The sequence below is a fragment of the uncultured Nostoc sp. genome (assembly GCF_964247315.1).
Classification (GTDB): Bacteria; Cyanobacteriota; Cyanobacteriia; order Cyanobacteriales; family Nostocaceae; genus Nostoc.
Genome location: NZ_CAXTTT010000019.1, coordinates 1 through 57,671, shown reverse-complemented (window position 1 = coordinate 57,671; position 57,671 = coordinate 1). Strand labels below are relative to the sequence as shown.

Annotated in this window: 51 protein-coding genes and 2 pseudogenes (1 of these 53 running past the window's edge); 21 read left to right on the top strand and 32 right to left on the bottom strand. The window is 40.8% G+C overall.

Annotated elements, in window-relative coordinates:
- Window positions 1-189, bottom strand: partial view of a nitrogenase iron protein gene (gene nifH / locus ACFE93_RS08310; protein WP_375472860.1) — the 5' end (the start) only. The gene continues 789 nt to the left of window position 1, outside the view; 189 of the gene's 978 nt are visible here — the first part of the coding sequence; its start codon is at window positions 187-189; the stop codon falls past the left edge of the window.
- Window positions 190-693: 504 nt separating this feature from the next.
- Window positions 694-1,827, bottom strand: a complete 1,134-nt coding sequence (locus tag ACFE93_RS08305; RefSeq protein WP_375472859.1) for a substrate-binding domain-containing protein — start codon at window positions 1,825-1,827, stop codon at window positions 694-696.
- Window positions 1,828-2,371: 544 nt separating this feature from the next.
- Here ACFE93_RS08305 and ACFE93_RS08300 point away from each other — a divergent pair.
- Together ACFE93_RS08300 and ACFE93_RS08295 are read left to right on the top strand one after the other, a co-directional pair.
- Window positions 2,372-2,737 (top strand): hypothetical protein, encoded by a 366-nt coding sequence (locus ACFE93_RS08300; protein ID WP_375472858.1) that lies wholly within the window; start codon window positions 2,372-2,374, stop codon window positions 2,735-2,737.
- A gap of 355 nt (window positions 2,738-3,092) precedes the next feature.
- Window positions 3,093-3,239, top strand: a complete 147-nt coding sequence (locus ACFE93_RS08295) for a hypothetical protein (RefSeq protein WP_375472857.1) — start codon at window positions 3,093-3,095, stop codon at window positions 3,237-3,239.
- A 172-nt stretch (window positions 3,240-3,411) separates the two neighbouring features.
- Here the strand turns inward: ACFE93_RS08295 and ACFE93_RS08290 are convergent, their stop codons facing one another.
- A complete protein-coding gene (locus ACFE93_RS08290; RefSeq protein ID WP_375472856.1) occupies window positions 3,412-3,624 on the bottom strand; it encodes a hypothetical protein in 213 nt (70 codons plus the stop codon).
- Window positions 3,625-3,746: 122 nt separating this feature from the next.
- On the opposite strand from ACFE93_RS08290, the gene ACFE93_RS08285 reads away from it, so the two are divergent.
- The 4 genes from ACFE93_RS08285 to ACFE93_RS08270 all read left to right on the top strand — a co-directional run bounded on the left by ACFE93_RS08285 (window position 3,747) and on the right by ACFE93_RS08270 (window position 8,771).
- Window positions 3,747-4,388 carry a hypothetical protein gene (locus ACFE93_RS08285; RefSeq protein WP_292856419.1) on the top strand — a complete coding sequence of 214 codons (642 nt, stop codon included), beginning with the start codon at window positions 3,747-3,749 and terminating at the stop codon, window positions 4,386-4,388.
- Window positions 4,389-4,398: 10 nt separating this feature from the next.
- Window positions 4,399-5,190, top strand: coding sequence for a pentapeptide repeat-containing protein (locus ACFE93_RS08280; RefSeq protein WP_375472855.1), 792 nt, complete (start codon window positions 4,399-4,401; stop codon window positions 5,188-5,190).
- 689 nt (window positions 5,191-5,879) lie between these two features.
- Window positions 5,880-7,223, top strand: coding sequence for a DVUA0089 family protein (locus tag ACFE93_RS08275; RefSeq protein WP_375472854.1), 1,344 nt, complete (start codon window positions 5,880-5,882; stop codon window positions 7,221-7,223).
- A 102-nt stretch (window positions 7,224-7,325) separates the two neighbouring features.
- On the top strand, window positions 7,326-8,771 hold the full coding sequence (locus ACFE93_RS08270; protein WP_375472853.1) for a PQQ-dependent sugar dehydrogenase: 1,446 nt from the start codon (window positions 7,326-7,328) through the stop codon (window positions 8,769-8,771).
- A gap of 369 nt (window positions 8,772-9,140) precedes the next feature.
- On the opposite strand, the gene ACFE93_RS08265 is transcribed toward ACFE93_RS08270, so the two are convergent.
- Window positions 9,141-10,496: a (Fe-S)-binding protein gene (locus tag ACFE93_RS08265; RefSeq protein WP_375472852.1), complete on the bottom strand. Its 1,356-nt coding sequence runs from the start codon at window positions 10,494-10,496 to the stop codon at window positions 9,141-9,143.
- A 56-nt stretch (window positions 10,497-10,552) separates the two neighbouring features.
- Entirely contained in the window at window positions 10,553-11,902 is a 1,350-nt protein-coding gene (locus tag ACFE93_RS08260) for an FAD-binding oxidoreductase (protein ID WP_375472851.1), read from the bottom strand.
- Window positions 11,903-12,130: 228 nt separating this feature from the next.
- Between ACFE93_RS08260 and ACFE93_RS08255 the strand changes: the two genes are divergently transcribed.
- Together ACFE93_RS08255 and ACFE93_RS08250 are read left to right on the top strand one after the other, a co-directional pair.
- On the top strand, window positions 12,131-13,453 hold the full coding sequence (locus ACFE93_RS08255; protein WP_375472850.1) for an FAD-dependent oxidoreductase: 1,323 nt from the start codon (window positions 12,131-12,133) through the stop codon (window positions 13,451-13,453).
- Between the two features lie 152 nt (window positions 13,454-13,605).
- The gene (locus ACFE93_RS08250) at window positions 13,606-14,364 is read left to right on the top strand and encodes a red chlorophyll catabolite reductase (RefSeq protein ID WP_375472849.1); all 759 of its coding nucleotides are present in this window, start codon (window positions 13,606-13,608) and stop codon (window positions 14,362-14,364) included.
- A gap of 149 nt (window positions 14,365-14,513) precedes the next feature.
- Here ACFE93_RS08250 and ACFE93_RS08245 read toward each other — a convergent pair whose 3' ends face one another.
- The 4 genes from ACFE93_RS08245 to ssuD all read right to left on the bottom strand — a co-directional run bounded on the left by ACFE93_RS08245 (window position 14,514) and on the right by ssuD (window position 17,466).
- Window positions 14,514-14,717 (bottom strand): hypothetical protein, encoded by a 204-nt coding sequence (locus ACFE93_RS08245; protein ID WP_375472848.1) that lies wholly within the window; start codon window positions 14,715-14,717, stop codon window positions 14,514-14,516.
- A 359-nt stretch (window positions 14,718-15,076) separates the two neighbouring features.
- Window positions 15,077-15,643: an NADPH-dependent FMN reductase gene (gene ssuE / locus ACFE93_RS08240; protein WP_334935068.1), complete on the bottom strand. Its 567-nt coding sequence runs from the start codon at window positions 15,641-15,643 to the stop codon at window positions 15,077-15,079.
- A gap of 20 nt (window positions 15,644-15,663) precedes the next feature.
- Window positions 15,664-16,278: a beta-class carbonic anhydrase gene (locus ACFE93_RS08235; protein WP_375472847.1), complete on the bottom strand. Its 615-nt coding sequence runs from the start codon at window positions 16,276-16,278 to the stop codon at window positions 15,664-15,666.
- A gap of 27 nt (window positions 16,279-16,305) precedes the next feature.
- Window positions 16,306-17,466: an FMNH2-dependent alkanesulfonate monooxygenase gene (gene ssuD / locus ACFE93_RS08230; protein ID WP_375472846.1), complete on the bottom strand. Its 1,161-nt coding sequence runs from the start codon at window positions 17,464-17,466 to the stop codon at window positions 16,306-16,308.
- A 434-nt stretch (window positions 17,467-17,900) separates the two neighbouring features.
- On the opposite strand from ssuD, the gene ACFE93_RS08225 reads away from it, so the two are divergent.
- Window positions 17,901-18,431: an MgtC/SapB family protein gene (locus ACFE93_RS08225; RefSeq protein WP_375472845.1), complete on the top strand. Its 531-nt coding sequence runs from the start codon at window positions 17,901-17,903 to the stop codon at window positions 18,429-18,431.
- Window positions 18,432-18,664: 233 nt separating this feature from the next.
- On the top strand, window positions 18,665-19,159 hold the full coding sequence (msrB, locus tag ACFE93_RS08220; protein ID WP_375472844.1) for a peptide-methionine (R)-S-oxide reductase MsrB: 495 nt from the start codon (window positions 18,665-18,667) through the stop codon (window positions 19,157-19,159).
- Between the two features lie 395 nt (window positions 19,160-19,554).
- Here the strand turns inward: msrB and ACFE93_RS08215 are convergent, their stop codons facing one another.
- From ACFE93_RS08215 to ACFE93_RS08200, 4 genes are all read right to left on the bottom strand, one after another.
- Entirely contained in the window at window positions 19,555-20,151 is a 597-nt protein-coding gene (locus ACFE93_RS08215; RefSeq protein WP_375472843.1) for a DoxX family protein, read from the bottom strand.
- A gap of 80 nt (window positions 20,152-20,231) precedes the next feature.
- A complete protein-coding gene (locus ACFE93_RS08210) occupies window positions 20,232-21,494 on the bottom strand; it encodes an NAD(P)/FAD-dependent oxidoreductase (RefSeq protein ID WP_375472842.1) in 1,263 nt (420 codons plus the stop codon).
- 201 nt (window positions 21,495-21,695) lie between these two features.
- The gene (locus tag ACFE93_RS08205; RefSeq protein WP_375472841.1) at window positions 21,696-22,529 is read right to left on the bottom strand and encodes an ATP-binding protein; all 834 of its coding nucleotides are present in this window, start codon (window positions 22,527-22,529) and stop codon (window positions 21,696-21,698) included.
- Window positions 22,530-22,739: 210 nt separating this feature from the next.
- Window positions 22,740-23,339 carry an MBL fold metallo-hydrolase gene (locus tag ACFE93_RS08200; RefSeq protein WP_375472840.1) on the bottom strand — a complete coding sequence of 200 codons (600 nt, stop codon included), beginning with the start codon at window positions 23,337-23,339 and terminating at the stop codon, window positions 22,740-22,742.
- 188 nt (window positions 23,340-23,527) lie between these two features.
- Here ACFE93_RS08200 and ACFE93_RS08195 point away from each other — a divergent pair, with 188 nt between their 5' ends.
- Together ACFE93_RS08195 and ACFE93_RS08190 are read left to right on the top strand one after the other, a co-directional pair.
- Window positions 23,528-24,706 (top strand): pyridoxal phosphate-dependent aminotransferase, encoded by a 1,179-nt coding sequence (locus tag ACFE93_RS08195; RefSeq protein WP_375472839.1) that lies wholly within the window; start codon window positions 23,528-23,530, stop codon window positions 24,704-24,706.
- A 490-nt stretch (window positions 24,707-25,196) separates the two neighbouring features.
- On the top strand, window positions 25,197-25,568 hold the full coding sequence (locus tag ACFE93_RS08190) for a four-helix bundle copper-binding protein (RefSeq protein ID WP_375472838.1): 372 nt from the start codon (window positions 25,197-25,199) through the stop codon (window positions 25,566-25,568).
- Between the two features lie 93 nt (window positions 25,569-25,661).
- Here ACFE93_RS08190 and ACFE93_RS08185 read toward each other — a convergent pair whose 3' ends face one another.
- From ACFE93_RS08185 to modB, 3 genes are all read right to left on the bottom strand, one after another.
- A complete protein-coding gene (locus ACFE93_RS08185; protein WP_375472837.1) occupies window positions 25,662-28,388 on the bottom strand; it encodes a type I restriction endonuclease subunit R in 2,727 nt (908 codons plus the stop codon).
- The gene (locus ACFE93_RS08180; protein ID WP_375472836.1) at window positions 28,351-29,751 is read right to left on the bottom strand and encodes an N-6 DNA methylase; all 1,401 of its coding nucleotides are present in this window, start codon (window positions 29,749-29,751) and stop codon (window positions 28,351-28,353) included. The genes ACFE93_RS08185 and ACFE93_RS08180 overlap by 38 nt, the downstream gene beginning before the upstream one ends.
- A 225-nt stretch (window positions 29,752-29,976) precedes the next feature.
- Complete coding sequence (modB, locus tag ACFE93_RS08175; RefSeq protein WP_375472835.1) at window positions 29,977-31,800, bottom strand: molybdate ABC transporter permease subunit; 1,824 nt, start codon at window positions 31,798-31,800, stop codon at window positions 29,977-29,979.
- Between the two features lie 238 nt (window positions 31,801-32,038).
- Here modB and ACFE93_RS08170 point away from each other — a divergent pair, with 238 nt between their 5' ends.
- Window positions 32,039-32,137 (top strand): GNAT family N-acyltransferase, encoded by a 99-nt coding sequence (locus tag ACFE93_RS08170; protein WP_375472867.1) that lies wholly within the window; start codon window positions 32,039-32,041, stop codon window positions 32,135-32,137.
- 253 nt (window positions 32,138-32,390) lie between these two features.
- On the opposite strand, the gene ACFE93_RS08165 is transcribed toward ACFE93_RS08170, so the two are convergent.
- Window positions 32,391-33,293, bottom strand: a complete 903-nt coding sequence (locus tag ACFE93_RS08165; RefSeq protein WP_375472834.1) for a class I SAM-dependent methyltransferase — start codon at window positions 33,291-33,293, stop codon at window positions 32,391-32,393.
- A 271-nt stretch (window positions 33,294-33,564) separates the two neighbouring features.
- On the opposite strand from ACFE93_RS08165, the gene ACFE93_RS08160 reads away from it, so the two are divergent.
- Complete coding sequence (locus ACFE93_RS08160; protein ID WP_375472833.1) at window positions 33,565-35,073, top strand: FAD-dependent oxidoreductase; 1,509 nt, start codon at window positions 33,565-33,567, stop codon at window positions 35,071-35,073.
- A 145-nt stretch (window positions 35,074-35,218) separates the two neighbouring features.
- The gene (locus tag ACFE93_RS08155) at window positions 35,219-35,572 is read left to right on the top strand and encodes a DUF6464 family protein (RefSeq protein WP_104908774.1); all 354 of its coding nucleotides are present in this window, start codon (window positions 35,219-35,221) and stop codon (window positions 35,570-35,572) included.
- 74 nt (window positions 35,573-35,646) lie between these two features.
- On the opposite strand, the gene fmt is transcribed toward ACFE93_RS08155, so the two are convergent.
- Window positions 35,647-36,648, bottom strand: a complete 1,002-nt coding sequence (gene fmt, locus ACFE93_RS08150; RefSeq protein WP_375472832.1) for a methionyl-tRNA formyltransferase — start codon at window positions 36,646-36,648, stop codon at window positions 35,647-35,649.
- 1,113 nt (window positions 36,649-37,761) lie between these two features.
- On the opposite strand from fmt, the gene ACFE93_RS08145 reads away from it, so the two are divergent.
- Window positions 37,762-39,096: a hypothetical protein gene (locus ACFE93_RS08145; RefSeq protein ID WP_375472831.1), complete on the top strand. Its 1,335-nt coding sequence runs from the start codon at window positions 37,762-37,764 to the stop codon at window positions 39,094-39,096.
- A gap of 273 nt (window positions 39,097-39,369) precedes the next feature.
- Here the strand turns inward: ACFE93_RS08145 and minE are convergent, their stop codons facing one another.
- The 5 genes from minE to ACFE93_RS08120 form a co-directional block, all read right to left on the bottom strand.
- The gene (gene minE, locus ACFE93_RS08140) at window positions 39,370-39,666 is read right to left on the bottom strand and encodes a cell division topological specificity factor MinE (RefSeq protein WP_322674880.1); all 297 of its coding nucleotides are present in this window, start codon (window positions 39,664-39,666) and stop codon (window positions 39,370-39,372) included.
- 36 nt (window positions 39,667-39,702) lie between these two features.
- The gene (gene minD, locus ACFE93_RS08135; protein ID WP_104908781.1) at window positions 39,703-40,509 is read right to left on the bottom strand and encodes a septum site-determining protein MinD; all 807 of its coding nucleotides are present in this window, start codon (window positions 40,507-40,509) and stop codon (window positions 39,703-39,705) included.
- A gap of 172 nt (window positions 40,510-40,681) precedes the next feature.
- Complete coding sequence (gene minC, locus ACFE93_RS08130; RefSeq protein WP_375472830.1) at window positions 40,682-41,722, bottom strand: septum site-determining protein MinC; 1,041 nt, start codon at window positions 41,720-41,722, stop codon at window positions 40,682-40,684.
- 165 nt (window positions 41,723-41,887) lie between these two features.
- Window positions 41,888-43,210 carry a four-carbon acid sugar kinase family protein gene (locus ACFE93_RS08125; RefSeq protein ID WP_375472829.1) on the bottom strand — a complete coding sequence of 441 codons (1,323 nt, stop codon included), beginning with the start codon at window positions 43,208-43,210 and terminating at the stop codon, window positions 41,888-41,890.
- A 56-nt stretch (window positions 43,211-43,266) separates the two neighbouring features.
- The gene (locus ACFE93_RS08120; RefSeq protein WP_375472828.1) at window positions 43,267-43,929 is read right to left on the bottom strand and encodes a hypothetical protein; all 663 of its coding nucleotides are present in this window, start codon (window positions 43,927-43,929) and stop codon (window positions 43,267-43,269) included.
- A gap of 411 nt (window positions 43,930-44,340) precedes the next feature.
- Between ACFE93_RS08120 and ACFE93_RS08115 the strand changes: the two genes are divergently transcribed.
- Entirely contained in the window at window positions 44,341-45,495 is a 1,155-nt protein-coding gene (locus ACFE93_RS08115) for a Fic family protein (RefSeq protein ID WP_375472827.1), read from the top strand.
- A 174-nt stretch (window positions 45,496-45,669) separates the two neighbouring features.
- Here the strand turns inward: ACFE93_RS08115 and ACFE93_RS08110 are convergent.
- The 3 genes and pseudogenes from ACFE93_RS08110 to ACFE93_RS08100 form a co-directional block, all read right to left on the bottom strand.
- Window positions 45,670-46,105, bottom strand: a pseudogene (locus ACFE93_RS08110) (DUF29 domain-containing protein).
- 108 nt (window positions 46,106-46,213) lie between these two features.
- A complete protein-coding gene (locus ACFE93_RS08105; RefSeq protein WP_375472826.1) occupies window positions 46,214-48,160 on the bottom strand; it encodes a CHASE2 domain-containing protein in 1,947 nt (648 codons plus the stop codon).
- 4 nt (window positions 48,161-48,164) lie between these two features.
- The gene (locus tag ACFE93_RS08100) at window positions 48,165-48,527 is read right to left on the bottom strand and encodes a hypothetical protein (protein WP_375472825.1); all 363 of its coding nucleotides are present in this window, start codon (window positions 48,525-48,527) and stop codon (window positions 48,165-48,167) included.
- Window positions 48,528-48,787: 260 nt separating this feature from the next.
- Here ACFE93_RS08100 and ACFE93_RS08095 point away from each other — a divergent pair, with 260 nt between their 5' ends.
- Complete coding sequence (locus ACFE93_RS08095; protein WP_334704707.1) at window positions 48,788-49,171, top strand: hypothetical protein; 384 nt, start codon at window positions 48,788-48,790, stop codon at window positions 49,169-49,171.
- A 179-nt stretch (window positions 49,172-49,350) separates the two neighbouring features.
- Here ACFE93_RS08095 and ACFE93_RS08090 read toward each other — a convergent pair whose 3' ends face one another.
- A complete protein-coding gene (locus tag ACFE93_RS08090) occupies window positions 49,351-49,527 on the bottom strand; it encodes a hypothetical protein (RefSeq protein ID WP_375472824.1) in 177 nt (58 codons plus the stop codon).
- Between the two features lie 60 nt (window positions 49,528-49,587).
- Here ACFE93_RS08090 and ACFE93_RS08085 point away from each other — a divergent pair, with 60 nt between their 5' ends.
- The 3 genes from ACFE93_RS08085 (at window position 49,588) to ACFE93_RS08075 (ending at window position 51,525) form a co-directional block, all read left to right on the top strand.
- Window positions 49,588-49,833, top strand: coding sequence for a hypothetical protein (locus ACFE93_RS08085; protein WP_375472823.1), 246 nt, complete (start codon window positions 49,588-49,590; stop codon window positions 49,831-49,833).
- A 192-nt stretch (window positions 49,834-50,025) separates the two neighbouring features.
- Window positions 50,026-50,796: a hypothetical protein gene (locus tag ACFE93_RS08080; RefSeq protein ID WP_375472822.1), complete on the top strand. Its 771-nt coding sequence runs from the start codon at window positions 50,026-50,028 to the stop codon at window positions 50,794-50,796.
- A gap of 66 nt (window positions 50,797-50,862) precedes the next feature.
- Complete coding sequence (locus ACFE93_RS08075; RefSeq protein WP_375472821.1) at window positions 50,863-51,525, top strand: response regulator transcription factor; 663 nt, start codon at window positions 50,863-50,865, stop codon at window positions 51,523-51,525.
- A gap of 47 nt (window positions 51,526-51,572) precedes the next feature.
- Here the strand turns inward: ACFE93_RS08075 and ACFE93_RS08070 are convergent.
- The 5 genes and pseudogenes from ACFE93_RS08070 to ACFE93_RS08050 form a co-directional block, all read right to left on the bottom strand.
- Window positions 51,573-51,695 (bottom strand): annotated as a pseudogene (locus ACFE93_RS08070) (DUF29 domain-containing protein); the annotation flags it as partial.
- Between the two features lie 88 nt (window positions 51,696-51,783).
- Window positions 51,784-53,073: a Glu/Leu/Phe/Val dehydrogenase gene (locus ACFE93_RS08065; RefSeq protein WP_375472820.1), complete on the bottom strand. Its 1,290-nt coding sequence runs from the start codon at window positions 53,071-53,073 to the stop codon at window positions 51,784-51,786.
- 866 nt (window positions 53,074-53,939) lie between these two features.
- Window positions 53,940-55,109, bottom strand: a complete 1,170-nt coding sequence (locus ACFE93_RS08060; protein WP_375472819.1) for a beta-ketoacyl-ACP synthase — start codon at window positions 55,107-55,109, stop codon at window positions 53,940-53,942.
- 86 nt (window positions 55,110-55,195) lie between these two features.
- Complete coding sequence (locus tag ACFE93_RS08055) at window positions 55,196-55,981, bottom strand: peptidylprolyl isomerase (RefSeq protein WP_375472818.1); 786 nt, start codon at window positions 55,979-55,981, stop codon at window positions 55,196-55,198.
- 148 nt (window positions 55,982-56,129) lie between these two features.
- A complete protein-coding gene (locus ACFE93_RS08050) occupies window positions 56,130-56,699 on the bottom strand; it encodes a photosystem I assembly protein Ycf4 (RefSeq protein ID WP_375472866.1) in 570 nt (189 codons plus the stop codon).
- Between the last annotated feature and the right edge of the window lie 972 nt (window positions 56,700-57,671).

Below are 57,671 nucleotides of genomic sequence, written 5' to 3'. Positions count from 1 at the left end.
GTGCAACACGGTGGTTTGAGCTTTACAGTGCAGAATCAAACGAGTAGAGTCAGCTTTGGGGTCACATCCGACAATCAAGATGCGTTTACCCACTTCTGCCATCGCAGCAAGGGTGTTTTGGGAAGTGGTAGATTTACCAATACCACCTTTACCGTAAAAAGCAATCTGTCTAATTTTTTCGTCGGACATGATAATTTATCCCGCAATTGTTTGTTTGATGGGTCTGTGGATTTATAAGGCATTGGCACAAAGTGCCTACCGGAGGTACTTGCTGTCAAGTTACAGCATTGACCTTATATAGAACGTTGTTGGAGGTGCTCGTTCTACAGCAAAAAGAGTCCGAATCCAGAACATATTCAAGTTTTGGTCAGTTTTCGTTGGTCATTAGTCATTGTTTTTTCTGACTAATGGCTAGAGCGATAAAACATCACTCAAGAAATATTGCAAGTATTACCAATCCGCTCACTCAAATGATTTCTCTAGCGGTAGTAATACCAATTGGACAAAAGAAAGCTACAGATTCCAAGTTGGAAACTCAAATTCAATCCGAATTACGAATTACGAATTACGAATTCAGCATCATCAGTTGTTGTAATCTCCTGAAGGTTGCTCATACCTAAAGAGTGGTTGTAGCAGGATTTAAATTTACGCCAAGTTTTCCTTTAACCACACAACCAACCATTGCAATCTACTCTAAACAGTCGCTACAACTTCCCCGATTTTGCTGATATCGTAACCGCCTAGAATTTCAAATTGGGAGTGAACCATCCGATGTCCCAAAGTACTGAGCAACTGCTGTACAGGTGCTTCTTCCAGATATTCTTTGAGAATCACCAAATCATATCGTGACTGGTTTAAAGGGATAAATTCCAGCCCAAAAGCGGTAGCTACAGATCCCGTGCTCATACCAGCATCGGCAATTCCTTCTACTACAGCTTGAGCAACATCTTGGTGACTTTTGAGTATATTGTTAAAGCCCTGAACAGCATCGAACGGTACCTGCTCTTTTTGGAGTGTTTGTTCCAAAAGCATCCGACTGCCAGAACCTATTTCGCGGTTAACAATAGTCGCTCCACCAGCCACTAAGTCATTAACTGTTCTAATTCCCATTGGGTTCCCTGACTTCAATAAAAGTCCCTCCTCCCAGACACCAAGGGTAATCAGAACTGCTTCCCTGCCAGCCAGAACATCTCGAACAAAGGGAGTATTATACTCACCAGTCTTAGGATCGTAAAGATGCATCCCAGCAATGTGCGCCTCACCTCTGCATAGACTGTGCAATGCAGCCATGCTATTGGCGAAGTTATATTGGACTCGCAGTTGGGGATGCCATCGTTCAGTGGCTCTTGCCCATAGTGAAATTACAGGGGCACAACCAGCAATCACAACGGTGTTGTGAAGTGTGTCGAGATTATCGTCTAGTAGCCTGACTCGAACTTTATTTGTACCTGTTTGGTTAGTGCCTTCTCCATCAGCCGGAATCATATCTTGGCGAAAAGCATCCTTGCCAATCAAGGGATAAGCTATCCATTGTCCTCCCACACGAGCCATGCTAACTCGTAGTTGCTGACCATTAGGAACTGGCTTGGCAAGAACTGCTTCAACTTCAGGTAAATCCCGCTCTAACCAGAAAAGATCCTCAACTTGACAGCCAAGCGCTTTGGCCAAGCGAAGTGTTATGGCCACTGAGGGAGCATATTGTCCCGACTCTACACCACTAATAGTCTGACGAGTCACATTAGCGATGTTAGCCAAATCTTGTTGGCTCATGCCTAAGCGAGTTCTAATTGGCTTCAAGTTATTACGGAGGTCACTATCCTGCTTCATTGGCTTTGTCTCTTAGTTTCAAAAAGCCGTAGCGGATTTAAACATTGCATCTGCCAAGGCGAAAGTCTTGTCTTTGAGTTTATATCATTATCTCTTTGAAGACTTTTTGTACTTTCGCTGTCTTTGATTTCCCATATAAAAAGACTATCACATCAATTGCAAATTTGCTTGCGAAGCGCAAATTATTTTTGCGGGTGTTTGTTTTTTACCTGCTATCTTAGCTTAAAAGTCCCAAATTCCAATAAACAGAGCCATTTATCTAGCAGTGCAATTTTACCAATTTAATTGGTAAATAGTAATATTTAATACAGTTTTAGAGATTAGTTTCAGCTTTGATGCTTGATAGACGAGTAATACAAACAGTAGAAAACATACGAAGCAATTTCGCTTTTTGGGGTAAATTTTGCCCTGAACAAAATTACCTATTTGACTAAAGTAAATATGCACATAGCATCAGCAAATAATTACTGTTTTATTTTTTGCACAATCAATTAGGTATCTACCAAAGTATACAACAGATAGCAACAAAGCAATGGAGAGAGTAATGATTACTGAAGAAGACTTAGCCCAGCAATTTAATGTAATTATTGAATACACTCATCCACAGGTATGGAAACTGTTAAGCCAATGTTATGTGAAGATAATCAATCCTCACCCCCACTTAACAAGAGTGAATGTAAAAACATGCATCCACCAGTCAAAATACATTGGTATTTATTGCCCTGATAGACTACTTAGTGCTGTAGTAGAACAAAAAAATCTACTTAAAGAAGTAGCAGAATACTTGAGGCTAGTTGAAGTTGTTTGCTTGAATGCCAATAACTTGATGCGCGATCCACTCTCAAATCTCAAGCAAGCTTATCCCCAGTTGTGGTTAGACTTGTTGTGGATTGTTACTCAAGAACAATAACCTAGTAAACCTGATTTTTCTGCAAGATTCAATCTGCAAAAAATCAAAAGTACCACATCTTCACCGCAGCTTCGTTATTTTTGGAGCTTGCCAAAATTTTATGAATCAACCATGCTTACATCCAGATGATTTGCCTTCACCTCAAACAATCAAGATGAGTGAAATACTATTCAGACAGCTTGAAGAAGCAACCAAAAAAAGCTTTTTCCTAGCGTGCGATGTCTGACGACAAGCCGCTCTGCGTCTACGCATTACACGAATTTTGTTATCGAGTTGTCATTGGTATTTCCAAATAAATAGTAGCGTTTTGACCTTGATCGTGATTTGTAATAATATGGAAAGTTATCGCAATCTCATGAAAACTGTTCCTCAATTTGCCGATCGCTTAAAACAGTTTGCTAATAGAGCTAAAATTACTGTAAATTCTCCAATTGATAAAGGTATACCGTGGGTACTCAGCATAGATAATGTCTTACCTGAAGGGGATTTGCCCAGTACCTGATAGAAAAATCAAAAAAATCGCGATCGCCTCTTTTCCCGAACATTGGCGATCGCGCCGAAAAAGTCCCTCAATTTTATCCCAAACCACGACAAGGTGTTTAAGCGCTTTGTATCCGCTTATTTGCCTGATTAAGAGGATAAGGATGAAAATACTTTAGGAAAAACAAGTTGAGCTAGAAAGAGCTATATTCATTGGTATCTAAACCTTGTGGTTCCGGTTGAGAGATGTTGGGGAAATATTTGGGGTAAAACTGGGGTAATCTAAAAGGGTCAAGATGTTTACAAAGCAGCTGTGTTAAACAAAAATTATGTCGTCCGATCGAAGTAGATATTATCCCAAGACGACGATGGTCTTCTAAATAAGCATTCTTCTCTATAATTGCCATTTGACACACGGGTGTAGCTCCGTTTAACGGATTTTGCGCTCCTTTATACCCTATATTGTCAAGTTAGGCGCTTATATATTGCATATAGATAACTTTTACCCTCACGACTGGAGAGCAAAATCTTGGGCATAGAATTACGCAGTTTCGTATTTCTCGACAGCCTGCAACCTCAACATGCAGCATATATGGGAACAGTAGCCCAAGGCTTCTTACCATTACCAGGAGATACATCACTGTGGATTGAAATCTCTCCTGGTATCGAAATTAATAAAATTACGGATATAGCCCTAAAATCTGCCTCTGTCCGTCCGGGAGTACAGGTAGTTGAACGACTATACGGACTATTAGAAGTTCATTCTAGCTCCCAAGGCGAAACCAGAGCTGCTGGTCAAGCTATTTTGGCGGCACTGGGAGTCCGAAGAGAGGAATGTCTGAAACCGCGTGTTATTTCTAGTCAGATTATCCGCAACATCGATGCTTATCAAACACAACTGATTAATCGCACGCGCCGGGGACAGCTACTACTAGCAGGTCAAACGCTGTATGTATTAGAAGTGGAGCCTGCTGCTTACGCTGCACTGGCTGCTAATGAAGCAGAGAAAGCCGCGAGAATTAACATTCTTGAAGTTCAAGCTGTAGGTAGTTTTGGACGGCTTTACTTAGGTGGACAAGAACAGGATATTTTAGCAGGAGCAGCAGGAGCATTAACAGCCATTGAAAGTGTTGCTGGTCGCGTAAATTCTCTGGGTGGGCGTCAGGAGTAAAAAAGAGAAAATGGCAAATCGAGAGCATCTAACTTTACTCAAAGCAGGTGCAGTTACATGGATTGAGTGGAGAAAGAAAAATCCCCAGATTGAACCAGACCTCAGCGCCGCGAATCTGCAAGGCGATAACCTCAGAGGCGCAAACCTCCAGGGGGTAAACTTGAGAAGAGTCGATTTGGGTAATGCTTTACTCGTGCGAGCAAACCTCAGTGGTGCTGACCTCAGTAGTGCCAACCTCTATAAAGCCTTCCTGAATGAAGCTAACCTGAGTGCGGCTAACTTCAGTGTTGCTAACTTGAGTGGCGCTATACTCACCCAGGCAGATTTGAGTCATGCCAATTTGATTGGAGCTGACTTGAGTGGGGTGGATCTTAGAGGCGCTGCGATCGCATCTGCTAATCTAATTGGCACTGACTTAAAAGGTGCTAACTTGAAAGATGCCGATTTAGGTGCAGCAAAGTTGATTCGAGCTAACCTTACTTTTGCCAACCTCATTGAAGCTAACTTGATTGCGGCTGATCTCAGCGAGGCGAGTTTGTACGAAGCAGAAGTTTTAGGGGCTTATCTTTACAAAGCTGACTTATACAAAGCTAATCTGACCAAGGCTCACCTCAGTGGTGCATACCTGTTGCGGGCTAACCTAAGTGAAGCTGATTTGAGTCAAGCTGATTTAAGTTGGACTAACCTTAGAGGTGCAAATCTGGCAGGGGCAAATCTCAGAGGAACTAACCTTAGAGGAGCCGACATTTGGGGAGCTAACCTCAGCGGCGTAAATCTTCAGGAAACAATTATGCCTGCTTAACGCTTCAAGACACGATTAGTTTATAAGAAAAAGAAATTGACGTTTAGATTCATTTTTTGGGGTATCTCTTCCCACAACCAGCTTCACTGCTCAAGGAAGTATATAAAATTTATGTAAAGCTTAACTGTTATTAAGCTCAAAAATGTTTTGGAGAATCTATCAATTTAACTTATGTATTTCCAGATGTATTTCCTTAATAGAAAAAGTATTTTTTTACAAGCAAAAATTGATATTGAAACCTAACTTAACGAGAATGTCGTATTAAGCTAAAAAATCTTGTAACTTTTACTAAAAAAAACAGTATTCTTTTAAAAATACTTAATTAAAATTTATATTTTTTTATAACAATACTAAAAATCAAAAAATTTGCATTTTTAAGATTTGGTAAAGAATTTGACGTAACCTTTCAATTATGATAGTAAATAATTATAGGTATAGTTGAAAATATAAAAGCTTGGGGAAAATCAATAATTAAAATAGATTAATTGGAACCCAATTTACATAATCAGCTAACTAAATCAATAACTAATATTTTCTCAGTAATATTGGTATTAATTAAGTTAGTAAAAGTATCTATATTTAAACTTATAGTTTCAATTAATCAACATTAGAACATTAGAACTGATGAAGGGTTATTTGACTGAGGCCAAACTTAGGCATTAGTTAAAAATTCAGTAAAAATAATAAATATGGCAGTTATTTACGGTACTACATCTGCTGACATAAGAAATGGGACTTCGGGAGATGACACGATATATGGTTGGGCTAATGGTGATAACGTCAATAGTCTTTCCGGTAACGACACCCTGAATGGTGCGGCTGGTAGTGATAATTTATTTGGTGGGACGGAAAACGACAGTTTAATCGGTGGCCTTGGTAATGACACACTTGATGGCGGCTTGGGTACTGACACCTTAAATGGGGGAGTAGACGACGACATTTACATTATTGACAGCGCTATTGATACCATTATAGAAGCTGTGAATTCAGGTACAGATACCGTCCGGTCTTCTGTCACCTACACACTAGGCACTAATCTGGAAAACCTGACGCTGAGGGAAACTAGCGCCATCAACGGGACAGGTAACAGTCTGAACAACTTTCTCTTTGGTAATACTTTTAATAACACTCTAAATGGAAGAGCAGGCAATGACACACTAGACGGTAATGTAGGCAATGATATCCTCAATGGTGAGGATGACAATGATAGCCTACAGGGCGGGCCCGGCAATGACATACTCAATGGTGAGTCTGGAAACGATATCCTCATTGGTGTTTGGCCCGGTAGTCCACTCTCACCGGGATTAGGAGAGACTGATACCTTAACTGGCGGCGTTGGGCTAGATAGATTTGTCCTTGGGGACGCTAGAAATGTCTACTACGACGATAAAAACACTGCGAATGCTGGTTTTGGGGACTTGGCTACGATTACCGACTTTAACCGTAATCAAGACCAAATAGAACTCAAAGGCTCTCCAAAGGACTACCGCCTACAAACTGTTGGAGTCGACACACAAATATTCTTAGACAAACCTGGTGCAGAACCAGATGAAATCATCGGTATTGTGCAGGGTATAGTCAACCTTAGACTTGATAGTAACGACTTCTTTTTCTATGAGCGGGAAAATGCTCGACAAGCTACAAACAATACCCTAGCTAGAGCTGAAGGATTGGGTTCTTTATCATCCGGCTCAAACGTTAATCTCTCAGGGGAGTTAGTAACAGTTCAACCGGGGGACAATCCCGATTTTGACTTTTTTACATTTTTTCTAGCAAATCCAAAAACTGTCACTATCGGTGCGGTGACAACCGATGATACAGTGATTGGACTGTTTAATAATGCTGGGACTTTACTGCAAAGTGATGATGATAGTGGCCCCGACTTTGGGTCATTAATCACCGCTTCACTAGGTGCAGGTACATACTCAATTTCAGTGAGTAAATATGCTTTCTTTCCTCAAGATGGCGGAACTTTTTCTGGCACTAGTGACAGCAACTCTGCTCCTTATACGCTAGAAGTCAGTTTGGCATAAGAATAGTACCCATTGCTCATTTCACACCGTAATCTCTAAAATTTTTTATCTCATCAACAGGATTTAGCAACAAAATTAACTGACTATTTTATCAAGAAAATCATGAATAACACTAAATTATCAAACCAAGTGAAAGGCAAGTTTATCGGTAAATTTACTACTAAAATATTGTTATTTACAATAACACTGTTATTCACAATAGTTTTATTAAATCATAGCACTATTGGAGTAAATATTGTACCACAGACCTTGCGTCCTGACATTAATATTCGCAATATTATTAATACCTTATCAGTCTCTCCTTCTGTTCGGATTGTAAAAGATCCACGAAACAATACCCTCTATTACCTCAAACTAAATGGTGAGATTTATCAAGTCAATTTAAACTCTTCTACTAAAACACTTGTGTACAATTCTAGTAATCATAATTTAAGTGAAACTCAAGGTATGGCCATTGGTCCTAACGGCACAATTTATTTAGTTGGCAATGCAAACCTTGTGAATAACCAAACTAAAGCAATTATTGTTAAAGGTGTAATTAATTCGAGTACAGGACAGCGTATCTGGTCTATTTTAGCTAAAAGTTCAGGCTATCCCAAAAGCAAAACAGCTTATGACCATCGGTTCAACGGTGTGGTTGTTAGCCTGGATGGTAAATTTATCTATGTGAATAGCGGTTCTCGTACCGATCATGGTGAGGTTCAGTCTGTTGATGGTCTATATCCTAATACTCGCGAAGTCGGATTAACCGCCTGTATACTCCGTCTTCCTAGTAATGGCAACAATCTCTTTCTGGCAAACAATCGAGCAACCTTAAAGGCAGCTGGCTATATTTTTGCAGAAGGAACACGCAATACTTTCGATATGGCTTTTGCGCCCAATGGGGATTTATTTGGTACAGAAAATGGCCCCGATCGCGATATGTCAGAAGAATTAAATTGGCTACGTTTAGGTGGTAATTATGGCTTTCCCTGGCGTATTGGTGGGACAGACAATCCACAACAATTTCCCAATTATAATCCTGCTACTGACCGATTGTTAAGCCCTCAATTTAACGCCATCCAAAAAGGTTATTATCGTAACGATCCAACCTTTCCTATTCGGCCTACTGAAAATTTGATTGAACCAATTCCTAATCTTGGCCCGGACGCAGATAATTACCGCGATCCTGTAGATGGAAAAATCAAAGATGCCAGTGTTCTTGGACAAAGTTTTAGCACTTTTACAACACACCGTTCTCCTTTAGGATTAGTTTTTGATACACAAGGAGTAATGAGTCCAGAATTCAACAAAGATGGATTTATGTTGAGTTGGACAGCAGGCGACCCCACTGGCGAAACACTAATAGGCCCTTTTAAAGATGCCAGCCAAGACCTACTGCATTTAAAGTTAACTAAAGTAGGAGATACTAACTATAAACTTAACGCTACGCGCCTTGTCACAGGTTTTAGTAATCCCATTGATGCTGAGATTATTGGCAATAAGATTTATGTTCTAGAATATGGTGGAAATCAAGGAATTTGGGAAGTCTCTATGCCTACCAAGTAAAACATTAGACCTCTTGCACGAATACAAAACTAACCCTCATCCCCCAACTCCTTCTCCCAAAATTGGGAGAAGGGGAGACAATTTCAAAGTCCTTCTCCCAAGCTTGGGAGAGGGATTTAGGGTGAAAGCTCATTGATTCATGCAAGAAGTCTATTACTTAGTCCTCTGGAGTGCTGCCTCCAGTCAGACATTGAGTGAGAGACTCAATGAATGCATTCCCAGTCGGAGACTGGGAACGAGGAAAGTCTTATCAAGCTAGGTTTTGAGGACTTGTATGTACACTGTAGGCTCTTCGAGAGGAGACTAAAAACGTAGCTTTGGCTCTTTGGTTTAAAAGCAATGACAAAATGTCCAACCCACAAAAAATGTCTACAATTTCAACTTTTCACCACGAATCGAATAATCTAACAACTCCATCGGGTGAATAACTGAAATCTTCTTACCTTGCAACTGCAAATGTTTAGTAATTTGCAAAGTACACCCCGGATTAGCAGAAGCAATTAACTCAGCACCAGTATTCAACAAATTCTGCACTTTTTGCTGACCCAATTCTTCAGAAACTTCTGGTTGCAGCATATTATAAACCCCGGCACTGCCACAACACAAAGCTGCATCTATTGGTTCTCTCAACTTCACTCCTGGAATTTGTCGCAACACTTGACGCGGTTGGACGCTAATCTTTTGTCCGTGCAATAAATGACAAGCATCTTGATAAACTAAATTCAATGGTTTATCAGTCAACGGTGAAAGTTCCGCTGTTAACCCAACAGTTGCTAAAAACTCTTGAGCATCTTTAACCTTAGCTGCAAAATCCTTTGCCTTTTGCCGATATTCTAGGTCATCTTCTAAAATATGACCGTACTCTTTTAAAGTATGACCGCAACCAGCAGCATTAATAATCACGAAATCTACATCTGTCTTGGCAAAACTATCAATCATTTGTCTTGCTAAAGCTTTCGCCTGTTCTGTTTGTCCTTGGTGTTCGGGAAGTGCTGCACAACAACCTTGAGATTTAGGAATCACAACTTCACAACCATTTGCTGTTAAAACGCGAACTGTCGCTTCATTCACGGGTGAGAAAAACAGCCGTTGGACGCAACCCAAAATCATCCCAACGCGATACCGCTTCTCACCTTTAGCAGGAATCACAGTCGGCAAATTATCTTGAAAAGATTTGAGAGTAATTTCTGGCAGAATTGATTCCATTGCTGCCAAACGGGGCGATATTTTATTGAGTAAACCCGTATATCGAAAGAATTTGGCAAATCCCAACTTTTGATAAACCAACAACGGAACTAATAAAATCCGTAAAAGATTGGGATAGGGAAACAGAGAAAATATCAGTTGACGAAAAAATTGATCTGGTAAACTACGGGGATAATTTCGTTCAATTTGATGACGAGTTGTAGAAATTAATTTGTCATACTGTACGCCAGAAGGACAGGTACTCACACAAGCAAGACATCCTAAACAAGAATCAAAATGTTCTACTGTTGCCGTATTGAGAGCAATTTCACCCTCATTAATTGCATCCATTAAATAGATGCGTCCTCTAGGAGAATCCATCTCCTTACCAAGTACCCGATAACTGGGACAAGTCGAAAGACAAAATCCACAATGGACACAACTATCAATCAACTTCGGATCAGGTGGATGACTCTCATCAAAGCCATTCAAATTCTTTAAACTAGCCGTATTATTAACAGAATTTTTTGAAACTTGCATATTTCTCTTTTTCCCCTCTCTATCTCAGCGTTCTCTGTGTCTCTGCGGTTTGTTTCTTAAATTCCACCCACAAACCGACCAGGACTTAAAATATTCTTACTATCAAACTGTTCCTTAATACGGCGCATCAACGGCAAAGCATTCCCCGTATAACCCCAAACATCTATTTGTTCTTTAACTGCCATTGGTGCTGACAAAATTGTTAAAAAACCTTTATGATTTTGAGTGCGTAGGCGCAGCCCGCCGTAGGCATCGCTTCCAGCAGAGCCTAGCCGATCGCGGATTTTCAAAACTTGATTTTTATTCTCTAATTGTAACAAACCTAAACCACTACTAATATGAATTAAACCCAACTCCACCTGAGTCAAAATCTCCACAGCAGCAGTAGGCAACACTCCTATTTTGCAGGTAATTACTGATTCTGTAGCATTAGTATGTATTCGTTTTTGCAATCTTTGCCATAGATTAGCTTCATCAACATCGGCAAAAATTGCCCCATCTAAGCCCAACTTTTGCCCAACTTCCAAAACTCGGTTTGACTGTTCCTTAACACTCTCACTAATACTTTGAAAGCGAGCAATTAATCCCAGTCCTTCACCCAATCCTAAACTAGATACCAATTTAGTTGATAGCAAATCAGCCTGAATCGGTGTTAACGCCGAACCTCGAAGGATATCAGCCGCTTGGGATACAGCCTCAGCTTTCCCAGTTAGTACCACCGTTCCCGATGCCTCTGCTAGCGGATATAGGCGAAAAGTTAGTTGACTAATAAAGCCTAATGTGCCATAAGACCCGGTAAACAACTTCATCAAGTCATATCCAGCGACATTTTTAACTACTCTTCCCCCAGCTTTGGCGATTTGTCCATCAGCACGGACAAAGGTAATACCTAGTAGCTGGTCGCGCACACTACCATAGCGTTGCCGCAGAGAACCTGTATCACCTGTGGCAACAATACCACCAATGGTTGCTGACTCTGGTGCTGTGGGGTCAAGAGCAAGAAATTGCCGCGACTTTGCCAAAAGTGCTTCGAGATCGGAAAATTTCATCCCCGCTTCTACGGTGACAGTCAAATCGCCAACGGCGTGTTCAATCAGTTGGTTAATGCGTTCTGTACTAACTACAACATCAATGCCCTTAACTAAACCACCCCAGCTAAGTTTACTACCGCTACCACAGGGGAGGACGCGCCAGTTGTTTGTGTGAGCTGTGGCGATGACTGCGGCTAGCTGTTGTTGGGTACGCGGATAGACAATACAACTGGGAAGCTTTCCAGAAGCCATAGCCTGTTGAATACGTTTTTGCTGACCGAGTTCGATATTTTCCCAAAGGCAAATAGCATTTTCTTCACCGACGATAGATGCAAAATCAGAAGCGCAGACGCCTTGCGGCTTGTCGTTAGACATCGCTTTTATTTAGTTTATTTTTTTACGCCCTACATCTAATTTAACGTGAGTTCGACACGGTGAATTGACTGTGGTAGTAGATTCGGGATGATGAAGTGAGATTGCATATTTGCGAAGCTTTGTCACTATATCCCTCTCAAGACCAATGAAAAATGTATTAGAGGATGTAAAAATTTTTAGTGTTATTAAGTATTATGATTATTTAACTAATGCGGAAGTCATAGAATTATGGTCAAGAAAGTAGTTATTGTAGGTGCTGGACCTTGCGGACTTTTGCTTGCTCACTACTTGTTAAGTCGTGGCGACAAATACGAAATCGATATTTATGAACGTCGCAGCGACCCTAGAATTGTTTCATTCTCTACATCCAGAACCTACCCTATCTCTCTGAACGAAAGAGGAATGAGAGCTTTAAGAAAAATTGAGGGTTTAGAAGAAGCGGTCAAATCCAGAAGTTTGGAGGTGACAGGAACGATTTTTCACCAAAAAAACGGTAAGACACGGTTGAATCCAAGAAATAAATCTCTCTTTACGCTTGACCGCACTAGCCTGGCAATTGTGCTATTAGAAAATTTAAACCAAAAGTACGACAAGAGTAAACTCAACCTGAACTTTAACTGTCAATGTACTTCTGTGGATTTTGTGGCAAAGACAGTAACATTGAAAAATGTTGTGGAAGCCTCTATGGTTGAAGGAAAACATGAGTTCACTGTTGATTATGACCTATTAATAGGTGCAGATGGAGCAAATTCTCAGATAAGAGAGAATTTTTTTGCTACAAAAGACTTTGAGTGCCAGCAGAAATATGTCCCTAATGACTATAAATCGATTTTCCTGCCTCGTCCCAATGAAAATTCAAGTATCAACTTAGAACAAGGTAAAATTCATTCTTGGATACTAAACGATAGTACGCTGATAGTACTATTACATCAACAAGATGGAAGCATGAGTGGAGTCGTTTTATTTCTCCATAAAAAAAATCAGATAGTTAATCTTTCCAATACAGAAGAAGTTCTCACATTTTTTCAAAAGAATTTCCCAGAAGTTTATCAGATGATGCCCAGGGAAGAAGCTGAAGCTTTCCTCACTAGACCTGTATCAAGAATTTTAACAATTCGTTGTAACCGTTATCACCAAGGTGATAGTGTCCTACTTCTGGGAGATGCAGCACATGCCGTATCTTCCTCTATTGGTCAAGGTTGCAATGCGGCACTTGAAGATGTTGTCTTATTTGACAACCTTTTAGACGAGTATTCTGACAATATTGAGGAGGTTGTTGAACAATTTACTGTTCGCCGGAAGCAAGATGCTCACGCCTTAGTTGAGCTTGGGGATAACGCATTTCCCTCGACTATGGGATTGTTTATTGAATTTATATTGAGGGAAAGTATTGCCAAAACTCTGCACAAACTTTTTCCCCATCGCTTCTCACCTTCACTATCTGAGCTAATATTTGAAACCATAGTTCCCTATTCAGAAATTCTGAACTCATACAAAGGTTGGATATCCAAAGTGAAAAAATCAAACGCCAAATTGTCAACGAACTTGTAGCAATTGGCAAGTTGACATTATATGTAAATAAAAAAATTAAATTTATCTTCACAAAAGTGGTACTGATTATCCCAGATTTGCTTAGTCTTTAAAATTAAGAAGCAATCATAAAAGTTTTTATTGTTCATCCTCAATGTACCAGCAAAAAAATAATGATTTACCAAAAAGTCAACTTAGATAATACATCTGTATTTGAGCAGTTATGGAGTATTACAAACCAATTGCGACAAAAGCTAGAGAATCGTTTTCAGCTAAATCCAGCAGATTTTACAAATGATTTAAATAGCTACAGTAGCATTGACGGTAATTTTCAGGGTTCACTTAAGGCTTTTTCTGGTACGGAAATTGATTGGTTAGTGCATGTGTTGTCGCATAACGAAAAGTCAAATTTTAGTGTCATGCGTCTGACTGTTTGGTTAGGTTCCCACATCCGTGTTCCGCATCTAACGTTTGAGTTTGGTACGCTTCCAGATATTTTCTTTTATTTAGATTACATTCCTCGAACCGATTTATTGACAGACCTGGACTATCTGGAACGCTACTATGAGCCTGTTAATCAGTTATTCCTGAATTTGCAGCAAGAACCAAGTCTTTCAATGTACACCAGCAAGAGCGTGTATATTCGTCAATTCATGTCGCCTATCAGGTTATGCTATACAAGTCCTGCCACAAATGATACAGTCAACCTCATTCGTACATTTGCCAACGAAATGCTCGAACGCTGGATAAACTGGGTAGACGAAGCGGAGCCTGTGGCAGAAGATATACGGACTGCTTTGGCAGAACGTGACTTGTTTTTGCGCCGTAGCAGTGCTGAACAAGACCCAGGAAATAAGTTAGCAGAGCAGATGTTTGGTAAAGAATTGACTGATAAAGTAGTGCAGGCATTATGGGGAGGAGATAGGAATTAATCGCTGGCATATTGTAATATTTGTCATCAAAAGCCAGACATGACAGAGGCGTTTTACCTGCTTTTCTGACATCATGCAGGCTTGTTTCTTCAGAGTATATGCTCTACTCTGCGCTGAAAAACATATTACATAGTAAGGATTTGAAGTCCTTAAATCAAGAAAACTTCAATTGATACAGTTTTAACCGTGGCGATCGCAAAAGTAGTAGATTTATGGCTGGAATGTCTCACCGCCGCCTGGATAATTTGGGCGATCGCTTCGGTATCATTAGTAATTACATGTGCTTTTTGCTGAAGATAAGCTCCTAGTATTACATAATACCTATTTTTAGATTCCCACTCGTAACTCAGCACTTCTAACTCCTCACTCCTGACTAAGCAACTACCAACTCTTCAGTTGTTCGGCATTGCAATTTTAAAATTTCAGGGGAGAAAGTAGTAGATGAGTGAAATTTAACTGATCTACTACAGGTAGAGTTAGGAGATAATTTGCATCTGTATAATATCTTTATATGGGAAAAATTAGAAATTACAGCGGTGTTAGTTGAATAGATTAGAGAGGTCTGGGCGTAGTCTATTCATTTGAATATCGCTATGAAAGTGGAATTTTTGAGAAGAAATTTATGTTGATATGATTAACTTTTAAAAAAAGGTAGCAGATGGGTATAAATTACCCCTCTGCTACAAGCAAACGGAGGTATAAAATTGATTATTTAATTGGCATGAACCAATTCTTGAGGCGCTGCGGCATCATATTCTACAGCTTTAACAAATTCCTTGAGAACGTCTTTGAGTCTTTGCTCAATTTCCTCATCTAACAGGACGCTGTTATCAGCTTGTCGTTGAATTTGTTTGTCTACCGCATAAATGGTGGCTAGGATATGTCGCGCTCCTAATTCAGATAACACAGGTTTCAGAGCGTATTCAATTGCCAATAAATGAGCGATCGTTCCACCCAGAGCAATTGGTAAGACGGGTTTACCTGTTAATGATTTTTGTGGCAGTAAATCTAGAAATGTTTTTAGCACTCCTGTGTAAGCAGCTTTGTAAATTGGGGTGGCAATAATCACACCATCTGCCTTTGCTAATAAAGCTTTTGGCTGTTCTAAAGCAGGGCTGTCGTATCGTCCAAAAACTAAATCTTCAGCAGGCAAATCGCGAACTGAAATAATATCTACATGCAAGCCTTCTTGTTGTAAAAGCTTGGCAGTATATTCGACAACACCATAGGTTCTAGATGGATGGGTTGGACTACCTGCGATCGCTAGAATATTTGTCATTCAATTAAACTCCCAATTTCTTAAATGGGTTCAGTAGGTTTTGCAGTTTTGGTCTTCATAGCTGATGCTGTGTTAACCTTCTCACTCAGACGTTTGTAGGGACGGCATAAACTCATACTCTCTACTTCCCAGATGTAGCCATGAATAACTACATCTTGGGGAATTAAAGGAGAATTACGCAATAATTCCACCTGCTGTGTGCAGATTTCATCCACATCGGTAAACGTTTTGATCCACTTGGAAAAAACGCCTTTTGGTAGCTTCAATTCTGGCAAAGCAGGATCGACACTAACTTGATCCACGTCAATACCTTGATTTCGCAATACCTCACTGAGAAAGTCTCCTGATGCTGTCATCATGCCACATTCGGTATGATTAATGACGATGATTTCTTTGGTGCCAAAAAACTGTGTAGTTAACATTGCTGACCGAATCGCATCATCTGTAACTAAACCCCCAGCATTACGGAAAATATGAGCATCTCCTTCACCAATTCCTAATGCTTTCTCCACTGGTAAACGTTCATCCATGCAAGCTAGCACCCACAAGCGTTTATTATTAGGTACTCCTAATTGACGACGCAATGCCCACGCTTCTTTTTCTGAGATTTTTTGGTCGATTTGTTGGTGCAGCATGGCTGTTAATCTCCTAGTTCATAATTACTAGGATATGGACGTTGCTCTCTCTTGAGGCTTTTGCTTAGGGAAATCTTCATTTGCCACAATCTCACCAAATGGACTTAAGACATGTTGCTTCTCCACTGCGGGTAAATTCTCTAATGGCAGATGGGGAAATAGAAGTTCTGCAACTCGATAAGCTTCCTCTAGGTGGGGATAGCCAGAGAGGATAAAGGACTCAACACCCAAAGAAGCGTATTCTAATATCCTGGCAGCTACGGTTTGGGGATCGCCGACTAACGCTGTTCCTGCACCACCCCGCACTAAACCAACTCCCGCCCACAGGTTCGGGCTAATCTCTAAGGCCTCACGATTACCGTGGTGTAATTGAGTCATTCGCTGTTGTCCAACTGAATCCATCCGGGCATAAGCTTTTTGGGCATAAGCGATCGCCTCATCATCTACATACTTAATCAATTGATTCGCCGCATCCCAAGCTTCACTCTCGGTTTCCCGCACAATCACATGTAGGCGAATCCCAAACTGCAAAGTTCGGCCTTGTGTTTCTGCAAGCTTGCGAACTGATGCAATTTTTTCGGCTACTTGCGCCGGTGGTTCGCCCCAAGTCAAATAGACATCTATATGCTTGGCAGCAATTTTTTGGGCGATGGCAGAGGAACCGCCAAACCACAAGGGCGGATATGGCTTTTGGACAGGTGGAAACAGCAGTTTCCCATCCTGAATGTTGAAATAGTCTCCTTGGAGATTGGCTTGTTCTCCACTAGCGATCGCTCGCCATACTGTTAAAAATTCATCTGTTAATTCATAGCGTTGATCGTGATCCAAATGCAAGCCATCTCCCGCTAACTCTACGGGATCGCCACCTGTCACGACATTTATCAGCAAGCGTCCACCAGAGAGGCGATCGAAAGTCGCCGCCATCCGCGCTGCCACTCCAGGCGATACCAAGCCGGGACGAATCGCCACCAAAAAACGCATCTGTCGCGTCAGTGATACCAACGTTGAAGCTACAATCCAAGCATCTTCGCAAGAACGCCCCGTGGGTAGCAATGCCCCTGTATAACCAAGGTCATCCACCGCTTGGGCAATCTGCCGCAGATAAGGAAAGCTTACTGCCCGTCCGCCTGTAGCAGTTGCAAGGTAACGTCCGTCGCCGTGGGTTGGGATGAACCATAGTAGCTGCATGAATCCTGTCCTTTTAAACTACGGCATTTCTATCGAATTACCGTTATTTATTTATAGTTTTTAGAGTATCACATATTCTACTTAACCCAGCAAGAAGTTTTTCAAAAAACTCCGGTATCTCTATCAGACCAATGTATATTAGGCAGTGTTCAATAAGCTAGCGATCAAAAAAATTGGGGATTGGGGAGTTATTCCTCTTGTCCCCTTGTCTCCTCATCTCCCCTGCCCCCTTCTTTCTGTCTCTAGGGAGAATACAGGAATAGCATCGTTGTGTATATTAGTTTACTTATCCCTAACCTTCTGTTAAATTAACCTTAATATACGCCAAGCTGATTGACTTAATGTACTTAGTTTCCAGCTAGAAACGTGGGTAGCTATCCAGTCCACTGGCAATAGGCGCAAAATTCCGTTCTGTCTCTAGGAGAAATAATGCAATGGGGCCAATGTTTATTGCTGCCAACGATTGGCCACATATAGCGTTTAGATTATCTTTGGCGCTCCTAGTTGGTTGCTTGATTGGATTTAACCGTCAGCAAGGGGGTAGACCAGCAGGGATGAGAACATTTATGCTCGTGAGTATGGGGGCAGCACTATTCGTGATGATTCCTTTGCAGGCTGAGGGCGAGAGTCCGTATGCTGCTACTAATGCACTGAGTCGCACAATTCAAGGTGTAGCTACCGGGATCGGATTTCTCGGAGCCGGATTGATTTTACAAGAGTCTCCGAGAAAATCTGCAACGCCAAAAGTAAAGGGTTTAACTACAGCCGCCTGTGTCTGGACGGCCGCCGCCTTGGGGGCTGCAATTGGTTGTGGTCTATGGCAAATGGGATTATTAGGAGGCTTACTCACCCTAATTACCTTAAGTGGGGTGAAGCGGCTCAATCGCGCATTTGTATTTCTGACGAATCAAGGTAAACAGGCGACTACTCACGATCTTACAAGCATCTCTGATGAAGATGATTGACTATGGTCATGCTCCAATTGAAAAGTATACTTGTATTATTTGTCCAAAATTAAGTCAAATCGCTCAGATTGCCGCCTAATATTTTATTGAAAAATAATTTGTTGTTTCTTAGCTAATTTTAATCAGTTTATCAGGGCTAATTCAGAGCGATCGCTGATTATAGTCATTCATGTAGGGAATTCCGTACTGGAATTGATTGGCCAGGGAACCGGAAAATAGAAAATAATAGATATATGGACAAACGCTATTTTTTACAGGCTAGTGCAGTCATAGTCGGCACAGCATTGTTATCAAGGTATATCAATTGGGGGTCACAAGCAATGACAACTTCTCAGAGCGGATTTGAAGTTACTAAACCAGAGTCAGAATGGCGCACGATTTTGACGCCAGAACAGTTTAATGTCTTGCGTAAACATGGAACTGAACGCCCTTACACCAGTCCATTGGATAAGGAATACGACCAAGGCACTTATTATTGTGCCGCCTGTGAACTACCACTGTTTACATCTGATACCAAATTTAATAGTGGTACTGGCTGGCCTAGCTTCTTTAATCCAATTGAAGGTGCGATCGCTACGACTGTAGACAAGTCGTTGTTTATGACTAGAACTGAAGTGCATTGTAGTCGCTGTGGTGGTCATCTAGGTCATGTTTTTGATGATGGCCCTGCACCCACTGGTAAGCGCTACTGCATGAACGGTGTTTCGCTGAAGTTTGATCCTGCTTGATAAGTTGCATAGGCGTAGCCCGTCGTGACATCGCACACATAACCTAAATCATCCGATTTTGGAGCTTGACCAAGGGTGAATAAATTTTTGACAATAACTTTTCCTATTCAGTGCTAATGGACGAAGTATTGTCAATTTAAAGAAATGCAACTCTTGGTCTTCGCTAAAACTATTTCCCTAAATCGTCCTATTTATTTGGGTCTTTTTTCTCCTTTTTGTCTTTGGGATCTTTTTTAGGTTTTTTAGCTTCTTTATTACTTTTTCTTTCTTTCGACATCAGCGTTCTCCAACTAGGTGAATCAGTAAAAGCTTTCCCATTCTGCCGTCAGGAAATCAGGATATTACTTACCTGATATTTTTTATGGCAAAAAAGAAAGTATCAGACATAAATACTACTAACTACCATGATACGGTGTTGTTTGATTTTCTTCTGAGAGCCTTTTTGATCTATGATTGGGTAAACGATTCTGTAGCCAACGTTTTACCCAAAAGTTATTCTTAAACTTAAAGAAGTTGACCCTACCTTGTTCGCGATCCCCTCCTGAGTCTGCAAGGTTTTGTCTGTTTTTTCTCCAGCGATCGAGGGAGTAAATATTAAAGCTGCTACCTGCAAGCAAAATAAACAGCACAATCCCGTAAGAAAGCATGGAAGTAGCTGCACCCCAGTTTTGTATCGATGTCACCCCCAACTTCAGAATGATCATCAGGGCAAACGTGACAATCAAAGCGCTTCTGGTAGCTAACCCAAGTGTGATTAAAACGCCCACAATTAACTCTACAGGGGGCACTAGATAAGAATTGATTCTCACCAAAAATTCTGGGAAATAAGAATCTGCTAGTTCTTTAACAGTATTTTCAACGAATCCAGGAATGTTAAAAATGCGAGTGAATCCGTGATTAAAGTAATTCACACCGATGAGAATTCGTAGCAATAAATAGGCAATTGCAACATCCTTTGATTTGAGACTAATATAGTTTCTATTTTCATTCATTGCCTGAACTCCAACTATGGTACACCGACTGTAATTGATTTCAATTGCAGAAATTGGGAAGCCCTTAGCGGTTTTGAGAACTAACGTTCTTTCATAGACAGAATTAAACGAACTGAGCGATCGCCGAAGAAGTAAGTATGAAGCCAACTAAGTAATACTAGAAAACGACTGCGATAGCCAGGAAGATATATTAAATGAACTCCTAGCCACATCAGCCAAGCCAAGCATCCTGTAAAGGCAAATGCGCCGATTTTTCCCACACCTGAATAACAGCCAATAATCGCTAATCTTCCCTTGTTGAAATAGCTAAAATGCTCTGGTGATTTACCTCGGAATTGCCGCTGAATATTTCGGGCTACAGCAACACCCTGCTGAAGTGCCTCTGGTGCAACCCCAGTTAATGGTTTACCGTTCTGTTCGATATATGCCAGATCCCCAATGGCATAAATATTGGGTTGCTCTAGCAATTGTAGGGTGGGATGAACAAGTAACTTTCCCTTATTTGCTGAAGATACCTCCTCTGATGTTGTAGGAGAGTTTGCTTCTAACCCCGCAGTCCAAATGACGGTTGCAGTTGCAATTACCTCATCGTTTTGCAGATGTAAAGATTCAAAAGTCACTCTAGTCACTTTTGTTTGCAGATAAACCTCCACTCCTAACTGATGTAATCGTTTGTAAGTGTAAGCTCCCAACTTCTTTGGCAGATCGACTAATAAGCGATCGCCAGATTGCACGAGAATCAACCTCACTTGCGGCAAAAGTGTCGGATAATCTCGACGCAAGTGGCCTCGAAGCATTTCAACGAAAGCACCTGCAACCTCAACACCCGTTGGCCCGCCGCCAACTATGGTAAACGTCAGCAATTGTTGGCGTCGTGATGAATCAGATTCCTGGATAGCTCCCTCAAAACAAGAGAAAATGTGATTTCGGATTGCTATTGCTTCTTCTAGCGTTCTCATCGACAACGCATATTCTAAAGCTCCAGGAACTCCCAAAAACTGGGTTTGGCTTCCAGTTGCAAGCACAAGAAAGTCATAGGTAATTGAACAACTATCTGTTTCAACAGTTTGCCTTGAAAAATCAATTTGCTCAACCTCAGCCATCAAAAACTGAACCTTAGACTTATTCCGCAGGAAAGAGAATCGCCGTAATATTGTGCGGATAGGGTAAGCAATGTACTCAGGTTCCAATTGACCTGTCGCAACCTGATACAACAACGGTACAAAGGTGTGATAGTTGTTGCGATCGATTAACAATACATCTGCACCAGAATCAGCTAAAGATTGAGCAGCTTGCAACCCACCGAATCCAGCGCCAACAATGACAACGCGGCGACTGTTCATTCTTCCCCTCTTGATTTACCTAGTCGGTCAAGTTATTAACTGTTAATATATTGATAACAAATTATCGATAGTGTCATCAGCGCTTAGATCAAATAAATAACTCTTGCATGGCTTGAGGAGATGGCTAGGACAATGTGTCCAACGAACAAAACTTCTCCTTCCCTTCTCGTATGAAAATCTTCCCTTCTCGCATGAAAATTTTTAATTGGCATTCCAAGAACCTAAAAGTATTAATATTTGGTTTTGAAGCTCCTCTTTATTTATATCTAAGCGTCGTATTATCCAATCTTGTATTTCTGGCCCAGTAAGCTTCTTTTTTGCTCCATCAACCTTGACAAATGTCTCATTTCCTCCAGTAAAGTGGAGCCTTGAAGAATTAGATGCTGGAACAGTCATTTCTATAAGATATAAATCATCTATAAATTCATTCTTTTGATCACAAACTTTGTGTAACTCAATTCTATATGCTGTTGGATCAATAGCAGGTTGAATTACCGCAAGTTTTTGAGAAATTTCTCTTCTGAGTTTATCCCTTTCTTGGTAATTTAACTTAACTCCACAGACAGTTCTATTTGAATCACGTATTCCCCAAAGAACACTACCTCCCTCACTATTTAGATATGCAACGGCATATTCATCAGCTGTATTTTTGATTGAATCAACAGGATTATTTCCTTTAACTTGTTTAAACTCATACTGTCTATCTTCTTCTAAATCAACAGGGGAATCTAATTTTATTGTGGCTTTTAATACCCTAAGAAGTTCTATCGTCTCACTAGGAAGATTGGAGTAAAACTTTCTAAGTTTTTTAATAGAGGATGGGGCTATATTTAATGCTTTTGTAATTTCTTCAATACCATACTCTTCTACTGCCTTATCAAATTCTTGGAGGGCACGCTTTTTACCAACAGCACACCCCCAAGCTCTAAGAACTCCAAGACGCCAACCGGCTCCTTGGATACCTCCACCTCTGTATGTCCAAGATGCCTTAGCTGCTTCTATAAAAGTCCAATCTTTATCAATATGAACTCTCATTTTACTTATAGAAATTATTACTATACTTGAGGTAAATTGTAGCTTTTATTTCTCAAAAGTTCAGTATTAGTAGCAACAGTACTTAAAAGCACAATCAACATAACCTAGTTGCATGAATCAAAGCAGCGCTTCTGTAAAGAATTCGAGGAGTTTAGGCAACAACCTGCCAGAACTCCCCCAACATTCAAACCGACGATCGCCCCTACTCATTTACAATGTCGTTACAAGATCCTGCAAGCGATCGCGTCCATCCCGAAAGACGGGCCAACCATCCCCCACCAGCACTGCTTCTACCCGACTCAGTTGAGCCAACCTGCGAACAGAAGCAACAGCTTCCTTTCGATTCAGCAGCTTGTCATCTGGTAAAATCGTTAAGCTACCTGCTTTGCGTGCCCGTACTAAATCCCCTGTAATTAAAGTTGTCTCTTCCAGTAACAGAGCCAATTCACCGGGAGTTTTAGAACCATTGAGTTCAATCACCTCCAGTCCTGGGACAAATTCTTCACCATCAGATAGCCAGCGATCGCAAGGTATAGGAAAAGTGTCTTTTTCTGCTATGGGGCCTGCAATCTTAGCATAAGTTTGATCGGCAATTTCTTTACTTGCCCTGATATGCTCAGAATTCGTCAGCACAATCCAAACCACACCACCGAGGGATTTTAGATGATTCCAATCATGGTTTGATAGGGCTACTGGGTCAATCAAGATGTTGCCATCTGCGCGAATCCAGGCAATCCCATTGAAATCAATATTTCTTGCCGGATTGAAATTAGACCAGCTATACAGATCGGGACGGTGCAAAGATTTCATGATGATTCTGGATCGGTACTTCAATAATTGACTATTAATCTCAATAATTAAGTATATAGATTATAAGGTTGCATTCCCTCTGGATCTAGAATTTGAGTATACTACGATAAATCTATCAAAATTATGGTTTTTCTCTGGCTTATAGAAATTCTCGGATAACGGCAATAACGATCAACGGAGGTATAGAGGTGAGTAAGATTGGGCGGCAAAAAATATCAGCGAAGGCAGAACAGTTTACAGAGTCTGTGATTCGAGAAATGACCAGGGTGGCACTGCAACATGATGCAGTAAATCTGGCGCAGGGATTCCCTGATTTTCCTTGTCCCTTGGAGTTGAAACAGGCAGCATATCAGGCAATAGAGGCAGATGTTAATCAGTATGCCATTACTTGGGGCGATCGCCCATTTCGTCATGCGATCGCTAACAAAGTTCGTTGGTATCTCGGCTTAGATATCGATCCCGAAACCCAAATCACCGTCACCTGTGGTTCAACAGAAGCAATGGCATCTGTGATGCTGGCGACAGTCGATCCGGGTGACGAAGTAATTGTATTTGAGCCATATTACGAAAACTACGGCCCCGATGCGATTTTAGCTGGTGCTATACCCCGTTATGTGACACTGCATCCTCCCCATTGGACATTTGATGAAGCACAGTTGCGTCAAGCTTTCAATGCCAATACCAAAGCAATTATTATTAACACACCTCATAATCCTACAGGTAAAGTTTTCAGCCGTGAAGAACTTACCCTAATTGCTGAACTTTGTCAAAAATGGGATGTGTTAGCGTTCACTGATGAAATCTATGAACATATTCTCTATGACGGCACTCAACATATTGCCCTAGCGACCCTTCCCGGAATGAAAGAACGCACCGTTACTATTAACGGTTTGTCCAAAACTTATAGCGTCACTGGATGGCGAGTCGGCTACATTCTGGCAAACCCCGAATTGACAGGAGCGATTCGCAAAGTCCATGATTTTCTCACCGTTGGCGCACCTGCACCATTGCAACGAGCCGGAGTTGCCGCCATGCAACTACCACCATCTTATTATGAAGAACTAGCCAAACTTTATCACCAGAAGCGAGACAGCATTTTACAAATTCTAGACCGAGTTGGGATTCCCTATTTCGTTCCCCAAGGAGCCTATTACGTTCTTGCAGATATTTCCAAATTCGGCTATAAAACAGATGTTGAATTCACTTACCATCTGATTAAAGATATCGGTGTTGCTGTAGTTCCCGGTTCCAGCTTTTTTAGTCAACCAGAAAAAGGACATTCATTGATCAGATTTTGCTTTAGCAAAAGACCTGAGACATTACAAAAAGCTAGCGATCGCTTACTCAAATTGCAATCAAATCTATAACCGACATCATATCTTATGTAAGTTGTGAAAAATACTTTTTTTGAGGAAATTTTGTTTTAATTGCAGTTGAAATTCCATTATGAATTACGAATTTTTTAGGACATATATCTTCAAGTTAATATAAGTTAATAAAACACATATTAATATATATTTACAAATGCTTAGTTTAGGCATTCATTTGTTAAAAATAATAACATTATTTTCGAGTTAAATTTAACACTAACTTTGGATCTCCAAGTAAAGTTGACTTGCCACATGAAACCCCACTCTGAAACGAGCGTTTCTAAGCCTTAATGTATAGTAGTTACCAACAAAACAACACCAAACTAGTGTAGAATTAGTTCAGATTTCTGGTAATTATATCGGGATAGTAGACTTAAAAACTCTGGATTAAAAACCCCATTGACTCTTTAAAAGGATAAGACTAATGTGATGAGTAGTGCTTCCAGGGACACTATTTTATGCATCAAAAAATCAGGAGGTATTTCCGATGATGATGATGATGACTGAAACCATGACTCCAGAAATGCAAACTTGCATGGATGTTTGTATGGACTGTCATAAAATGTGCATGGAAACCATGACTCATTGCATGAGCAAAGGTGGTCAGCAGATGGACAAGAGCATGATGAGCATGATGAGCATGATGCGTGATTGCTCTGAAATGTGCATGATGTGTATGAATATGATGATGAGCGGTTCTGAGTTTATGGAACGCACTTGTATGCTTTGTGCTGAAATGTGCGATCGCACTGCAATGGCATGTGAGATGATAAGCGATGACGCGAAAATGATGAAATGTGCTGCCGCTTGCCGCAAATGTGCAGAATCTTGCAGAAGTATGCACATGATGCCTGCATAATTCTCTTACCTCGCAGAAGTTTATCTGCAACCTAATATTCAAGCGCTCAGACTCTTTGGCGTTTGGGCGCTTGAAGTAATTTAATCATTTTTGTTAGCTGAACTCTTGTGTCAACCTTGTATACACTTTCCTTAGCATCCAGTCCTTTACTACTTCACCAAAATCTTTGAAATCTATGATTTTGGTGAAAATATCTTGATTTAAATCCATTCGTTCAATCAGCTTTGTCAGAAACACATCCTCAAAGCCATATTTAAAGTTCTGAATTGAGTTACTTTTGGCTTGTTGTGATAATGTCTTATCCTGAACTAACGCTTCTTCAATTTGGCTGAAAAAATATTTGTCTGCTTCAGTAAAATCAGTTCTAAATCTTTTGTTGAGAATATCGATAATCTCTGAAAGTTTAGCCTGTTCTTCTTTATCTCTTGGTATGCCAGCTTCAGTTATAGGTTGTAGAGATAACTCTGTATTTTTTTCTAAGATTATCTGACCTTCTCGGATTTTTTGTAGTCGATAATATTCTAGTACAACTTCGTCAATAAGTTTAAAAGCTTCACTTTGGCTAAGTTTTGGTAATTTGGTTTGCAAAAGACGAGTAAAAGCATAAAATTTTTCTAGTTCTCCATCTGCAAATGGCATAATCTGTGCCAAGAATGCATATAATCTGATAAACGCAGTTAGACTTTTTTTAAACTCATCTTGCTGTTCTTCACTTAAACCTTTAAAACGGTCTACAGCAGCATCAATAAAGGAATGCAGTCTACTTTGATCTTGATTATTTACTTTTTCCTGAGACTTAAAAAATATCTTGGCAAAAGCATCTACCTCACTAGGCCAGATAATCTGGTAGCCATCTAACCTATTTTTTAAATCATACAGTCTGTTAGGATCTGTTGTTGCTATTAGTGTTGTTTGTTCGTAATAAGGCTGGAAAGCATCAATAATTTCCTGCTCATCATTAGCAAAATCTAAAACAAAAGTGTCTTCCTTACCGGGACAAGTGCGATTCAAGCGAGAGAGGGTTTGTACAGCTTTTACACCAGAAAGTTTTTTATCTACATACATGGTGTGCAATAATGGCTGATCGAAACCAGTTTGATACTTGTCTGCTACAATCAGGAGTTGATATTCAACCGTTTCAAATTTTTCGGGTAATTCTTTTTCACCAAAGCCGTTGATATCAGATTCAGTGTACTCGATGTAAGTTTCTCTATCGGTAAAAGCAGTAAAGGCTACTAATGCTTTGATGTCTGCATAACCTTGTTTCTGTAAATAGTTGTCGAATTCTTCTTTATAGCGGATTACATGCGGTCGAGAAGCTGTAACCACCATTGCTTTAGCTTTCCCGCCAATTTTATGCATCACACATTGGCGAAAATGCTCGATAATAACTTGAGTTTTTTGGGCTAGGTTGTGTGGATGGAGTGATAAAAATTTAGCGATCGCTCGACTCGTTTTCTTTTTGCTAATATTAGGATCGTCTGCGATCGCCTTACTGATTTTGAAGAAAGTTCTGTATGTTGTGTAATTTTGCAACACATCCATGATAAAACCTTCTTCAATTGCCTGGCGCATGGAATAAAGATGAAAGGGTTCTGTTTGCCCTTGGGCGTTCATCTGGCCAAAGTCTTCTAAGGTTTTTGGCTTGGGTGTGGCTGTGAAGGCAAAAAAGCTCAAATTTGGTTGTTTACCACGGGCACGCATCGACTTGCGGATGTTATCTTCAATATCATCTTCCTGGTCAACCATGCTTTCTTGCTTGGCTGAAAGACTTAAATCGTTAATAGAAAGCACTTCTTTCATTTTCTTGGACGCTTCGCCACTTTGAGAACTGTGGGCTTCGTCCACAATTAGGGCGTAATTACGTTTAGGTAGTTCGCCAATCTTGTTTTTTTCTAAGATTTCCCGAATCTTATCTAAGACAAAAGGAAATTTCTGTAAGGTAGTAATAATGATGTTAGTGCCAGAAACCAACGCTTCAGCTAGTTGTGCAGAGTTTTTATCAATTTTTTGCACGACTCCTTGCTTATGCTCAAACTGGTAAATCGTGTTTTGAAGTTGCTGGTCTAATACTTTTCTATCAGTGATAACGATAACTAAATCAAAAACTTGTTGATCTTGATCATTATATAAGCTAGCAAGTTGATATGCTAACCAGGCAATAGAATTACTTTTGCCACTACCAGCAGAATGCTGAATTAGATAATTTTGTCCTGTACCCTTAACTTTGGCATCTGCGGTTAACTTGCGAACTACATCTAATTGGTGAAACCGAGGAAAGATGAGGCTTTCTTTTTTGACTGTTTTACCATCAAGTTTAATAATTTCTTGCTCTAGGTGCAAAAAACGACCTATAATATCTAGCCAACTGTCTTTTGCCCAGATTTCTTCCCAAAGGTAAGCGGTTTTGTAACCCTTTGGGTTGGGTGGGTTGCCTGCACCTTTGTTGTAGCCTTTGTTGAAGGGTAGAAAACGAGTGTTAATGCCACTAATGCGGGTAGTCATCCAGATTTCATCGGGGTCTACGGCAAAAAGTACCAAAGCACGCCGTCTGAATTGAAATAACAGTTCATGATTTTCCCGGTCTTCAACATACTGTTCTTTAGCTTTTTCAACATCTTGTCCAGTGAACTGATTTTTTAGTTCTACTGTGGCGACTGGCAAACCATTGATACTCAGGACAATATCTACAGAATTTTCATGTTTAGAGCTATAACGCACCTGACGAGTCACAGTGAGGATGTTTTGCTCGTAAAGTGCTAAGGTATCAGGATTTAGATTGCTAGCAGGTTTGAAGAATGCCAGTTTGAAACTCACCATAAATTCGGGTTATTTCCTCAATTTGATTGGGCTTGCCATCTTCACCATTGCCAATTTCATTACGCTTATTTCCCAAGCTGCGACTCATTTTTTTGTAATAATGAATAGCGTTGATTAGCTGTATTTTACCTTTACGCTCTGGGACTTTATAATTAGTGACAATCCAAATATATGTATAAATTCCAGTGTTATAAAATAATTGGTCAGGCAGTGCCGTAATAGCTTCTAACATATCGTTTTCAATAATCCATTTGCGAATATCACTTTCGCCACTGCCAGCACTTCCAGAAAAAAGCGGTGAACCGTTAAATACAATAGCAATTCTAGAACCGCCATTATCCCGCTTCATCTTAGAAATCATGTGTTGCAGAAATAGAAAAGAACCATCTGAAATTCGGGGTAAACCTGCTCCGAAACGTCCATCAAATCCTTTCTTTTCATACTCGTTTTTGACGGATGTTTGTACCTTCTTCCATTCCACACCAAACGGCGGATTAGATAACATATAGTCAAATGTTTCGTGTGCCAAACCGTCAGTAGTGAAAGTATTGCCAAACTTAATATTGCTGATATTTTGACCTTTAATCAACATATCAGATTTACAGATTGCGTAGGATTCTGGGTTAATTTCCTGACCAAAAACTACAGTTTTAGAGTTTTGGTTAAGTTCTTTAATGTACTCTTCTGCTAAAGACAACATCCCACCTGTTCCACAGGCAGGGTCATAGATAGTTGTCACAATACCTTCTTGAGTTAGAATATTTCTGTCATTGAGAAACAGTAAGTTAACCATCAGCCTAATAACTTCACGGGGTGTAAAATGTTCCCCTGCGGTTTCATTAGATAGTTCCGAAAATTTGCGAATCAATTCTTCAAAAACATAGCCCATCTCCATGCTGTTTACTTCATCTGGATGAAGATTGATTTCAGCAAAGTTTTTGACAATTAAAAATAGTAGATTTGCTTCATCTAAACGATTAATTTGGTCAGTAAAGTTAAAATATTCAATGATTTCTCTTCCAGCAATAGAGAAGCCATTAATAAAATTTCGGAGATTAGCAGCTACATTATCTGGGTCTGCCTTGAGTTTTTGAAAGGTAAACTGGCTAATGTTGTGAAAAGTTCCGCCAGCTTTCTGATTTAGTAACGGCTCTGGATTTTTCAGATTCATGGACTTTAGTTTGGTTTCGTAAAATTCCATGACTACTGCTTTTGTTGGCTCTAGAACACAGTCCAAACGGCGCAATACTGTAAACGGTAATATGACTTTACCGTAGTCAGCTTGCTTATAATCACCGCGTAAAAGTTCAGCAATACTCCAAATAAAACCGGCAAGTTTTCTTACTTTTTCCGTTCGAGACATTAAAAACTCCAGGGTAGACTCATCAACTGTAATGTATTGGAAGCCAGCTAACTCACATTTTGCACCAGGCGACTGGAAGTTGCAGCTATAAAGACAAAACCCGCCTCTGCGGGTTTGAAGCTATTGCTTGCCATAATCATCCTATGTAGGGTCAAATAACTAATCTATCACTGCCGCCAAGTTTTCCATTATTACAGCTTCGTTGCGTCCCGTGCATCTCTGCGTTCATTCCATCAAAATCAACCGCAGAGGATCTAAACGCACATACCAAGGAAAAGGTTGATCTTTCATCGTTGCCCATTTTTCTTTGAAGACTTCAGCTTGCAGATGATAATCTTGAGAATTCTTGCCAGCCGAATGTAGTTTGAGAAATAATGTCATTCTATGAGGCGTTTCATTTGTTCGTACTACCCAGCAGGGAAAAGTATTTTCCTGTGATAAGTCGTTGGTAAAAATGAACTGATGGGCGCGAATGCCGATGTGGGATAATTCGCTTTTGACAGGTTCAATTACTTGCAGAGTACAACCCCAATCAATCGCTTCTACCTGTTGCGATGACTGGAGAACAGCACGGGAGAAGTTTTTGCATCCAGTGAGTTGGGCAACACTTACAGTAGCAGGATGCTGGAAAATCTCATATTTGCTGCCATAATGAACGGCTCTACCATGCTCCAATACCAACAGATTTGGGCAAATCCGATAAGCTTCTTCCATATTATGAGTGACAAATAGAGTCACACCTTGATAGCCAGCCAAAGTTTCTGTCATTTGCTGCTCTAATTGACTACGCAGATGTGTATCAAGTGCGGAAAACGGCTCATCTAAAAGCAGCGCTTCCGGTTGACTTGCTAATGCTCTTGCCAAAGCTACCCGTTGTTGTTGTCCCCCAGAAAGTTGGTGCGGATAGCGATCGCCTAATCCCTGCAACTGCATTGCTATTAGTTGCTCCTCTACCTGCACCCGAATACTCCCAGCAGATAGGTTTTTGGGCAAGCCGAAAGCGATATTTTGCGCCACACTCATGTGGGGAAACAGAGCATAATTCTGCACTAAAAAACCGATGCGGCGATCGCGACTGGGTAAATTAATTCCTTGTTCCGAGTCAAACAAAACTCTGCCATTTAAAACTATCTGCCCGATTGTGGGCGTTTCTATTCCCGCAAGACAGCGCAAAATCATGCTCTTACCTGCTCCAGAACCCCCTAACAATCCCAACGGTTGCTCATCGGTAGTGAAAGCAACTTTTAAATCAAAGCTAGGAAGTATTTTTTCAATGTTGACTAATAATCCACCAGATTCATAGCTAGAGTGCGGAGTATAAAGAATTTCTCCCCCTGCTCCCTGCTCGTTGCTCGTTGCTCGTTGCTCCCCACTCCCCACTCCCCTTTTCTTTTCCCTCAATTCTTGCCAGAAGTTAACTGCAATAATTCCAGAGAGAGAAATCACCATAATTGCGATCGCCCAGAACCAAGCCTCATTCATTGCTCCTGCTTCCACAGCAAAATAAATTGCCATTGGGATTGTCTGCGTTTGTCCGGGAATGTTACCAGCCAGCATCAATGTAGCGCCGAATTCTCCCAAAGCACGAGCAAAAGCTAACATTGTGGCGGCGACAATGCCGGGTAGTGCTAGGGGTAAACTGATGCGCCAAAAGATTATGGTTTCAGTTGCACCAAGGGTTCTAGCTACTCGCAGTAGATTACCATCTATTTGTTCAAAAGCTCCCAGTGCAGTTTTATACATTAAAGGGAAAGAAACTACCGTGGCTGCGATCGCTGCACCATACCAAGTAAAGACGATGCTAAAGTCAAAAGCCTCCATGAATTTCCCTACAGGGCCATTTTTACCAAAAAATAGCAGCAACAAGAAACCGACAACTGTGGGCGGTAAAATCAGGGGCGCAATAAAGATACCCTCAATTAACGATTTACCTTTGCCACGATATCCCAGCATCCAGTAGGCAGCAGCGATACCCAAGAATAAGGTGATAAATGTGGCAAGTAATGAAGTTTTGAGTGATATCCAAAGAGGCGATAAATCCAATGGCATAGTTGCGTAGGAATGAATTAGCTCAACTAATCCCTAATTTACCAACTTTAGCTTTAATATGCTGGAAAAAGTTGGTAAACTACATCACAATCAATAAAGGAAATCCCAAAAACTATCCAAACTTTAAACTAGATTCGCGTTCAGTTGGGTATCAAGTATCAGGGTGAAAATTGTACCTATCAAAACATTGTCATGGAGAGTACCAACCCCTCAATTGTAACTTTTCACTCTCCCCCCGATCGTTACACAGATAGATCAAGATGAATTCGATACGGTTTGCGATCGTTTGATACTCATCTTGAAACCAACTGGTAAAATTGTTGAGAATTACAGATGATCCTTGTTTATGTTGGGTTTCACAGGTGTTCAACCCAACCTATATTAATAAATTTTATTACAATTAATAACCTGAAATTGATATCATCTCATCTGCGGATAATTATAGGGTTTTAGACTAAATAATCATACTCAAAACAAAAAACAATAGACAAACTTCATAGGCATTTATTGTAAAAGTAAAAGCACAACATTGTTGTGCTTTTGTAGATTATTGGTATTCAATTCATTGTGACAACTAGAGAGTTTCTTAATCAGTCCAGTTGAGTACTGTAGGCACTAAAACCGTAAGCCAAAGTTTCTTTTAAATTATCTGATGGCTTGAGACTTCTGTTGATAGCATTAGCAAACGGCACCGGAATCCCTTTGATGGTTTCCGGCAAAATTGCATATTCTGCTGTTGGTTCAACAATGTATTCTGGACACTTCGCTTTCATCCCAGCAGTAGCTAACATTTCTTCTATTTCAGCAGCTGAATATTGCTTGAGATAAACTGGATTTCTCACAAATGGGTTCAACCTTCTGATAAAATTATGGATAATATGAGAAGGACAAGACTTATTGTGAAAGGAATGATTAAAAACAAAAATTCCATCAGGTTTTAGCACACGACATATATCAGCCAATAAATTTCTTAATTGTGCATCTGGGATATGCATAAAAACGCAGTTAGAAATTACCAAATCTATAGAATTATCTTCTAAAGGCAATGTTTCCGCAGAAGTACAAATCAAGTTAAATTCAGCCTCGGGGAAAAAATTATATTCTTGTTTAACCTTGATTAACCGTCGTAATAAAGGTTCAGAAATATCAATGCCGTAATATTTCTCACACCTCAGATTTTTCGCTTTCGAGAGATGTAAAGGTGCGCGACCATAACCAGAACCAATTTCCAGAATAGAATCAACAGATTTATTCAACGGAAATTTGTTCCAAGTACCTCCAGGTGTCCCAGTTAATAGAGTGTAATCTTGTTTAATGGGTGATGTCGCTGCAACTTTTTCAATTTTTTGGGAACCATAATATGTTTTACCAATTGCGTCCCATGTTTTTTTATGTTGAGTATTAGTTAATTGTTCATAATCGCTAGGAAAATAAATGCCATCTCGTAATTCAAAGTCATTCAAATTAAATTTTACATTTGCTAATCGAGTCATTCTGATTATTCCTCATGAATAGTTAAGTCTGTTTTCTGTTATACTCTTAACTCAGCATTATCCGCAAGTGATTTTGACTGAACTGCTGACCCTGAGCCTTTTTTTAAAGTCTATAGCTATTTTAATTCGATGGAATATGGTGAGGCTACCCAGATGTGCTATCAAATCTCCTATTGCATCGAAGTTAAAACCGTTATAATAACAAGCCTTGCCCGATTAGAACACAAGTTCGTATACATTAGTTGATGGACTGCAACAATTGGAGGCTGTGATGGTAGGAGGGTTACAACAAAAACGGGTGGTAGTTGTAGGTGCTGGTTGGGCTGGTTTAGGAGCAACCTACCATTTGGCAAAACAAGGTTATGATGTGAGACTTCTTGAAGCAGGCCCCTATCCGGGTGGATTAGTGGCAGGTTGGCAAACAGCCGCCGGAAAATCTGTTGAAGCTGGCATTCATGGGTTCTGGTATCCTTACAAAAATATTTTTTCTTTAATCAATGAATTAGAAATTAATCCTTTTACTACTTGGACTCGTTCTTCGCAATATTCGCCAGCAGGTTTGGAAGTTGAATCACCAATTTTTCAAGATTTACCGCGACTCCCCTCGCCGCTGGGAACTTTTCTCTACACTCAGTTTAAGCGGCTGCCACTAATTGACCGTCTCAGTGCCCTGCCTTTACTTTATGCTGTCGTTGATTTTGATAATTCCGATGCAGCTTGGCGGCGCTATGACTTTGTAACTGCGCGTGAATTATTCAAAGACTTTAACGTTTCTGCACGACTTTACCGCGAGGCTTTTGAACCGATGTTATTAGTGGGCTTATTTGCCCCTGGCGAACAATGTTCAGCCGCCGCAACTTTAGGGATGCTTTACTTTTTTATTCTGGCTCATCAACCCGATTTTGATGTGGTTTGGTGTCGGGGAACTGTTGGAGAAAAGATATTTCGTCCTTGGGTGGAACGTATCGAAAAAGCTGGTGTGCGAGTGTTGCCCAAGCGCCGAGTTACAGATTTAATTGTTGATAGTAATCAAGTTAAGGGTGTAGTTTGCGGTGATGAAGTAATTGAAGCAGATGCCGTGATTTTTGCGGTTGGAATTACGGGGATGAAGAAAATTGTCTCAACTAGCCCTAGTTTACAAAGCCGTGAAGAATTCCGTAATTTGAGTAATTTAGGAGCAATTGATGTTTTAGCAACGCGGCTATGGTTTGACCGCAAAATTGATATTCCTCGTCCTTCTAATGCTTGTTTTGGATTCGACACAACTACAGGTTGGACATTTTTTGATTTGAATGCTCTACATGATGAATATCGAGATGAGCCGGGAACAGTGATTGAAGCTGATTTCTATCACGCGAATCAATTTCTGAGTTTGAGTGATGAGGAAATTTTAGCAATAGTTCAGGGTTATTTAGCAACTTGCGTACCAGCATTTGCGGAGGCAAAGATAATTGATAGTAGTGTAATTCGGCTACCTCAAGCAGTGACTCACTTTGCACCTGGTAGCTATCGTTATATGTTGCCGGCTAAGACAAGTTTTGAGAATGTGTTTATGAGTGGAGATTGGATTGTGAACCGTCATGGTTCCTGGTCGCAGGAAAAAGCTTATGTTACTGGTTTGGAGGCAGCAAATTTGGTAGTGTCTTATTTGGGAAAAGGTCAGCCATCTGAGATTTTAGCTGTAGAAGAGGATGAAGTGCATATCCAAGTGGCGCGATCGCTCAACCAAACTTTGCGTAAATTTACTAAATCTATCCTGCCTAACTTCTGGTTGCCGTAATCTGTAGGGTAGCATAACAGTGCATCCCTACTGTATGTATATTTCTCGCAAATTTAGTTAATCATTAATTGTAATTTAAATTCGGTAAGCTAAAGAAAGCGATCGCGATACCATCCTTATAATGTAAATCAAATCACATAAGCTTATGGAGCCAGACTCTTTACAAACTGAGGTGATTCTGACGCACCCGCGTGAGTCCCTTGGTAGAGTGCAACTTGATTGGACACCCCAACCCGGAAACTATCTCGATTTTCAAGGCAAAACCTACGCGGTTTTAGAGCGCCGCCATAGATACAAACTTCAAGCTGGGCGTTACCGCTTGCATAATATTGCCATTTATGTACAGTCTGCTAAACGACCATCTGAGAAAAGTTTGGTAGCAGGACGTTGGGTAATCGGTGATGCCACCTGCTGCTACAATGCTCATTCAGAACTTATTCGCTGTGCAGTCAACCCAGATGGCCCTTGCGAATCTTGCCGCTTTTATGAAAAGTCTTAGGAGAGACGCGATTAATCGCGTCTGTACAGGAGTGAGGAGTTAAAAGTTATTCTCTTTCATCTCTTCGATCCCCGTCAGCTTCCCATACCAAAAACTTCTCCTACAGTTAAGCGCGTACCATTAACAAAATCCCATCCCGACTGGGGACGTTTACCGGCTAACTGAACTTCTCGCAACAGCAATAAACCGTCCCCAGTTTGGACGATCGCGCCAATTCCTTTAACAATGCTGACTACAACTCCCGCTCGATCTGATATATTTGACAAATCAGGCAATTTATGGATCAATTCTTGCAATTCTGCTGGGACGCGAGCGCCTACAGAACCAAGAGGAGCAGAAGCAGTGATTTTCAACAAGTTGTCACGAAAGGTAGCCGTGCAGTTAGGGTAAAAGCCTCTAATTTGATTGTGTAATTGGATCGCGCTTTTTGACCAATCCAAAGTATAATCTGGTTTTTGAATCAGAGGTGCATAAGTCGCTGCTAAATTATCTTGAGGAATTGGTTGAATTTCTTTACGTTCCAACTTCAACAGAGTTTCCACCAACAAATCCCCACCGATCCCCGCTAGTCTATCGGCTAAATCTTGGGCATTATCCAGTAATCCAATGGGTGTAGTTGCTATTTGGAGCATTGCGCCGGTATCCATCCCCACATCCATCAACATAGTGGTGATCCCCGTTTCTCTCTCCCCGTTATACAAACACCACTGAATCGGCGCTGCACCGCGATATTTGGGTAAAATCGAGCCATGCACATTAATGCAAGCCAATTTTGGCATATTTAAGATTTTTGCCGATAAAATCTGTCCATAAGCGACAACAACAAACACATCTGCATCTAATTGTTTGAGTTTGGTTAAAGTTTCAGTGTCTTTTTTCACCCGTTCGGGTTGCCATACTGGTAAATTGTGAGCAGTAGCGATCGCTTTTATAGGTGAAGGTGTAAGTTTATTTCCGCGTTCCCGGCGTTTATCTGGTTGGGTGACAACCGCCAGTAGCTCAAATTCTGAATGATTCAATAACTTTTCCAAGGTGGGTACAGCAAATTGAGGTGTACCAAAAAATACAATTTTCATTAATAATTAGTAGTTGTTAGTCGTCAGTCATTAGACTTCTTGTATAAATCAATGAGCTTTCACCCTAAATCCCTCTCCCAATCTTGGGAGAGGGACTTTGAATTTGTCTCCCCTTCTCCCAAAATTGGGGGATGAGGACGAATTTTGCATTTATGCAAGAGGTCTATTAGTTAATCGTAAGTGCGCCCCTGATAACTGACAACATTTAAGTTGCATGTTGAAACAGAATGCACTAAGCCAGCATCTTGCAGGCTGCTGGATTCGGGACGGCAGTTGCAAAACACAGTTGTTCGCTGTAAATAATATTCGCTGTTTGGTGGTACAATATTTTCGTATTCATCAAACCAAAGGCTGCTTAATTAACTTAGTTGTTAAGTTAACAAGTGTAATAGCAAAGTATCAGCCGCATCTGCCTCTAGTGAACCTAATCACTTAGTGGTTTTTCGTTGCGAGTCGCTAGAGCATCTACCGAGTTAATTTTGTTGTGTTCCCGATCGTCTTCCCGAAATTAGCTTTAAATGTAGTTAAATTTCCGAAAAAATATTGCCTCTTCTAACTATTTTTGTAGTTTAGATAGCAATTTATAAATTTGGGTTGCTGATAGCAATATCTTCTGAGTATGATGTATTATGCGTCCGCTTTCCCAGGTTTTTAATTAACGCCTCACGTTTCCCATCATGAGGGTTTGCGCTGTTATATTTAGTGTGTAACCTAGCTTATTTGCTGTGTACTAGCGATCGCTAGTATGATCCCCGATAACTAAGTTATCTCACTCTTGTTTGCCAGCCTGATTCCTCAAACTATAGCCCAAATATTTCTTAACTAAGACTTATTTTTGGTGTGGTGGAATATAGCGACATTATTTATCGTGTAGTAATTACTGAGTTCTCAGCATATTTACTATACTCGCATATTTTTGCGAAAAAATATTCAGTACCTCAGTAATAAAAGGTGTAGACAATGATACTTAATTTTTGTAAAACTCTACAAACTTTGAAGATATTATTTCGTCATTAGTTTTAGTTTCTTGTTATACATATAACTACTACCTGCCCCATTGCTGTTGATGTATTGCTTCTCACATAGCAATTGCCCCCTCTAGAGAGTCTACAAATGCTTAAACCCCTTTTGCTGTCAGGATGGTTCCGCACACAACCATTTCTCAATTACGTTGTCGTTGTGATACTGCTTGCACCTTTATTAGGAGCATCGGCTCACTCGATCCCAGTAAGATCCGAAGTACATAAACTAACTTCGATGACTGGAGAATCTGACTCTGGATCAAAGGAAATAGCTATAGTTGGGGAACCTGAGATAGCTGAAACATTAAAAACAGATCAAATCGAATCAACAACAGAAGAATTTGACTCTGTGCCAACACAAAGTACTGCTGTTCAGGAACCGCAAGTATTACCAGCGAATAAAATTGAGTCTTCGACTCAAGTAGATAATTATCTTTCAAGCAGCGATTTAGATTTAAGCGATGTAACTGTTCCTGATTCTTTGGCAGCAGTTGAACTCGCACCATCAACAGATGTTCCTGTTAGTCAACTTAATTTAATACGCAAACTTAAAGCTGCTAATGTTAAGTCTTTGAGAGGACAAGAAAATTATTCTTCTAGAGAAAAGTCTTTTACTGAATCATTGACAGCAACTCAAGTAGCACCAACTATTAGAGAATCTCAATCAACCACAACTACCGAAATACCTGTTGTAGAACCAGTTGATGAGTCTCAAGCAGAACAAATAGATCCCATCGGTAGTCCTCATCCGATTCCTTGGAAATGGATTACAGCAACTCAAGAAGCTATTGCTTCTAATGGTGGTTCTGGAGTGCGTCACTATCGCAGCGTACCCGTGATTTCTCCAGATGGTAAATATGCTGTTTATAGTCGGGTGCAACTGGAGGTTAAACCCCAAATGTACAACAGCCGTGTCAGCAGCGTTCTGTTTGTCCAAGATATGCAAACTAAGAAATTGTGGGTGATGGCTTCAACGACTCCAGTTAGCGATCCTTTATTAAAGGTAAAGGCTGTAAAAGCGGAGTCTTCAGAAGAAACTGATACGAGCGGTAAAATTGGGGTACTAGTTCCAGTTAGCTGGTCAGAAAAAGGCGATCGCTTCTTAGCCCGCAAGTTTGATGGTATATTTAACACAGGTGATTCTACAGATAGTGCAGTGATTTGGGATCGGCAAAAAAATCACGCCAACACAGTAGCTCCTGTTAGTGACGAAGAACATGAAAAAGTTGCTGTATTGTTAGGCTGGAGTAAAAGCCAACCGGATCATGTGTTGTTCCGTGCAGGTGAATTAGGTGAGGAAAACTGGCCATTAATGCAAGTTGCTAATGATGGTAAGACTATCACTGCAACAGACAGCGATCGCCCGATTACTTTTGGTAAAAAGGTGACAGAAATTTGGGCAGGCCCACAAGTTGCTTATCGATAGTTTATAGAAAATCTTATAAACTCCCGTTGTCGCTTGTGATGACAACGGGATTTTTTTATCCCTGTTTTAAAAGAGTGACAGAAGTTGGATATCTTCAATTCCTACTGTTTGGATCGGACAAATTTGTATTTTCAATCAGCAATATAATATCTGCCAAATCATTGATAGAAAACAGTTTGTAATGCGGACTTTACTCTTCAAAACTACGACTAAAGTCCTGACTACGAACAAACAATTTGACTAGATCATAAATAAAAATACTTAAAAACAAAACTAGAGAGACTTATCACCTCTTTCCCACTCAGGTATAGCACCCTTCACCCGGCGGATGGGTAAATTGGCAATTAAAGCTGTGGTTCGTTGGTTGCTTTCTAAAGAGAACTCTAAGCCCTCTGTCTCAACTTCAACATAGCGACAGACTACATCTAGGATTTCTTTGCGCATTTTTTCCAACGTTTGAGGATCTATATCAGCGCGATCGTGAGCAATTACCAATTGCAGGCGACGTTTAACTTGAGTTCGACTGCTATCAGGGCCGCGAAAAAAAAGTTTTTCTAGAAGTTCAATCATTACGAATAGGTCTGGGGCGGAGACTGGAAAGGTAAGTTAAACAATCTTTGTCCTGAACAACCTTCGTATACGAGCGAAGATGCTGTCTTGGGACGAGTCGATCTCCAGAAATTCGACACTTTCCCCTTCTAGTCTACGAGCAATGTTCTCAAAGGCTGTAGCAGCTAAAGAGGGATTTTCTGCTAACACTAAGGGTTCGCCGCGATTGGTAGATACAATAACACGCTCGTCGTCAGGGATTACCCCGATGAGGGGAATGGCGAGAAGTTCCTGAACATCTTGCACTGACATCATATCATTTGCCTGCACCATTGAGGGTCTGATGCGGTTAATTATTAAATGAACACGCTTGATACCTTGTGCTTCAAGTAACCCCACTACTCGATCGGCATCACGAACTGAGGAAATTTCTGGTGTGCTGACAACTAGCGCTTCTTTGGCCGGGCCGATCGCATTTTTAAACCCATTTTCAATACCGGCAGGGCTATCAATAATCACGTACTGATATTTTTGCGCTAGTGCATTCACCAATAACTTCATCTGTTCGGGTGTGACTGCATCTTTGGAGCGATTTTGGGCTGCCGGCAGGAGTACGAGATTGGGTTGGCGTTTATCTTTCACCAAGGCTTGTTCTAAACGGCACTCTCTGGCTAAGACTTCTACCGCAGTATAAACGATACGGTTTTCCAGCCCTAACAGCAAATCCAAATTTCTCAGACCAAAATCCGCATCAACCAAAGCAACTTGACGCCCCATTTTGGCTAAAGCCATACCCAAATTTGCTGAAACTGTGGTTTTACCCACTCCTCCTTTACCGGAGGTAATCACAATAATGCGAGTCATGATAGAAATGCGGTCAATGAGGGTTCAGGAAATATAAAACAGTAAATTGCAGTATAAAGTATGAAGTATCGTATCAAGTATGAAGAAATATCTGTTCTCCCTGATGAGGGTGAGGCATGAATATTTGTTTTATTTCATCCTTACTTATATACTTCATTCTTTAAGTAAATATTTATGGTTCTTGATTGCTCTTGGTGAATTGGTTTCTGGAAAAATCAGTAGCCCTAGCGATACGAATTCCTTGGGGCGTAATATGTGCCACCTCTGGAGAAAACTGCATTGGCGGTTTTTCTGGTGCTCTAGCTACAGCATCTGCGATCCGCAGTTGGGTTGGTTCCATTTGCAAGGCCATAATCAGACACTCACTATTGCCTCCAGCCCCAGCATGAGCAATTCCACGCAGACGACCCCAGATAATAATATCTCCATCTGCAATTACAATACCACCTGGATTTAAATCTCCCAAGAGAATTACTGTCCCAGGATGACGAATTTCTACTCCAGAGCGGACTGTCATTTCTAAATAGAGAGCATCTTCTTGGGGGATGGCTGTAGCTGTTGGCTCTGAATTCAGAGAAGTTACGGGCTGCAATTGTTCTACAGAATACCCAGATGTCACGGCGGCGATCGCAGTTTGCCGCCGACTCGTCGAGACAGATATCAGCTGGAGTTGGACTTCACTTAAAGCTTCGACGAGTTCTTGGAGTTGTCTGGCATCTACTAAACGGTCTTGTGCCATTAAATGCACAGGTGTGTTAGATACACGGAAGCGATCGCCTGCACTCAGACGTTGCCTTATTTGTTGCCAAATATCAGACCAAGTGAGTTCTGAGGCAGATACTTGAGATTCCGAGGGCAAAATTAATAACAGTCGTCCCTCCTTACTTTTTAACTGGACTTGACTATTGTCATTTACACGATGCCCTGGTAATGCTAACTCATCAGGATTTAAGTCAGTTAGGATAAAATCCGATCCGGCATCAGTATTTGACTCTACATCGGGGTCAGCAGGATTTGACTCTGCATCCCCAAGAACAGTATTTGATTTTAAATAAAGGAGGACAGATTTTAACTCAGCATCTGGGAGGATAGAATCTGACTCTACATCAGAAACAGTAGGATTTGCCTCTACCTCAGAAAGGATAGAGTTTGATTCTGCATTAGGAAGTGCAGAATTTGACTTTAGATTGGGAATCGCAGAATCAGAAGTCATGCAGTACTAGCCAAAAGACAACAGATTTTCAATTTTGGGTCGCACCTTTGGTGCGCTGACAGCGCAACTTGGATTTTGGATTTGTGTCACTCACAAGGGGTGTTGGTGTAGCGGGATATTAGTCCGACATAAACCAAAAGACTCTTTAATCTAAAATCTCAAATCTCAAATTGGTACGGTCAACCTCTGATAAACTGTCACCAAGGCATCAGCATCGCCGACATTACCTGGAAACAGCACCACAGGCAAATCAGGAAACTGGGGATGATCGGATGACGTTAACACCATTGAACAACCAGCTAAAATTTGACCGAGTAAACGGGCTGAAGTTAAAGCTAGTCCAGTACTCAAGACATCGTTTGAAGTAATGCCACCCTTGCTGATTAAGAATCCTATATCAGATGGTAAACCGCGCACAATATCCATTAATAAACTTGAAACTTTTTCTCCAAACTCCAATCGTGTCTTGACATCTTTAAAATTTAGTTCCTGACGGCTAGTATAAACCACTGGTGTTTTGCCAGCTTCGTGTGCCGCCCGTGTACTTTCTTGGATTCCAGTTAGTAATGCCGCAGATTGATTTGTATCATCAAGTAGTCGCGCCACATTCACTTCGATGCCCACAGTTCCTTCTACTTGCAACAGCGCCTCTAATTGCTGGGTAGTCTTTTTCACATGGGAACCAACAATCACCGCGCCTGGTTTGCCTTGACGCACATACTGAGCCATGTTTTCAGCGGCAATGGGTTGGGGTGGTAAAGCAGCTAAAGCCGTTAAAATACTTGCTGCACTGCGAAATAGAAAGCGTTTCCCTTGACTGGCGGCTGCTAATATATCTACTGCAAAGCGATTGAGATCGGCTTGAGTTTCACCATCGACGACAGCGCACTGATTACCATGAAGTTGTAACAATCGTTCCAAACTACCAGCGCGAATATCGGCGAGGAGAAACCTTTCTACTGCTTCAGCACTAATTCGTCCTTGAGTCTTTTCTTCAGCATACTTGGGTAAATAACTGTGATGGTAGCTGAAGACTGAATCACAGGCAAATTCGGTTTCATGGACTGGGGTAGGTACACCGCCAATAATCAAGTAATGAACGCTGTCGCGGGTGATGCGTCCGCCGTCAAAAAATGCTGGTACGAGAAAATGAGCATCAAAGGGGCCAAGTTCTTGGGCGATCGCATCTGTTTCAATAGGATAATGTCCCCGCAAAGTAGAATCAGAACGACTGACAATCAAAAAATCGTCAATTCCTTCAGCATTCAAAGCGATTTTCAGGTTATGGCAAACTTCTTTAGTGACAGATGCAGCTGACTCTGGCGTTAGCGATCTAGTATTGGTCAGCACAAAGAAAATCGGCGAATCATCCTGCAACCCACGGCGTAAAGTCTCCACATCCCAGTGCATTAGCAGCAAGCAGCTGTGGACTGTTTGAGAACCTGTAGGGTCATCATCCAGGACAATTATTTTGGGTTTGTTGCTCATTTAAGTCAACGGGGCGATTGTTTTCTGGGAAATTTATCAACAGAGGTAATCTCTACTCAGCCTTTCTGCAATTTTCTGATTTCTGCTTGGACATCGATCGCAATTTGCAATGATTGGTTTAGCAGTTGAGCATATTCGCCTGCTTGACTACTAACTTGTAAAGCTCGCAGACTGGCTAAATTATTCACAAATAACTCTTGGTTATTAGCAAGCAATTTTTTATTATCTCGCAAAATTCGTTCCGTTTTCAGAGCGCGGACTAAATCTTCTCTAATTAGTTGCAAGGCGGCGGTTACTTTATCTCGGTCATGGATACTGCTTTCTACGTTTCCTGATGCTGCCAATTGGTCATTGATATCGATAGCAGCAACTAGGTCATGATATTTATCAACTTCATCTAAAAGTATTGTCAGTCCTTCAGGACAGGTTAATTGTCGCCACAGCCATCGCCCCACTAATATCGGCATTGGCACTAAAATTAGTAAAAGAATTCCTAGTCGAATTGAAGAACCAATTGTTGGCAGAATAATAAAAGCGTAAACAAAGCCCACAATTATTGGCGTTAGCGCTAGCGTCACCAGTATTTCACTGATAAAAAACCCTAATCGCTTTTTGCCATCTCGCAAAATCGAGGGTCGAAAAACGTCTTCTGGATCGAACCCAGTCAAACGTCTTAGTTCCCCCTTACTAATTTCCAAGCCTATTAAGTCCGGCTGCACGTCTGCATACTCCTATGGAAACCCAAGTTGCGTATTCACTCTCTGTGGATTAGACTTTAACCACTATTTCTACGTCCACCAGAGACGTTGTGTTCCCAGTATTACAAATGGATGGCTTTTTACGCACCCGTCCAGAAAAAAGAACTGTGTGAGCTATTTCCTGAGATTCAAACACGTTTTACTGAGCGCGTTGGCTGAATAATGTACACAGCGAGTCTAGCAAAGCTATAGCAAGTATACTGACCAGTTAAGAAATTCAGCCAAAAGGTATGCGGTTGGTTGCTGTTTACTCTATATATGCGTAATCATTTAGTATATCATGTAGAGGAAAAAAATATTCTTTATTATTGATAACAGGGAATATTCGATAATATGGATTAAAAATCTTCTCTTGTGAATGGAATCGATAATATGGTTGATACCCATAGAGCAGGTAAATACGTAGAGCAACTTGCTGGATACAAAGCTTTTATACCTAATCCTTTGCCGCCTAAACCTAAATTATGTATTGACGATGAAATGTTTGAACTTTTATCACAAGCAGATAGAGCGTTAGGTCGTTTAGATGGCTCGACAGACGCTTTACCTAATCCTGACTTATTCGTGTTTATGTATGTTCGTAAAGAGGCAGTATTGTCAAGTCAGATAGAAGGAACACAAGCTTCTTTAATAGATGTTCTTGAATTTGAATCTCGTACAGTAGAACCAGACAACCCGCAAGATGTAACTGAAGTTGTCAACTATATTGCAGCAATTAATCACGGACTCAAAAGATTAGAAAATAATTTTCCTTTATCATTGCGATTGATCCGTGAAATTCATAAAGAATTATTGAGAGAAGGTCGAGGTTCTGAAAAAGGGCCAGGAGAGTTTCGCCACAGCCAAAATTGGATTGGCGCTGGAAAATGTTCTTTAAAAGAAGCTACTTATGTTCCACCTCCACCCCATGATATGCAACAAGCTTTAAGTAATTTTGAGAAGTTTTTACATGACTCTGCCCCAATGCCAGCTTTAATTAAAATTGGATTAGCTCATGCTCAGTTTGAAACAATTCACCCTTTTGAAGACGGTAACGGAAGAACAGGACGTTTGCTAATTACTTTCTTGTTATGTGAAAAAAATATATTAAAACGCCCATTGTTGTACATATCTTATTACTTCAAAAAACACCGTTTGCAATATTACGATTATCTCCAATCTATAAGGGATACTGGGGATTGGGAAAGCTGGCTTAAGTTTTTTCTAAAAGGTGTATATGAAGTTGCTCAGGAAGCATCTACTGTTGCTCGTCAAATAGTTAATTTGAAAGAGGAACATCGTAGAATAGTAATAAAAGAAATCAGCAGTCGCAAGTCAGGAAGTGCTATAGCTTTACTTGAAAAACTTTATTTGCAACCAGTTTTTAATATGGAAGTTGCTCAAGAAATTACCCAATTATCATATGCTAATACTAACAATTTAGTCAAAGAATTATGTGCCATAGGAATTGTGCAAGAAATTACCGGAAATAAACGTAACCGAGCTTTTACTTATGGTCCATACCTATCTATTTTTAACGAGCGCTAACAAATAAGGATTAGTATTTCATATTTGGCAAGATTTCTACATCCTCTAATCCTTTGTTAGCAGAGTTACTTAAGAGGATTTACAAAAGTTTTGCGATGCCATTCGTTTAAGTTGAATTCTCAACACTGGGTCAGTGAGGCATTCTTGCAGAAATGCGTCGGGTGGGGATTCATTTTAATCGGGTTTACCGTGATGATTGTGGTTATATTCAGGAAACCAGTTTTCATCTAAGATTTGTTCTAAAAAGCCAATGGGTATAGAGGGGAATATGTCAATGGTAAGTTGAGAGCGATCGCTTGCTTCTTTTCTTGCATCTTCATAACATTCATCAAATATTTCTAAAATGTAAGATTTGAAGCTAGGACTATCTTTAAAATATTTTTTAATCTCTCTACGAAAAGTCCTGATTTACCCTTTCCAATGTCCTTGATTACGTTCTGGTTCATTATCCCAACACTTGAGTTTTAGTAGATGTTCAAGCAGCTTAATTAATAAACTTTCAATTGTTCGCTTCTCCCGTTTTACCCATAGTTTCTAATTCTTCTAACAAATTATCTAAATCAACAGCGGAAAACTGTCCAGCACGAAGTTGGTTTATAGTTGTCCTCAGCTACAGATAATAATCTTCGTCGTATAAGGTTTGAGTTGCTGATTGGATTATTGGTTTTACCATAGACTAGCCGAACTCATACTATTTTTTTAATTTAGCCAGATCGACTTAGGGTAAATGCCAACTCAGTATGACTTGCACTTGTCCATCAGGTAAAGCTGACATTTCCCATGCACCATCTGGAAGTTCAAAGGCGATCGCATCCATCATCTTAGTACCATAGCCACCTTTTTTGCGTCCATAGATAGTAGATTTTACAATTGAGGCATCGTTGGCGATCGCTAAAATACATTTGGCTCCCTGTTGCTCTAAACTAATACACACTTGGGTAGCAGTACCGTGGGGTGGTTGGGCGTGTTGGATCACATTATTCAGTGCTTCGCGGAAAAAGCGGTAAATTTCCTCTCGATGTTCAATCCAAACACTGTTTAATTCTGGTTCTTGCAGAGGCTGAAGTTCTGTAATCACTGTTAAAGTTAACTTTCCAGAATTGACTAAATCTTGCAGCGTCGCTCTAATTCCGACATCTAACCCTTGTCGTAATGCTGGAGTCACCTCCATTTTCTCAGCTACACTACGAATGTTATACAATTTATCCCTAATTTCCTGCCCTAAAGCTGCCAACTTGTCTAAAATTGAATCTACATCTAAATTAGATTCCAATTCAATTTTGTCCATCACCAACTTCAAATCTTGCAAAGCCCCATCATGGATATCAGAAGCAGTGCGATGAAGGATTTTACGTGTGCGCGAAAGAATCGCTTCTTGTTCAGCCGCCTTTAATTGCGTAATTTGATAGTTTTGCAGAGTAATAACCTCTTTTTGTCGTACCCAAATGAAATAGATAAAAACAGATATCCCTGTTGCTGTCCATATCAATAGAGGCAGAATAATTGATAATATCCACTTACATTTAAAGAGAATTAAACATAGTCCCAAATAACCGCCAAATATTGCCAAAACTAGCCCTAATAAACGCCAATTTTGATAACTAGAAACACTAGCACTAATAAAAACTGCTCCTAAAATAATGATTATCAACTCCAACCATTGCGGCGAAATTTGTAAAAATGAATCTGTCATCAAACTGGCCATGAGGTTGGCCTGAATTTCTACGCCGGACATGCTGTCACCGAAAGGTGACAGCATCGCCATTGTATGTATGTTGTTCCCTTCTGTAAAACCAATGAAAACGACCTTATGGCGTACTTGTTGAGACAGTTGGCTAGGAGACACAACCAAACATTTTTTTTCTTTGTTGGGCTGACAAATAGATGTTAGTTCCAGAGAAGGAAAAGTTCCCCCCTTACCCCAGAAGTTAATCTCTACCTGAGTTGGAATTTTAGCAAGTCGTGAAGAGAGAGGACTTTTTTGCTCTTGTTGTTCAAACTTTTCTAAAGCTAAAAGAGCAGCAGATTTAAAAGTTTTAACTTGATTATTTTCTTCCGATATCAAGAATTGACCAACTAAGTGAGAGCGTCGAGCAGTGCTACTTAAATTTCTCGGAAATTCTGCTTCCGGTTCGTATTCAAAAAATCCCTGAAGAGTATGAGGAGAAATTAAAGGTCGAAGTTGTTCGCCATCAAAAGGGATAAGATGATTATAAATTAAAAAATTTGTTTGTTTATAATTAGAGATTGGATTGGTGCGCGTCACTAAAACAAGTTGATCGCCATGATTTTGCACCAGATTTTTTAGAGGTCTATTTATTGGCTCAGTAATTTTGATAGGGTACTCAAACTCTGGTGGTTCTCGCCAGTCATTGCGGAGGTTCAAAACAACGACAGATGCACCTGCTTCTAAAAGATGCTCAACTAAATCTGCATAGAAAACTCGCCCTATAGATAGCTTTTGATTTGCTAAATCCTTTCTTTGAATTTTTACCAGAATAATTTCTTGAGGCGGGGATTTTGGGTGATGCAATCTCAGCAAAGTATCTTGAAGTTGCAACTCCAATTTCTGAACTAAAGGAATTTGAGAAAAAATGAAATTGTAAAATACACCGCAACCGATTCCTAAGCTGAGAAACTTAATTTGCCAACCTTTGCACCACATCTAGTTACGGTTTGGGAAAGAGACGATAGCGAATAATCCGATCGGGATTATTTTGAGACAAGCTGACTCCTAACTCGTTCCCTGTTTGGACAAACTGCCAAGTTCCAGCATTCACCTTTACAGTTCCATTCAGACCTGTAGAGTTATTTAGCTGGAATGGTGGGTCATTTTTTGATGGGCCAGAGAGGAATTGCACATTGTTGTCTTTAACATTCAATTCTAACTCAACTGTCCCACCTTCACCTGCACCACTGACAATTCTGCCTGTTCCTGACCAAATTTGTTGAGCAAAGGCGGGTGAACTGAGTCCCCACAGCAAAGATACTGTGGTGAGGATAATATGCAGTCTTTGTATAGGGAATTTCATAACTGAGCCTGAAACCTAATAGCTGCTGGATAAATGATGTTCTCACAGTTATCATAATTAGGTTTTTAGATAGGTTCGTAAGTCTGCAAATTAATTTGCGGGGTTTCGCAAAGTTTTCTGCGGTGATCCTCGTAGATTTTCTTGGTGGGTAAAACTAATCTCAGTAAAAGCAACAGGTTAGCCCTCAAGCAAGGATTAATTCAAGCGATTAGTAGAAATATCACTAGTTATAGACTGCTCAAAATACTCAATTCAGATGAATGATGAATAATCAAAACTTCAAGAAAACATCTATCAACTTAGTCAAAGCTTCTCTAGCTGCGGCGACACTGATTACGGCTTCTATCAGTCCCTCCTCCGCTCAAGGAACACCCGGTTGCAAAGCTATGGCTGATCGAATTACCGCAGGATTGAGATCACCCACAAACAACCGTTCTGTAACCGCAACTTATGATTCTTTTTCAGCCAGAATCATTGTTCAATTCGCTGATACAAGTAAGGGTACAACTGATCGCACAGCAGAGGAATCTGCTAAATCTCAGTGGACACCAGCTTTAAACAATCTGCGTGACAGTTTTGGTTGCTACGCTGCCGTCTTCTTCACGGGTGGTGGTAACAACACTTCGACTCAAATGCTTCCATAAATCAAGTAGTGGGGTGAATACGGTTTGGTTAAGGTTATAGGTGGAATTTTATGATGTGTAGAGAAGTTGCATTGCAACCTCTCTACATAAGCATTATCAATAGGCAATTTATCTTATCTTTTCTCTTATCCGAACTGTATTACTTGCCCATCCGTTTTACGTCTCTATCCTTCCCGCCGCTACCAGCCTGGATACCCATCTGTGGAAAAAGGAGCAGGAGAGGAAGCTGAGGTTTCGTCATTACCCATCAGGACGTTGTACATCACATCGGTAATGCCGAGGCGCTGCCAATCTTCGGTGGTGCAATTTACACAGCATTTGAAGGAGGATCTATTTACCGAAGTCCAGATGGGCAAAATCTTGGTGGTGGAGGCCGCACTACGAAACCTTATCCTGGTTCAGCGACAGTAAATAAAATGCTAGTGTGCCAAAATGCTCTTTTTGTCGCCTTTAAGGGGGGATATATTTACCGGAGTCCAGATGGACTAAACCTTGGCGGTGGTGGCAATACTGCAAGGGCGTATAAAGGGACTGGAGAGGTAGAAAGGATGACATGTACTAACAAAAATAGTGTTATCACTTATTTTGTAGGCGGTCAGGTGTATGAGAGTCCAGATGGTCTAAATCTTGGCGGCAGTGGGAACACACAGAAATTGAATTAAAGTTATTTGTAGCGACTGTCTTAAAAATCAAGTGATCGCACTTCCTAGTATATTCAGATCCCCGACTTCTTCAAGAAGTCGGGGATCTAGTCTCCCAGATGACACGATGATTTTAGGCGATCGCACTTTTGATTACACGATGATTTGAGGCGACGCTACATTTATATTAATTCAATAATTCTTAAAAACTAAATGAAATTTGGGCAATTTCTAAGGGTAATAATCCTACTTAATCTTTTAGGATTATTTACAATAAATATTAAATCCGCCCAAGCAAACCCCCAGCAATGTTATCAACAAGCATTACCTACCTTTGCTAATTCGTATACGGCTGATTTAGTAGCATGGATGTGTCAAGGAGCTACATCTACCATCCCAGCCCAATGTTTTAAAGCAGCACTTCCTACTTTTTATGATGATCAAGTTGCCAAAGGAGCAGCTATGGTATGTAAAAGAGCTACATCTACAGCACCAGGAAAATGTTTTATTGAGACTATAGGTACTTTTTATGACTCCGAGTCAGTTGAACGGGCTTTTAAATTATGTAAAGTGAATTCTAATACTTCTGATAGATCGTCTATTAATAACAATTCTAGAGAACTATATAGGTTATGCAAAGTAGCCCAGACAGGCAATGGGAACACTCTATACTACTCTAATGGTCGAATCATGACACTTCATGCAGGAGAAAAGGAAGCAACTTGGTACTATTCCAATGGTCAAGTCATGACACATTATGCAGGAGAAAAGGGAGCAACTTGGTACTATTCCAATGGTCAAGTCATGACACTTCATGCAGGAGAAAAGGGAGCAATTTGGTATTATTCCAATGGTCAAGTCATGACACTTCATGCAGGAGAAGAGGGAGCAACTTGGTACTATTCCAATGGTCAAGTTATGACAAATGATGGTAACTTAATCTCAGAAGAAAAACTGCTTTATCCATGTAGCTATATTGATTAAACATCTTCTGAATAGAAAATACACAAGTTCAATTTCAGCCATGCTTACGGAAGCATAGCCCAAGACATGAAAGCCAAGCCACAGATGTTTCTCGTTGTAGAAGATCACCCGGAGGTAGCCCAAAATAACTGTGATTTTCTCAGAAAATTCGACCCCTCTGCTATTTGTGTCATCGCCAACACTCCCCAAGAAGCACTACAACGTCTACAAATAGAGACACCAGATTTAATTGTCCTTGATTTACAATTTGTTACACCTTCTGGCTCTCAGTCAGCTAAATCTGCTTTCAAACTATTAGAGTTAATTTTTGATGCTTATTCCTCTCTAAATATTCTCATCTATAGCAGTGAACCCAGTTGGTTAATAAAACTTGTCAAATCTATTAATCATCACTGCGGTGGGTTTGTGGTGGTGAATAAGATGGAACGGCGCAAAGCTTTTTTAGAGGGTGTTGAAAGTGCGCTGAATGGAGAATTGAAACTGCCTAAAGAGTTACGTCAAGAATTAAACTTGAATGAGAAAGAGTTGGAAGTTCTCAGGCTTTTGTGTCATGAATCCTTAACAGACCAGGCGATCGCCCATCGTCTTCATATATCGCTCAGGGCTGTTCAAAATCATATCCAACACCTCAAAGTAAAATTGGGTATTGATGAAGTTGAGCAAAAAGATATCAACTCTCGCATCGCCCTATGTATGAAAGCAATTCAGAAAAAATTATTATCATTTTGATTTAGGTTATGATCCTTTATGCGGTCAGCACAAGTTAAGTATCTATTCTAATCAGCTTTAGCATAATGATTGCCGTTATATTCGGGAAACCAGTTTTCATCTAAAATTTGCTCTAAAGAACCAATGGGTATCAAGGGGAATATGTCAATGGAAAGTTGAGAGCGATCGCTCAATAAAAAAGGCAGATAAATCACTGTCGGTTCAAATAAAATTACTGCCGACAACGATTTATTCTGCCTCATGAACAACTAAAACAAACTAAGGATAAAGACCTCTGTCAGTTAGTGCCTGAGCCACTCTACCTACCCCCAGTGTGTAAGCTGCTAACCTTAAAGAAATTTGGCGTACTTGCGACTGATGAATCACCTTGCGGTACGCTTGTACCATTAAATGTTCCATTTCGCGGTTGACACGTTCCTCATCCCAAAATACGTAAGACAGCCCCTGCACCCACTCTAAATAACTCACCACTACACCGCCAGCATTCGCTAAGATGTCTGGTAGCACTGTCACACCCCGTGCCTCTAACGCCAAGTTAGCCTCAAGAGTAACCGGGCCGTTAGCTGCTTCTGCCACAATCTGCGCCTGCACCTGATTCACATTTTCTTCAGTGATTTGGTTCTCTAAAGCCGCGGGTATTAAGACATCACAGGGTAAAGTTAATAAATCTGCATTGCTAATTGGTACAGATTGTGGGAAACCCGCAATACTCTTGCGATTTTCAGCAGCGTAGACTTTCAACTTGGGAATATCAAGACCAACTTCAGAGAATATTCCCTCAGCACTAGTTGAAACCGCGATAATTTTCGCGCCTGCTTCATATAATAATTCTGCTGCGGCACAGCCGACGTTACCGAAACCCTGAATAGCTACTCGCACTCCTGCCAAGGATTTACCTCGAGCTGCTAGCGCCTCACGTACAGTAATCATCACGCCACGTCCAGTTGCCATTTCTCGCCCTAGAGAACCACCAATCGAAAGGGGTTTTCCAGTTACAACTCCTGGTACAGCATGACCAATATTTACAGAGTAAGTATCCATCATCCAAGCCATCTCACGGGCAGAAGTACCCATATCTGGCGCCGGAATATCTACGGAAGGCCCAATATCTTTAATCAACTCACTGATATAACGGCGGCTGATTCGCTCTAATTCGCCAACACTGTAGCGTTTGGGATCTATAGCAATGCCACCCTTCCCACCACCGTAAGGAATACCTAACAAGGCACATTTCCAGGTCATCAGCATTGCTAAAGCGGATACTTCCCGCAGTGTCACAGCCGGATGGTAACGAATTCCACCCTTATATGGGCCTAAGACATCAGAGTGCTGTACGCGGTGTCCAGCGAGAACCTGTATTTCCCCATCATCTAACTTCACCGGAATGGAAACTGTGACAACCTTACGTGGGTGGCTGAGAATTTCCAGCAAACCCTGATTTAAATTTAATTCTTTAGCTGCCGCTTCTAAGTAGCTACAGGCTTGGTCAAATGGGCATATATGCGCTGGAGAAGCAGGTTCTGACAGCAATAGAGATTTTGAAATCATAAAATTTTCTCCTAATCACGGTATTTTTACGAACCGGATATCATCTGTACTTAAGCTTATCCTTTTTTTTTGGAAAAATAACAGTTTTGTAGTTTTTGTTACAGTTTTATGTTTTATATGCTGCTGTATGTGCAAAGCAGTATACGGACTAATACATTCACTCTAGACAATTTAGATTTTCTCTAGTTCGCCCAGTTTCTCGGATGTTGAAATCGCTTCATATTGTCATCAACCTAAGAAACCTAGCCTTCAACTGGAGTGGCTTTTACCTCCTTATCTTTAACCCGAACTCAGGTTGGTTACGATCGCCTTATCTGGCGGATTCCGCCAGATAGCTCAATGGCTGCGATCGCTCTCCATAAATAAAGGCATCGCACTCAGTCGCCTTTTCCTGTAAGAAATTGATCGCTTCCCTAGTTTGATCCAGCCTGTGGTTCTGGTGCATTTGTTCTAGGAGAGTAGTTTACTGCTGTAGACATCGCTTCGCACCGTTGATTGCCTCTTCCTCTAAAGTTGCTATGAAAGGCTTTGCCTGTAATGAGAATTGGCTTGTTAGCTGCCGATGATGTAGGCTTTGACAAAATCTATAAAAAAGGCGATCGCACTGTGATGCGATCGCTTTTTGATCTAGTTTGAACGAAAAATCATCGTTTCAAGCACTTGAAATAATCGAATGTACAAAAAGCTTTGCAATATCGTAACCAGATGAATTTCTTCATCCACTATCAATAATGCTATCGAGTTGGAGTTCAAGATAGATAGTTTTAAATCCGCTGTTGTTTGGGGATTCACCAATTTGGTAAAAACCGCGTTTGAGATAAAGCATCCGGGCTACATAAGAAGAAGGATGTTCTAGAAGGAGGTTTTTACCTTGCTAACGCGATCGCAGCATTCTGTCCTCCAAAGCCAAAACTCAAACATAATACCTGTCGAATTTTACTTAGACGTGCTGCTGTCACGATATCTAAATCAAACTCTGGCTGCTGCAATCCTAAACAAGGTGGTAATATTTGATGCTTTAGGGCCATGAGAGAAAAAGCTACACCTAAAGCTCCAGATGCCCCTAGTGTATGACCTGTGCTTCCTTTGGTGGAACTAACTGGCACGCTTTGGGGAAACAAACGCTGGATTACCATACTTTCCATCTGGTCATTTAGCTGGGTAGCTGTGCCATGAGCATGAATGTAATCGATATCGCCTGGTAATAGACAACTACGTTCTAGACATTGTTTGATAGCAGCGATCGCACTTTTACCTTCAGGTTCTGGTGAATTACTATGATATGCGTCGTTAGTTAAGCCGAAACCGAGAATTTCACCATACACTTTTGCTTGACGCTGCTTTGCAAACTCTGCTGATTCTAAGACAAACACAGCCGCGCCTTCACCCAACACTAAGCCTTCCCGATGTAAATCAAAGGGATAAGCTCCAGTTTTCGCTAAAGCACCCATCTGCTGAAACCCAGCTAAAGTTAGGGGTGTAATCGGTGCTTCCACTGCACCTGCGATCGCCTGTTGACATTGCCCAGTTTGTATAAGTAAAGCTGCTTGGGCAATAGACCAACTTCCAGTAGCACAAGCTGCCATTGGTGCCAAAACTATCCCCGATGCACCGATTTGCCTGGCAGCTGCGATCGCATTCATCTGAGGTAATCTATCTAGCCAATTTCCAAAAGAGGACAGAGGCACATGGGGAGACGGGGAAATTTGCCGCATCTTTGCATTTCCATACATTTGCCTTGCCAGCATTTCCCAAGACGCTTGATAAGAACGACTCGATCCAATGACTACAGCACAATCAGCTAAAGGTGGAACTAAGCCAGCATCTTGCAAAGCAGAAGCAACAACCATCTGAGTTAACATTGTCAACTCAGATGGTTGTTGATTAATCAAACCTAGAGGAAGTGGTGTAAGTTCTGGAAATGGTTGATGTAATCGAATTCCAGATTTACCTGCCAGCAAATTTTGCCAACTATCCTCTAAGCTTCCACCTAAAGCGGAAATTAAACCAATACCTGTGACTACAACCTTCAGCAATTTAGGAGTTAAAAATTAGGAGTTAAAAGTTAGGAGTTAGGAGTTCTTTTATTACTTCCCCTGCTCCTCTTCTCCCCCTGCTCCTCCTACTTTCCGGGTGTTTTCAGATTTTCAGCACCTTGGGTGACTTTAGCAGAGTCAATGCGATCGCCTTGCTGAATTTTGTTTACTACATCAAAGCCTTGAGTGACATTGCCAAACACGGCGTAGTTACCATCCAAAAACGCTAGATCCGCTAAAGCAAAGTAAAACTGGGCAGAAGCAGAGTCTGGTGGTTGCGATCGCGCCATTGCTACTGCACCCTGTTTATGGGGTAATACGACGGGTTGCGCAGTAGCATCAAATGGTTTATTGTAAATCGGAGTATCTGAACCTTTGGGCTTAACTTCTAAAGGTATATAACGAGCATTTCCCGTTTTTGGGTCAATATAGCTACCTGTTCCTAGTCTATCTGCTGGAACTTTCGGGTCTTTGCTTTGAGGATCGCCCCCTTGAACTACAAACGGTTGGGGTTCGCGCACAACTCGATGGAAAGCTAAACCATCGTACACACCCTTTTGCACTAAATCTACGAAGTTGCCGGCTGTAATAGGGGCATTAGTGCCGTCTACTTCGATAGTAATCGGTGAACCTTTAACCGTGATTACTACAGTAGCTTTGCCTTCGAGGCGCGGTAAATCTGCCAGTCCAGGAATACTCTCACTACTAGTTTGAGATACAGATGTTGCTTCACTAGTCGTCTGGGTAGTCGAGGTAGCTGTCGAGGTTGGAGAAGACGTATTAGAAGCGAGTTGCTGTGTTGAACATCCTCCCAACATTAAGGCACTAATAATCACAAGAGAAAACAAAAATTGTGAAATTTTTAACCGCATTGCCTGTTACCGATTTAACCAGAGTATCTTATCGTTTTGAGGGGCATTGGCATAAGAGGCAGAGGGGCAGGGAGCAGAGGGGAAAGAGGTAATTTTTATTCTTTCCCTTGCCCCTTGCCCCTGCTCCCCCTTTTCTTCCCTCACTCCCTTACAATCCTTCTAACGATACTCCCAAAAAGCGGGCTAACTTTGCGCCTTCTGTTTCCAACTCTGTTAAAGATAAGGGTTGTCCAACCCGTGTTAAGGGTATATCTCGCCGTCCCTTAATGCGTAGATAGAGGGCGCGACGGGGGTTAAGACCTTCTTTTACGTCTATTAGTACAGATTGGACATCTTCTATGCGGCTATCAATCTGAATTCGGCGGTTTTTGCCAGGAAATCCCCAGCGGAAGATTTTGATTGCACCAGTTTCCCGATCAAATTCGTTGTAACCGCCTCCAACATCCAATAAAATTACTAGCCACAGGTATATGGCTAATAGCAAGCCAGCTACACCATATAACCCCATCACTAATCCTTGGGGGATGAATACCAGTTGAGTAGGATCGGAAACTATGAGTAAATTAACTTTTAAATAACTGGATATTCCAGCCAATAAAAAACCGCTTGCTCCCAAGGTAACGATAGTTGCCCACCAGTAGTTACTGAACCGACGAGAACCGAGAACATTTTGGTGCAGGATGCGATCGCCTTTGTTAATCGTTGTTGATGTCGTCATTGAACTACCATTGCCCGTGAGATACTCGCTGTCACATACAAAGCACACTGAATGCTTTTGCATAGAGTGGTGGGTTCCTGTGCCAATCCGGCTATTGCTTAAGAGGCACCCAGAGCTATATTTGAAGTCCACGGGAACCCTGCCGCAGACTATAAATTTTTCACTTTGTACCCTACAAATTTTACTGTCCCAGATAATGCTGGCTTACTTGTACTACGGGACAAACCACTTAGGCTATTTGTATTTAGTCAAGATGTGCCAACTTCTTTTCTCCTTGTCTAATATTTCACATAGGTTTTCCAGAGGTGTATCAACAACCGTGGCTGGCGAAGTGACTATCCGCATTTTACCAAACATCGTTGACAAAAACTCAGCTGCGCCCTTCCATGTTTCTGCTACGGATATAATTTTTTAGGGAATGTTGTACTATTTTTTCACTCAATGCCTGATAAAAATTCTTTCTCCCTGCCCTTCTGCCCCCCTTATTCCCTGCTACCCTTTCCCTGCCTCTTTTTGACCTCTTGACATGAGTTACCTACCTACGTCCATCTGCATTAAATTTTTTCAGATTTCTGAGAAAAGTTGTGTCAAATTGTAAAAATTCTGATATTCATATTATTTATAAGGTTCGTGTTTCATAGCTCATTTGCTTTTGCGTATCAGGCAAAAACCCTGAGTAGTGTGATAAGTTAAGAATCATTAAGTTAACACAAGCTAGATTACTAGCCGATGTTACGTGTAATGTCATAACCCTGAGAAATAATGACTTAACTAGTCAGCAAGCTCTCAGAATCTCAGTTGGTTAAAAGCAGTTGAGATTGTCAAAAAAAACGTTAATTCCTCACGGCAGTCGGTTACACTGGCTCCCGGTACAGTCTTAGAAACGTTGCAATTTTAGTAAAAAAAGAGGATTTTGCTCTAATGACCATCGCAGTTGGACGCGCGCCCAGTAGAGGGTGGTTTGACGTTCTA

Excerpts from the sequence above, each read along its gene's own strand:
- msrB (WP_375472844.1), top strand. The coding sequence starts at position 18,665 with ATGGACAAACGCTATTTTTTACAGGCTAGTGCAGTCATAGTCGGCACA.
- ACFE93_RS08095 (WP_334704707.1), top strand. The coding sequence starts at position 48,788 with ATGATGAATAATCAAAACTTCAAGAAAACATCTATCAACTTAGTCAAA.
- minD (WP_104908781.1), bottom strand. The coding sequence starts at position 40,509 with ATGACTCGCATTATTGTGATTACCTCCGGTAAAGGAGGAGTGGGTAAA.
- ACFE93_RS08275 (WP_375472854.1), top strand. The coding sequence starts at position 5,880 with ATGGCAGTTATTTACGGTACTACATCTGCTGACATAAGAAATGGGACT.
- ACFE93_RS08085 (WP_375472823.1), top strand. The coding sequence starts at position 49,588 with ATGCTAGTGTGCCAAAATGCTCTTTTTGTCGCCTTTAAGGGGGGATAT.
- ACFE93_RS08065 (WP_375472820.1), bottom strand. The coding sequence starts at position 53,073 with ATGATTTCAAAATCTCTATTGCTGTCAGAACCTGCTTCTCCAGCGCAT.
- minE (WP_322674880.1), bottom strand. The coding sequence starts at position 39,666 with ATGATTGAACTTCTAGAAAAACTTTTTTTTCGCGGCCCTGATAGCAGT.
- ACFE93_RS08185 (WP_375472837.1), bottom strand. The coding sequence starts at position 28,388 with ATGGTGAGTTTCAAACTGGCATTCTTCAAACCTGCTAGCAATCTAAAT.
- ACFE93_RS08100 (WP_375472825.1), bottom strand. The coding sequence starts at position 48,527 with ATGAAATTCCCTATACAAAGACTGCATATTATCCTCACCACAGTATCT.
- ACFE93_RS08125 (WP_375472829.1), bottom strand. The coding sequence starts at position 43,210 with ATGAGCAACAAACCCAAAATAATTGTCCTGGATGATGACCCTACAGGT.
- ssuD (WP_375472846.1), bottom strand. The coding sequence starts at position 17,466 with ATGCAGCTACTATGGTTCATCCCAACCCACGGCGACGGACGTTACCTT.
- ACFE93_RS08270 (WP_375472853.1), top strand. The coding sequence starts at position 7,326 with ATGAATAACACTAAATTATCAAACCAAGTGAAAGGCAAGTTTATCGGT.
- ACFE93_RS08210 (WP_375472842.1), bottom strand. The coding sequence starts at position 21,494 with ATGAACAGTCGCCGCGTTGTCATTGTTGGCGCTGGATTCGGTGGGTTG.
- ACFE93_RS08105 (WP_375472826.1), bottom strand. The coding sequence starts at position 48,160 with ATGTGGTGCAAAGGTTGGCAAATTAAGTTTCTCAGCTTAGGAATCGGT.
- ACFE93_RS08215 (WP_375472843.1), bottom strand. The coding sequence starts at position 20,151 with ATGAATGAAAATAGAAACTATATTAGTCTCAAATCAAAGGATGTTGCA.
- ACFE93_RS08290 (WP_375472856.1), bottom strand. The coding sequence starts at position 3,624 with ATGGCAATTATAGAGAAGAATGCTTATTTAGAAGACCATCGTCGTCTT.
- modB (WP_375472835.1), bottom strand. The coding sequence starts at position 31,800 with ATGCCATTGGATTTATCGCCTCTTTGGATATCACTCAAAACTTCATTA.
- fmt (WP_375472832.1), bottom strand. The coding sequence starts at position 36,648 with ATGAAAATTGTATTTTTTGGTACACCTCAATTTGCTGTACCCACCTTG.
- ACFE93_RS08300 (WP_375472858.1), top strand. The coding sequence starts at position 2,372 with ATGATTACTGAAGAAGACTTAGCCCAGCAATTTAATGTAATTATTGAA.
- minC (WP_375472830.1), bottom strand. The coding sequence starts at position 41,722 with ATGACTTCTGATTCTGCGATTCCCAATCTAAAGTCAAATTCTGCACTT.
- ACFE93_RS08075 (WP_375472821.1), top strand. The coding sequence starts at position 50,863 with ATGAAAGCCAAGCCACAGATGTTTCTCGTTGTAGAAGATCACCCGGAG.
- ACFE93_RS08255 (WP_375472850.1), top strand. The coding sequence starts at position 12,131 with ATGGTCAAGAAAGTAGTTATTGTAGGTGCTGGACCTTGCGGACTTTTG.
- ACFE93_RS08160 (WP_375472833.1), top strand. The coding sequence starts at position 33,565 with ATGGTAGGAGGGTTACAACAAAAACGGGTGGTAGTTGTAGGTGCTGGT.
- ACFE93_RS08280 (WP_375472855.1), top strand. The coding sequence starts at position 4,399 with ATGGCAAATCGAGAGCATCTAACTTTACTCAAAGCAGGTGCAGTTACA.
- ACFE93_RS08205 (WP_375472841.1), bottom strand. The coding sequence starts at position 22,529 with ATGAGAGTTCATATTGATAAAGATTGGACTTTTATAGAAGCAGCTAAG.
- ACFE93_RS08080 (WP_375472822.1), top strand. The coding sequence starts at position 50,026 with ATGAAATTTGGGCAATTTCTAAGGGTAATAATCCTACTTAATCTTTTA.
- ACFE93_RS08165 (WP_375472834.1), bottom strand. The coding sequence starts at position 33,293 with ATGACTCGATTAGCAAATGTAAAATTTAATTTGAATGACTTTGAATTA.
- ACFE93_RS08055 (WP_375472818.1), bottom strand. The coding sequence starts at position 55,981 with ATGCGGTTAAAAATTTCACAATTTTTGTTTTCTCTTGTGATTATTAGT.
- ACFE93_RS08200 (WP_375472840.1), bottom strand. The coding sequence starts at position 23,339 with ATGAAATCTTTGCACCGTCCCGATCTGTATAGCTGGTCTAATTTCAAT.
- ACFE93_RS08180 (WP_375472836.1), bottom strand. The coding sequence starts at position 29,751 with ATGTCTCGAACGGAAAAAGTAAGAAAACTTGCCGGTTTTATTTGGAGT.
- ACFE93_RS08250 (WP_375472849.1), top strand. The coding sequence starts at position 13,606 with ATGATTTACCAAAAAGTCAACTTAGATAATACATCTGTATTTGAGCAG.
- ssuE (WP_334935068.1), bottom strand. The coding sequence starts at position 15,643 with ATGACAAATATTCTAGCGATCGCAGGTAGTCCAACCCATCCATCTAGA.
- ACFE93_RS08115 (WP_375472827.1), top strand. The coding sequence starts at position 44,341 with ATGGTTGATACCCATAGAGCAGGTAAATACGTAGAGCAACTTGCTGGA.
- ACFE93_RS08305 (WP_375472859.1), bottom strand. The coding sequence starts at position 1,827 with ATGAAGCAGGATAGTGACCTCCGTAATAACTTGAAGCCAATTAGAACT.
- ACFE93_RS08190 (WP_375472838.1), top strand. The coding sequence starts at position 25,197 with ATGATGATGATGATGACTGAAACCATGACTCCAGAAATGCAAACTTGC.
- ACFE93_RS08235 (WP_375472847.1), bottom strand. The coding sequence starts at position 16,278 with ATGCTGCACCAACAAATCGACCAAAAAATCTCAGAAAAAGAAGCGTGG.
- ACFE93_RS08145 (WP_375472831.1), top strand. The coding sequence starts at position 37,762 with ATGCTTAAACCCCTTTTGCTGTCAGGATGGTTCCGCACACAACCATTT.
- ACFE93_RS08050 (WP_375472866.1), bottom strand. The coding sequence starts at position 56,699 with ATGACGACATCAACAACGATTAACAAAGGCGATCGCATCCTGCACCAA.
- ACFE93_RS08155 (WP_104908774.1), top strand. The coding sequence starts at position 35,219 with ATGGAGCCAGACTCTTTACAAACTGAGGTGATTCTGACGCACCCGCGT.
- ACFE93_RS08225 (WP_375472845.1), top strand. The coding sequence starts at position 17,901 with ATGGGGCCAATGTTTATTGCTGCCAACGATTGGCCACATATAGCGTTT.
- ACFE93_RS08265 (WP_375472852.1), bottom strand. The coding sequence starts at position 10,496 with ATGCAAGTTTCAAAAAATTCTGTTAATAATACGGCTAGTTTAAAGAAT.
- ACFE93_RS08295 (WP_375472857.1), top strand. The coding sequence starts at position 3,093 with ATGAAAACTGTTCCTCAATTTGCCGATCGCTTAAAACAGTTTGCTAAT.
- ACFE93_RS08260 (WP_375472851.1), bottom strand. The coding sequence starts at position 11,902 with ATGTCTAACGACAAGCCGCAAGGCGTCTGCGCTTCTGATTTTGCATCT.